Annotated in this window: 48 protein-coding genes, 1 other RNA gene and 1 pseudogene (1 of these 50 only partly in view); 29 read left to right on the forward strand and 21 right to left on the reverse strand. The window is 63.7% G+C overall.

Annotated features, from left to right (window positions below; all coding sequences use genetic code 11):
- From ACIPHN_RS23015 to ACIPHN_RS23055, 9 genes and pseudogenes are all read left to right on the forward strand, one after another.
- Positions 1–804 (forward strand): annotated as a pseudogene (locus ACIPHN_RS23015) (translation initiation factor IF-2); the annotation flags it as partial.
- Positions 805–917: 113 nt separating this feature from the next.
- Positions 918–1,310 carry a 30S ribosome-binding factor RbfA gene (gene rbfA / locus ACIPHN_RS23020; protein ID WP_400440687.1) on the forward strand — a complete coding sequence of 131 codons (393 nt, stop codon included), beginning with the start codon at positions 918–920 and terminating at the stop codon, positions 1,308–1,310.
- A gap of 139 nt (positions 1,311–1,449) precedes the next feature.
- Entirely contained in the window at positions 1,450–2,463 is a 1,014-nt protein-coding gene (gene truB, locus ACIPHN_RS23025) for a tRNA pseudouridine(55) synthase TruB (protein WP_400440690.1), read from the forward strand.
- Between the two features lie 151 nt (positions 2,464–2,614).
- On the forward strand, positions 2,615–4,456 hold the full coding sequence (typA, locus tag ACIPHN_RS23030; RefSeq protein WP_400440692.1) for a translational GTPase TypA: 1,842 nt from the start codon (positions 2,615–2,617) through the stop codon (positions 4,454–4,456).
- Between the two features lie 622 nt (positions 4,457–5,078).
- Positions 5,079–6,050, forward strand: a complete 972-nt coding sequence (gene dusA / locus ACIPHN_RS23035; RefSeq protein ID WP_400440871.1) for a tRNA dihydrouridine(20/20a) synthase DusA — start codon at positions 5,079–5,081, stop codon at positions 6,048–6,050.
- Positions 6,051–6,116: 66 nt separating this feature from the next.
- A complete protein-coding gene (gene ribBA / locus ACIPHN_RS23040) occupies positions 6,117–7,238 on the forward strand; it encodes a bifunctional 3,4-dihydroxy-2-butanone-4-phosphate synthase/GTP cyclohydrolase II (RefSeq protein WP_400440695.1) in 1,122 nt (373 codons plus the stop codon).
- 58 nt (positions 7,239–7,296) lie between these two features.
- A complete protein-coding gene (ribH, locus tag ACIPHN_RS23045) occupies positions 7,297–7,782 on the forward strand; it encodes a 6,7-dimethyl-8-ribityllumazine synthase (RefSeq protein ID WP_198981154.1) in 486 nt (161 codons plus the stop codon).
- Between the two features lie 97 nt (positions 7,783–7,879).
- Complete coding sequence (gene nusB, locus ACIPHN_RS23050) at positions 7,880–8,347, forward strand: transcription antitermination factor NusB (RefSeq protein ID WP_400440698.1); 468 nt, start codon at positions 7,880–7,882, stop codon at positions 8,345–8,347.
- A gap of 100 nt (positions 8,348–8,447) precedes the next feature.
- Positions 8,448–9,626, forward strand: a complete 1,179-nt coding sequence (locus ACIPHN_RS23055; RefSeq protein ID WP_400440701.1) for a pyridoxal phosphate-dependent aminotransferase — start codon at positions 8,448–8,450, stop codon at positions 9,624–9,626.
- A 104-nt stretch (positions 9,627–9,730) separates the two neighbouring features.
- Here ACIPHN_RS23055 and ACIPHN_RS23060 read toward each other — a convergent pair whose 3' ends face one another.
- On the reverse strand, positions 9,731–10,738 hold the full coding sequence (locus ACIPHN_RS23060) for a transglycosylase SLT domain-containing protein (RefSeq protein ID WP_400440704.1): 1,008 nt from the start codon (positions 10,736–10,738) through the stop codon (positions 9,731–9,733).
- Positions 10,739–11,203: 465 nt separating this feature from the next.
- On the opposite strand from ACIPHN_RS23060, the gene ubiD reads away from it, so the two are divergent.
- Positions 11,204–12,688: a 4-hydroxy-3-polyprenylbenzoate decarboxylase gene (ubiD, locus tag ACIPHN_RS23065; RefSeq protein ID WP_400440707.1), complete on the forward strand. Its 1,485-nt coding sequence runs from the start codon at positions 11,204–11,206 to the stop codon at positions 12,686–12,688.
- Positions 12,689–12,811: 123 nt separating this feature from the next.
- Positions 12,812–12,910: signal recognition particle sRNA small type (ffs, locus tag ACIPHN_RS23070), an RNA gene on the forward strand.
- Between the two features lie 113 nt (positions 12,911–13,023).
- Here the strand turns inward: ffs and ACIPHN_RS23075 are convergent.
- Together ACIPHN_RS23075 and ACIPHN_RS23080 are read right to left on the reverse strand one after the other, a co-directional pair.
- Positions 13,024–14,034, reverse strand: a complete 1,011-nt coding sequence (locus ACIPHN_RS23075) for a glucokinase (protein WP_400440874.1) — start codon at positions 14,032–14,034, stop codon at positions 13,024–13,026.
- A 162-nt stretch (positions 14,035–14,196) separates the two neighbouring features.
- Positions 14,197–16,014: a tetratricopeptide repeat protein gene (locus tag ACIPHN_RS23080; RefSeq protein WP_400440708.1), complete on the reverse strand. Its 1,818-nt coding sequence runs from the start codon at positions 16,012–16,014 to the stop codon at positions 14,197–14,199.
- Positions 16,015–16,289: 275 nt separating this feature from the next.
- On the opposite strand from ACIPHN_RS23080, the gene ACIPHN_RS23085 reads away from it, so the two are divergent.
- Together ACIPHN_RS23085 and ACIPHN_RS23090 are read left to right on the forward strand one after the other, a co-directional pair.
- Positions 16,290–16,973 (forward strand): fumarylacetoacetate hydrolase family protein, encoded by a 684-nt coding sequence (locus ACIPHN_RS23085; RefSeq protein WP_400440711.1) that lies wholly within the window; start codon positions 16,290–16,292, stop codon positions 16,971–16,973.
- Positions 16,974–17,284: 311 nt separating this feature from the next.
- Positions 17,285–18,766 carry a DEAD/DEAH box helicase gene (locus tag ACIPHN_RS23090; RefSeq protein WP_400440713.1) on the forward strand — a complete coding sequence of 494 codons (1,482 nt, stop codon included), beginning with the start codon at positions 17,285–17,287 and terminating at the stop codon, positions 18,764–18,766.
- 7 nt (positions 18,767–18,773) lie between these two features.
- Here the strand turns inward: ACIPHN_RS23090 and gluQRS are convergent, their stop codons facing one another.
- Both gluQRS and ACIPHN_RS23100 read right to left on the reverse strand, forming a co-directional pair.
- Positions 18,774–19,658 (reverse strand): tRNA glutamyl-Q(34) synthetase GluQRS, encoded by an 885-nt coding sequence (gene gluQRS, locus ACIPHN_RS23095; protein WP_400440716.1) that lies wholly within the window; start codon positions 19,656–19,658, stop codon positions 18,774–18,776.
- A complete protein-coding gene (locus ACIPHN_RS23100) occupies positions 19,655–20,593 on the reverse strand; it encodes a LysR family transcriptional regulator (protein ID WP_400440718.1) in 939 nt (312 codons plus the stop codon). Before ACIPHN_RS23100 ends, gluQRS begins: the two co-directional genes overlap by 4 nt.
- Positions 20,594–20,742: 149 nt before the next feature.
- Here ACIPHN_RS23100 and ACIPHN_RS23105 point away from each other — a divergent pair, with 149 nt between their 5' ends.
- Both ACIPHN_RS23105 and ACIPHN_RS23110 read left to right on the forward strand, forming a co-directional pair.
- Complete coding sequence (locus ACIPHN_RS23105; protein WP_400440721.1) at positions 20,743–21,444, forward strand: pirin family protein; 702 nt, start codon at positions 20,743–20,745, stop codon at positions 21,442–21,444.
- 98 nt (positions 21,445–21,542) lie between these two features.
- Positions 21,543–22,118, forward strand: a complete 576-nt coding sequence (locus tag ACIPHN_RS23110; RefSeq protein ID WP_400440724.1) for a flavodoxin family protein — start codon at positions 21,543–21,545, stop codon at positions 22,116–22,118.
- A 105-nt stretch (positions 22,119–22,223) separates the two neighbouring features.
- Here the strand turns inward: ACIPHN_RS23110 and ACIPHN_RS23115 are convergent, their stop codons facing one another.
- Positions 22,224–23,105 (reverse strand): sulfurtransferase, encoded by an 882-nt coding sequence (locus tag ACIPHN_RS23115; RefSeq protein WP_400440727.1) that lies wholly within the window; start codon positions 23,103–23,105, stop codon positions 22,224–22,226.
- Between the two features lie 208 nt (positions 23,106–23,313).
- Between ACIPHN_RS23115 and dnaE the strand changes: the two genes are divergently transcribed.
- The 6 genes from dnaE (at position 23,314) to ACIPHN_RS23145 (ending at position 32,742) form a co-directional block, all read left to right on the forward strand.
- Complete coding sequence (gene dnaE / locus ACIPHN_RS23120) at positions 23,314–26,772, forward strand: DNA polymerase III subunit alpha (RefSeq protein ID WP_400440729.1); 3,459 nt, start codon at positions 23,314–23,316, stop codon at positions 26,770–26,772.
- Positions 26,773–26,822: 50 nt separating this feature from the next.
- Positions 26,823–27,587 carry a glycosyltransferase family 25 protein gene (locus ACIPHN_RS23125; protein WP_400440732.1) on the forward strand — a complete coding sequence of 255 codons (765 nt, stop codon included), beginning with the start codon at positions 26,823–26,825 and terminating at the stop codon, positions 27,585–27,587.
- A gap of 62 nt (positions 27,588–27,649) precedes the next feature.
- Positions 27,650–29,389: a lipid A export permease/ATP-binding protein MsbA gene (msbA, locus tag ACIPHN_RS23130; protein ID WP_400440735.1), complete on the forward strand. Its 1,740-nt coding sequence runs from the start codon at positions 27,650–27,652 to the stop codon at positions 29,387–29,389.
- A gap of 75 nt (positions 29,390–29,464) precedes the next feature.
- Positions 29,465–30,571 carry a glycosyltransferase family 9 protein gene (locus ACIPHN_RS23135; protein ID WP_400440738.1) on the forward strand — a complete coding sequence of 369 codons (1,107 nt, stop codon included), beginning with the start codon at positions 29,465–29,467 and terminating at the stop codon, positions 30,569–30,571.
- A gap of 8 nt (positions 30,572–30,579) precedes the next feature.
- Positions 30,580–31,560 (forward strand): glycosyltransferase family 8 protein, encoded by a 981-nt coding sequence (locus tag ACIPHN_RS23140; protein WP_400440740.1) that lies wholly within the window; start codon positions 30,580–30,582, stop codon positions 31,558–31,560.
- 69 nt (positions 31,561–31,629) lie between these two features.
- Entirely contained in the window at positions 31,630–32,742 is a 1,113-nt protein-coding gene (locus tag ACIPHN_RS23145; protein ID WP_400440743.1) for a glycosyltransferase family 9 protein, read from the forward strand.
- Positions 32,743–32,777: 35 nt separating this feature from the next.
- Here the strand turns inward: ACIPHN_RS23145 and ACIPHN_RS23150 are convergent, their stop codons facing one another.
- From ACIPHN_RS23150 to ACIPHN_RS23200, 11 genes are all read right to left on the reverse strand, one after another.
- Positions 32,778–33,518 (reverse strand): DUF5672 family protein, encoded by a 741-nt coding sequence (locus tag ACIPHN_RS23150; protein WP_400440746.1) that lies wholly within the window; start codon positions 33,516–33,518, stop codon positions 32,778–32,780.
- A 54-nt stretch (positions 33,519–33,572) separates the two neighbouring features.
- Complete coding sequence (locus ACIPHN_RS23155) at positions 33,573–34,844, reverse strand: O-antigen ligase family protein (protein ID WP_400440748.1); 1,272 nt, start codon at positions 34,842–34,844, stop codon at positions 33,573–33,575.
- Positions 34,845–35,093: 249 nt separating this feature from the next.
- On the reverse strand, positions 35,094–36,557 hold the full coding sequence (rng, locus tag ACIPHN_RS23160) for a ribonuclease G (protein ID WP_400440751.1): 1,464 nt from the start codon (positions 36,555–36,557) through the stop codon (positions 35,094–35,096).
- Positions 36,554–37,168: a Maf family protein gene (locus tag ACIPHN_RS23165; protein WP_400440754.1), complete on the reverse strand. Its 615-nt coding sequence runs from the start codon at positions 37,166–37,168 to the stop codon at positions 36,554–36,556. Before ACIPHN_RS23165 ends, rng begins: the two co-directional genes overlap by 4 nt.
- Positions 37,169–37,217: 49 nt before the next feature.
- The gene (gene rlmH / locus ACIPHN_RS23170; protein WP_400440757.1) at positions 37,218–37,688 is read right to left on the reverse strand and encodes a 23S rRNA (pseudouridine(1915)-N(3))-methyltransferase RlmH; all 471 of its coding nucleotides are present in this window, start codon (positions 37,686–37,688) and stop codon (positions 37,218–37,220) included.
- Positions 37,688–38,476 carry a ribosome silencing factor gene (gene rsfS, locus ACIPHN_RS23175; RefSeq protein WP_400440760.1) on the reverse strand — a complete coding sequence of 263 codons (789 nt, stop codon included), beginning with the start codon at positions 38,474–38,476 and terminating at the stop codon, positions 37,688–37,690. The genes rlmH and rsfS overlap by 1 nt, the downstream gene beginning before the upstream one ends.
- Complete coding sequence (locus tag ACIPHN_RS23180) at positions 38,476–39,141, reverse strand: nicotinate-nucleotide adenylyltransferase (RefSeq protein WP_400440763.1); 666 nt, start codon at positions 39,139–39,141, stop codon at positions 38,476–38,478. Before ACIPHN_RS23180 ends, rsfS begins: the two co-directional genes overlap by 1 nt.
- The gene (hemF, locus tag ACIPHN_RS23185; RefSeq protein ID WP_400440766.1) at positions 39,141–40,061 is read right to left on the reverse strand and encodes an oxygen-dependent coproporphyrinogen oxidase; all 921 of its coding nucleotides are present in this window, start codon (positions 40,059–40,061) and stop codon (positions 39,141–39,143) included. The genes ACIPHN_RS23180 and hemF overlap by 1 nt, the downstream gene beginning before the upstream one ends.
- A 133-nt stretch (positions 40,062–40,194) precedes the next feature.
- On the reverse strand, positions 40,195–41,025 hold the full coding sequence (locus ACIPHN_RS23190) for a mechanosensitive ion channel family protein (RefSeq protein WP_400440768.1): 831 nt from the start codon (positions 41,023–41,025) through the stop codon (positions 40,195–40,197).
- A gap of 221 nt (positions 41,026–41,246) precedes the next feature.
- Positions 41,247–42,515, reverse strand: a complete 1,269-nt coding sequence (purD, locus tag ACIPHN_RS23195; protein WP_400440770.1) for a phosphoribosylamine--glycine ligase — start codon at positions 42,513–42,515, stop codon at positions 41,247–41,249.
- 34 nt (positions 42,516–42,549) lie between these two features.
- Positions 42,550–43,275 carry a YebC/PmpR family DNA-binding transcriptional regulator gene (locus ACIPHN_RS23200; RefSeq protein ID WP_400440773.1) on the reverse strand — a complete coding sequence of 242 codons (726 nt, stop codon included), beginning with the start codon at positions 43,273–43,275 and terminating at the stop codon, positions 42,550–42,552.
- A 232-nt stretch (positions 43,276–43,507) separates the two neighbouring features.
- Here ACIPHN_RS23200 and ACIPHN_RS23205 point away from each other — a divergent pair, with 232 nt between their 5' ends.
- The 5 genes from ACIPHN_RS23205 to ACIPHN_RS23225 all read left to right on the forward strand — a co-directional run bounded on the left by ACIPHN_RS23205 (position 43,508) and on the right by ACIPHN_RS23225 (position 48,723).
- Positions 43,508–45,175 (forward strand): helicase HerA-like C-terminal domain-containing protein, encoded by a 1,668-nt coding sequence (locus ACIPHN_RS23205; protein ID WP_400440776.1) that lies wholly within the window; start codon positions 43,508–43,510, stop codon positions 45,173–45,175.
- A 69-nt stretch (positions 45,176–45,244) separates the two neighbouring features.
- Entirely contained in the window at positions 45,245–46,159 is a 915-nt protein-coding gene (locus ACIPHN_RS23210; RefSeq protein WP_400440779.1) for a DMT family transporter, read from the forward strand.
- A gap of 74 nt (positions 46,160–46,233) precedes the next feature.
- On the forward strand, positions 46,234–47,208 hold the full coding sequence (locus ACIPHN_RS23215; protein WP_400440782.1) for a quinone oxidoreductase family protein: 975 nt from the start codon (positions 46,234–46,236) through the stop codon (positions 47,206–47,208).
- 18 nt (positions 47,209–47,226) lie between these two features.
- The gene (locus ACIPHN_RS23220) at positions 47,227–47,397 is read left to right on the forward strand and encodes a hypothetical protein (protein WP_400440785.1); all 171 of its coding nucleotides are present in this window, start codon (positions 47,227–47,229) and stop codon (positions 47,395–47,397) included.
- 174 nt (positions 47,398–47,571) lie between these two features.
- Entirely contained in the window at positions 47,572–48,723 is a 1,152-nt protein-coding gene (locus ACIPHN_RS23225; RefSeq protein WP_400440788.1) for an ABC transporter substrate-binding protein, read from the forward strand.
- Positions 48,724–48,729: 6 nt separating this feature from the next.
- On the opposite strand, the gene ACIPHN_RS23230 is transcribed toward ACIPHN_RS23225, so the two are convergent.
- Complete coding sequence (locus ACIPHN_RS23230; RefSeq protein WP_400440791.1) at positions 48,730–49,392, reverse strand: DUF4136 domain-containing protein; 663 nt, start codon at positions 49,390–49,392, stop codon at positions 48,730–48,732.
- Positions 49,393–49,843: 451 nt separating this feature from the next.
- Between ACIPHN_RS23230 and pepN the strand changes: the two genes are divergently transcribed.
- Positions 49,844–52,540 carry an aminopeptidase N gene (pepN, locus tag ACIPHN_RS23235; RefSeq protein ID WP_400440794.1) on the forward strand — a complete coding sequence of 899 codons (2,697 nt, stop codon included), beginning with the start codon at positions 49,844–49,846 and terminating at the stop codon, positions 52,538–52,540.
- Between the two features lie 41 nt (positions 52,541–52,581).
- The gene (locus ACIPHN_RS23240; protein WP_400440797.1) at positions 52,582–53,583 is read left to right on the forward strand and encodes a class 1 fructose-bisphosphatase; all 1,002 of its coding nucleotides are present in this window, start codon (positions 52,582–52,584) and stop codon (positions 53,581–53,583) included.
- Positions 53,584–53,604: 21 nt separating this feature from the next.
- On the opposite strand, the gene ACIPHN_RS23245 is transcribed toward ACIPHN_RS23240, so the two are convergent.
- From ACIPHN_RS23245 to ACIPHN_RS23255, 3 genes are all read right to left on the reverse strand, one after another.
- Positions 53,605–55,206, reverse strand: coding sequence for a diguanylate cyclase (locus ACIPHN_RS23245; RefSeq protein ID WP_400440799.1), 1,602 nt, complete (start codon positions 55,204–55,206; stop codon positions 53,605–53,607).
- Between the two features lie 145 nt (positions 55,207–55,351).
- Positions 55,352–56,245: an EamA family transporter RarD gene (gene rarD, locus ACIPHN_RS23250; protein ID WP_400440802.1), complete on the reverse strand. Its 894-nt coding sequence runs from the start codon at positions 56,243–56,245 to the stop codon at positions 55,352–55,354.
- A 140-nt stretch (positions 56,246–56,385) separates the two neighbouring features.
- Entirely contained in the window at positions 56,386–56,697 is a 312-nt protein-coding gene (locus ACIPHN_RS23255; RefSeq protein ID WP_400440805.1) for a hypothetical protein, read from the reverse strand.
- 494 nt (positions 56,698–57,191) lie between these two features.
- On the opposite strand from ACIPHN_RS23255, the gene ACIPHN_RS23260 reads away from it, so the two are divergent.
- Positions 57,192–57,671, forward strand: the 5' portion of a protein-coding gene (locus ACIPHN_RS23260) for a substrate-binding periplasmic protein (RefSeq protein ID WP_400440807.1). Its footprint extends 339 nt past the window's final position; 480 of the gene's 819 nt are visible here — the first part of the coding sequence; it begins with the start codon at positions 57,192–57,194; its stop codon lies off the right edge, out of view.

Genomic DNA, 57,671 nt, shown 5'->3' on the forward strand with positions numbered 1-57,671 from the left:
AAACATACGGAATAAAACAAATCCCTTACTGAATTGACATCAGACGGTGAAGAATACGTTGTAATGACCGACGAGCGCAAGGCGCGTGAAATCGGCCTGTTCCGCCAGGGCAAGTTCCGCGACGTGAAGCTGGCCAAGCAGCAGGCCGCCAAGCTGGAAAACATGTTCGACCAGATGACCGAAGGCGAGGTCAAGAACCTGCCGATGATCATCAAGACCGACGTGCAAGGTTCGCAGGAAGCGCTGGTGCAGTCGCTGCAGAAGCTGTCCACCAGCGAGGTGCGCGTCCAGGTGGTGCACGCCGCCGTCGGTGGCATCAGCGAAAACGACGTCAACCTGGCCGTGGCGTCCAAGGCGGTCATCATCGGCTTCAACACCCGTGCAGACGCATCGGCACGCAAGCTGGCCGAAGCCTCGGGCGTGGACATCCGTTACTACAACATCATCTATGATGCCGTGGACGAGGTGAAGGCCGCGATGTCGGGCATGCTGGCACCGGAGAAGCGCGAACAGGCCCTGGGCCTGGTCGAGATCCGTCAGGTGTTCGTGGTCAGCAAGGTGGGCTCGATCGCCGGCTGCTACGTGCTCGAAGGTCTGGTCAAGCGCGGCTCGCAAGTACGTCTGCTGCGCAACAACGTGGTGGTATGGACTGGCGAACTGGACTCGCTCAAGCGCTTCAAGGACGACGCCAAGGAAGTCAAGTCGGGCTTCGAGTGCGGTCTGTCGCTCAAGGGCTACAACGACATCGAAGTGGGCGATCAGCTCGAGATCTTCGAGGTGCAGGAAGTCGCTCGTACCCTGTAAAAAGGCAATATGCCGGCGTATCCTGGTGGATGCGCCGGCTTCACTGGCAAGATCCGTCGCAGCAACGCGGGAATCCCTCCCGCCACGCCCCCGGCGGATTGTTTTTTTAAAGCATGGCAAAACACAGCAAATCCATTCCCGGACGCGGCTTGCGCGTCGCCGACCAGATCCAGCGCGACCTGTCGGAGTTGATCGCCTTCGAGCTGAAGGATCCGCGGGTGGGCATGATCACCATTACCGAAGTGCAAGTCACCCCGGATTACGCGCACGCCAAGGTCTTCTTCACCACGCTGGTGGACAATCCCGACGCGATCAAGAACACCCTGGCCGGGCTGCGCAAGGCGGGCGGTTACCTGCGCACCCAGTTGGGTCGGCGCCTGACCATCCACACCTTGCCGGAACTGCATTTCGTGCACGACAACTCGACCGCGCGCGGCATTGAAATGTCGCGTCTGATCGACGAGGCCAACGCCAGCCGCGCCAAGGACGCCGACGACGAGGCCTGAATGGCAGTCGTTGTCGATATGGCAGCGTGAGGCCTCTGGCGGCGCTGCTTCGATTCACGCAGCGTCGATTCTCGCTGTTCTATTCTTTTTCTTGAAACCGGTCTGCATGCCAAGGCGTGCGAGGCCGGTCTTGCATTTCATGGCAGAAAACACGACGGCGGACCTGGTGTCCGCTTCCCCGCAGGCACAGGAGCCCGCCCCGGCGCGTGGCAAGCGCGGCCAGCCCGCGCGCGCGCCGCGTCCACCGCGTGTGCCGGTGCACGGCGTGCTGTTGCTGGACAAGCCGGTGGGCCTGTCCTCCAACGACGCGCTGATCCGCGCCAAGCGCATGCTCAACGCGCCCAAGGCGGGTCATACCGGTACCCTGGACCCGTTTGCAACGGGCTTGTTGCCGCTGTGCTTCGGCGAAGCCACCAAGTTCTCGCAGGACCTGCTGGAGTCTGACAAGACCTATGAAGCGCTCGTCCACCTCGGCGTGCGCACCGATACCGGTGACACCGAGGGACAGGTCATCGCGCAGCACCCGGTCGAGGTGAGCGTGGCGCAGATCGAAGCGGCCATGGTGCCGTTCCGTGGCCCCATCCGCCAGGTACCGCCCATGCACTCGGCCTTGAAGCGCGACGGCAAGCCGCTGTACGAATATGCCCGCGCCGGTATCACGCTGGAGCGCGAAGCCCGCGACGTGACCATCCATGCCCTGGAATTGCTGGACTATCAGGCGCCGATGTTGCGTATTCGCGTCACTTGCAGCAAGGGCACCTATATCCGCGTGCTGGGTGAAGACCTGGGCGAGGCGCTGGGCTGCGGCGCCCACCTTAATGCCTTGCGCCGCATCGGCGTGGGTCCCTTGACGCTGGACGGCGCGGTGACGCTGGAGCAGTTCGACGCTGCCGGCGAGGTCGAGTCCCGCAAGGGCTTGCTGCTGCCGGTGGATGGCTTGCTGCGCAGCTTCCCGGCTGTGGAACTCAGTGATGAGCTGGCGCGCCGCTTCCTGCACGGCCAGCGCCTGCCGCTGGGCAAGGAGGGCGTGGCCGTGCCGGAGCAGACCGGCCGCGTGCGGGTCTATCGCAGCTCGGATGCCGCCTTGCTGGGCACCGGGCTGTTGCAGGAATACGCCATCCTGGCGCCCGAGCGGTTGATCTCGACCGCCTGAGCGTCAAGGGCAAGCAGCTTGCAGGGCAACTGGCAAGAGCACTGCCAGAGGCCGGCAAGCTGTTGAAAATACAGGTTTTTTCAAAGTTCATGCGTCGCAACATGCTATAATGCGCGCCTTCCAAGAATCGGCATCCCAACCCACATTCACCATGTCAAACAATATCCGCGCAATTCGCAATATCGCCATCATCGCCCACGTTGACCACGGCAAGACCACCCTGGTTGACCAGCTGCTGCGCCAGTCCGGTACCTTCCGCGACAACCAGCAAGTGGACAACCGCGTGATGGACTCCAACGACATCGAAAAGGAACGCGGCATCACCATCCTGTCGAAGAACTGCGCGGTGGAGTACAAGGGCACCCACATCAACATCGTCGATACCCCGGGCCACGCCGACTTCGGTGGTGAGGTCGAGCGCGTGCTGTCGATGGTTGATTCCGTGCTGCTGCTGGTGGATGCACAGGAAGGCCCGATGCCGCAGACCCGCTTCGTGACCCGCAAGGCGCTGGCCCTGGGCCTGAAGCCCATCGTGGTGCTGAACAAGATCGATCGTCCGGGCGCACGCGCCGAGTGGGCCATCAACGCCACCTTCGAACTGTTCGACAAGCTGGGTGCGACCGAAGAACAACTGGATTTCCCCGTGATCTACGCATCGGGCCTGAACGGCTACGCCAGCCTGGATCCGGAAGCGCGTGACGGCAGCATGGAGCCGCTGTTCGACGCCATCCTGAAGTACGTCCCGGCCCGCAAGGATGACCCGGACGCGCCGCTGCAACTGCAGATCACTTCGCTGGAATACTCCTCCTACGTCGGCAAGATCGGCGTCGGCCGTATCCTGGCTGGTCGCGTCAAGGGTGGCCAGGACGTGGTGTGGATGAACGGTCCGGAAGACAAGCCGACCAAGGCCCGCATCAACCAGGTGCTGACCTTCAAGGGTCTGGAGCGCGTGCTGGTCGACGAAGCCCTGGCTGGCGACATCGTGCTGATCAACGGTATCGAAGAAATCGGCATCGGTTCCACCATCTGTGCACCGGACGCGCCCAACGGCCTGCCGATGCTGAAGGTCGATGAACCGACCCTGACCATGAACTTCATGGTCAACACCTCGCCGCTGGCTGGCCGCGAAGGCAAGTTCGTCACCACCCGCCAGATCCGCGATCGCCTGGAAAAGGAACTGAAGTCCAACATGGCCCTGCGCGTGGTGCAGGCCGAGAACGACGACTCGACCTACGAAGTGTCGGGCCGTGGTGAATTGCACCTGACCATCCTGATCGAAAACATGCGCCGTGAAGGTTTCGAACTGGCCGTCTCGCGTCCGCGCGTGGTGTTCAAGATGGTCGATGGCGTGCGTCAAGAGCCGTATGAAAACCTGACCGTGGACGTCGAAGAAACCCACCAGGGTGGCGTCATGGAAGAACTGGGCCGTCGTCGTGGCGACCTGCAGAACATGGAACCGGACGGCAAGGGCCGTGTGCGCCTGGAATACCACATCCCGGCACGTGGCCTGATCGGCTTCCAGGGCGAATTCATGACCCTGACCCGCGGCACCGGCCTGATGAGCCACGTCTTCGACGACTACGCCGTGGTTGACGCCAGCAAGGGTGAACTGGCCGGCCGTCGCAACGGCGTGCTGATCTCCCAGGACGACGGCGCCGCCGTGGCCTACGCACTGTGGAAGCTGCAGGATCGCGGCCGCATGTTCGTCAGCCACAACGACCCGGTGTACGAAGGCATGATCATCGGCATCCACTCGCGTGACAACGACCTGGTGGTCAACCCGATCAAGGGCAAGCAGCTGACCAACGTGCGTGCTTCCGGTACCGACGAAGCGGTGCGCCTGGTGCCGCCCATCGAGCTGTCGCTGGAATACGCGGTGGAATTCATCGAGGATGACGAACTGGTCGAAGTCACCCCGAAGAGCATCCGCCTGCGCAAGCGTCACCTGAAGGAACATGAGCGCAAGAAGGCCTCGCGCGAAGAGTCCGTCTGATGCGGGAAGGGCGGCCGCTTCACTGGCCGCCTGGGAGACAGTGTGCTGGCAGGTGGTGATATCTGATTTGTGAATAACTGATATCAGCACAATAAAGCAGACAGTAATGATGCAGTGCCATATAGTTACACCTGTCTCCTCCAATTTCCTCCTAAAGAATTGGATTCAAGCCCGCAACTCCGGTTGTGGGCTTTTTTTTTGCCGTTTCCATCCGGAACGGCCTGGGCTGCAAGCCGCGTCAAATCAGCTATCCCGTTCATCTTTTCCTCGCTGCCCTGTTGATCGATATCAACAGGCGAGCTGGCAGTGTGAAGATGTTGGCAATGCGCAATAATTGTGCATTGCGAAATGACGGCTGCCGGTTTGTGGTGCAGAATCGTGTCCGCTGTACAAAAATCCTATCTCAAAGAGGATAGAGGGGACACCAGCCCGCAAGGCGCAAGCCTTGCGGGCTTTCTATTTTGCACCGCAGGCCGCGCCGATACGCCTTGCGATGCCCGGCGCGATCACCGACACTGCCTCGGAAGGCCCGCGCCCGGACGCGAAACCGAACACGTTGAATGAATCACCTCGTCAGCCCATGAAGAAAGATCTACCCCCGCGTACCCTGAGCGTTGCCCCCATGATGGACTGGACCGACCGCCATTGCCGCGTCTTCCATCGCCAGATCACGCGCCACACCTGGCTCTACACCGAGATGGTGACGACCGGGGCGCTGCTGCATGGGGATGTGCCGCGTCACCTGGATTTCGACGAGCAAGAACACCCGGTGGCCCTGCAGCTGGGCGGCAGCGAGCCGGCTGACCTGGCCCACAGCGCCAAGCTGGGCGAGCAATGGGGCTACGACGAGATCAACCTCAATTGCGGCTGCCCCTCCGAGCGCGTGCAGAAGGGGGCCTTCGGCGCCTGCCTGATGGGCGAGCCGACGCTGGTGGCCGATTGCGTCAAGGCCATGCGCGACGCGGTGTCCATCGATGTCACCGTCAAGCACCGTATCGGTATCGATGAGGTCGAGTCCTACGACTTCGTGCGCGACTTCGTCGGCCAGATCGCCGAGGCGGGTTGCCATACCTTCATCGTCCATGCCCGCAACGCCATCCTCAAGGGCCTGAGCCCCAAGGAGAACCGCGAGATTCCGCCGCTGAAGTACCACTACGCCTACCAGCTGAAGAAGGACTTCCCCGGCCTGGAAATCCTGATCAACGGCGGTATCAAGACCGTGGCCGAGATCGACGAGCATTTGCAGCATGTCGATGGCGTCATGCTGGGCCGTGAGGCGTATCACAATCCCTACCTGATGGCCGGCTTCGATGCCCGCTACTATGCTGATCTGGAAGGTGGGCTGCAGCCCAGCCGGGATGAGGTGATCGCGGCCATGTTGCCTTACATCAAGCGCCAGCTGGCGCTGCATGGCGACAATGGCCGCGGCCTCCGCCTGAACAGCATCACCCGCCACATGCTGGGCCTGCTGACCGGCGTGCCCGGCGCGCGTGCCTTCCGCCAGACCCTGTCGGACTCCAAGCGCCTGGCGCTGGGCGACCCGGCCCTGTTGCAGGAAGCGCTGGAACGCACCCGGGCGGTGCAGCACGCGTAATTGCGCAACGGAGGACCCGCGCAATCCTTTAAAATAGCGGGTTCCAATTGGGAAAAGAGCTCGAATATGCCACTTGCAACAACCGAAGAAATCGTCGCCGAACTCCGTGCCGGTCGCATGGTGATCCTGGTCGACGAAGAAGACCGCGAAAACGAGGGTGACCTGGTCCTGGCCACCGACTTCGTCACGCCCGAGGCCATCAACTTCATGGTCACCCACGCGCGTGGCCTGGTGTGCCTGACGCTGACCGAAGAGCATGTGGACCAGCTCGACCTGCCGCTCATGGCCACGCGCAACGGCACGGCCTACGGTACCAATTTCACCGTCTCCATCGAAGCTGCCGAAGGCGTCACTACCGGCATCTCGGCGGCCGATCGCGCCCGCACCATCCAGGTGGCCGCCTCCAAGGGCGCCAAGCCGTCTGACCTGGTGCAGCCCGGCCATATCTTCCCGCTGCGTGCCCAGAAGGGCGGCGTACTCATGCGTGCCGGTCATACCGAAGCCGGTTGCGACCTGACCGCCATGGCCGGCCTGACCCCGGCTTCCGTCATCTGCGAGATCCTCAAGGAAGACGGCACCATGGCCCGCCTGCCGGATCTGCTGGAGTTCGCCGAGAAGCACAATCTGAAGATCGGCACCATCGCCGACCTGATCCACTACCGCAGCCGCAACGAGAGCATCATCGAACGCGTTGCCGAGCGCGAAATGCAGACCGCGCACGGTGCCTTCAAGGTCATCGCCTACCGCGACACGCCGTCGGGCGGCGCCCACCTGGCGCTGGTACGCGGCGATATCCAGCCCGGCCAGGAAACCCTGGTGCGCGTGCACCAGCCGGTCTCCATCCTGGACCTGCTGGACGCCGGCGTCACCACCCACTCGTGGAACCTGGCAGCGGCCATGCAGGCGGTCCAGGAAGCACCGAGCGGCGTGATCGTGCTGCTCAACTGCGAGGAATCGGCGCAGCAGATGTTCGACCAGTTCGGTGCCCTGAACAAGGTCGGTACGCCCGATGCCGCCAAGCCCGCCCGCGCCGACCGCATGGATCTGCGTACCTACGGCATTGGCGCCCAGATCCTCAAGGATCTCGGTGTGTGCAAGATGAAGCTGCTGGCCAGCCCGCGCAAGATGCCGTCGATGGCCGGCTTCCAGCTGGAAGTCACCGGCTACCAGGCCCGTGCAGGCGTGTGAAGATCCCCGAGCAAGTGCAACCGCATTACGCAAGTCAACCTATCGAGAAGGAACAGCCATGACCATTGGAACCTATGAAGCAGACCTGAATGGCGAAAGCTTGCGCATCGGCATCGTGCAGGCGCGTTTCAACGAAGACGTCTGCCACGGCCTGCTGGCGGCCTGCCTGGCCGAGCTGAAGCACCTGGGGGTGTCCGACGAGGATATCCTGCACGTGACCGTGCCCGGCGCCCTGGAAATCCCGCTGGCCCTGCAGAAGATGGCCGAGACCGAGCAGTTCGACGCCCTGATCGCGCTGGGCGCGGTGATCCGTGGCGAGACCTATCACTTCGAGCTGGTCTCCAATGAATCCGGCGCCGGCATCACCCGTATCGGCCTGGACTTCGGCGTGCCCATCGCCAACGCCGTGCTGACCACCGAGAACGACGAGCAGGCCGAAGCCCGCATGGCCGAGAAGGGCGCCGATGCGGCCCGCGTGGCCGTGGAAATGGCCAACCTGGCCATCGTCCTGGAAGAACTCGGCCAGGCCACCGAAGAAGAATAAGCTGACCTGCGCCGCACTGGGTGATGGTTTCCCGGTGCGGTGGCGGCAGTCCCGTAGTTTCAAGTCATAGTCATTCAAGGCCCCGGCCGTATTCATCATGTCGAACAAATCTCAACACGCCAATTCGAACAAGAACCGCACCCCGCGTCACCGCGCCCGCGAGTTCGCGTTGCAGGGCTTGTACCAGTGGCTGCTCAACCACGAAGATGCGGGCGCCATCGAAGCCCATATCCGCGAGGCCCACGGTTTCGACAAGGCCGACGCCGAACACTTCGATACCCTGCTGACCGGCGCCATCCGTGATGCCGAAGCGCTGCGCGCCGGCCTCTCGCCGCTGATCGATCGCCCCATCAAGGAACTCTCGCCGGTAGAGCATGCGGCCCTGCTGATCGGTGCCTTCGAGCTGCAGAACCACATCGAGATCCCCTACAAGGTCGTCATCAACGAAGCCGTGGAACTGACCAAGTCCTTCGGCGGCATCGATGGCCACAAGTACGTCAACGGCGTGCTGGACCGTTTCGCGGCGCAAGTGCGCAGCACCGAAGTGGAAGCCGCCCGTCGCTGATCGACTGGCCGGTCGGGCTGGCCGGCGGTTGATTGTGCCGGCCCCGGCCGTTCTTGTTGTTCCCGTTTTTCCTGTCGTCCCCGTTGTCCGGAATTAGCGCATGAACCTGAACCAACTTGCTTCACGCCTGCAGCACATCGCTCCCTTCCACGTCATGGAGCTGGCCAAGAAGGCCGCCGTGCTGGAGCAGCAGGGACGCCACATCATCCACATGGGCATCGGCGAGCCCGACTTCACTGCGCCGCCGGCCGTGGTCGAGGCCGCCACGCGCGCCATGGCCGATGGCAAGATGCAGTACACCTCGGCCACCGGCCTGCCGCAGTTGCGTGCGGCGATCTCGGCGCATTACCGCAGTGTCTATGGCCTGGAGATCGCCCCCGAGCGCATCGTGGTGACCGCCGGTGCCTCGGCGGCCTTGCTGCTGGCCTGTGCGGCACTGGTGGAGCCGGGTAGCGAAGTGCTCATGCCGGACCCCAGCTATCCCTGCAATCGCCATTTCGTGGCGGCTTTCGAGGGCCAGGCCCGGTTGATTGCCAGCGGCCCGGAGCATCGCTTCCAGCTGTCGGCGCAGATGGTGCGCGAGCACTGGGGCAGCGCCACGCGCGGTGTCCTGCTGGCGTCGCCATCGAATCCCACCGGCACCTCCATCCTGCCCGACGAGCTGCGCGCCATCGTGGGCGAAGTCCGTGAGCGCGGCGGCTTTACCATCGTCGACGAGATCTACCAGGGCCTGTCCTATGACGGCGCACCGTTCTCGGCGCTGTCGCTGGGTGAGGACGTGGTGGTCATCAACAGCTTCTCCAAGTATTTCAACATGACCGGCTGGCGCCTGGGCTGGCTGGTGCTGCCGCCGGCGCTGGTGCCGCAGATCGAGAAGCTGGCGCAGAACCTGTTCATCTGTGCCTCGTCCATCGCCCAGCATGCGGGCGTGGCCTGCTTCGCGCCGGAGTCGATCGCCATCTATGAAGAACGCAAGGCCGAGTTCAAGCGTCGTCGCGACTACATCGTGCCGGCGCTGGAAAGCCTGGGCTTCAAGGTGCCGGTCATGCCCGATGGCGCTTTCTATGTCTATGCCGATTGCAGCGCGCTGTCCGACGATGCCGACCAGCTGAGTCTGGACATGCTCAACGAGGCTGGCGTGGTGCTGGTGCCGGGGCTGGACTTCGGTCCCTTCACGGCGCGTCGCTACATCCGCCTGTCGTATGCCACCTCGATGGAAAACCTGCAGGAAGCGGTGGCGCGCCTGCGTGTGTTCTTCGACAAGCGCAAGGCCGCCTGAGCGACATTGACGCTGTCACAGCCTGGTGTGCAGGCGAAAAAAAAGGAGCCCGAGGGCTCCTTTTTTGCGTCTTGAATACCGGTAATATTCAAATCGCAACACGCTCACAATGCAGCGAGTTGTTCTTCCGTCTTGGGCTTGGCAGCCGAGGCAACGTTGTTGGTGGCCGGCTTGGCCTGGTCGGCGTTGGCCGCCAACCCCGGGGTAGCCGGCGGCAGCTTCACCATCGCGGTGGTGTAGATCGACACATTCTTGCCCATGGCGACCTGCTTGAGGTTCTGGTACTCCGAGAGCACCTTGATGCCATAGCCACCATCGTTGGCCATGTCGGCCGCGCCCACGTAGCTCTTCAGGCCGGCTTCGACCGAACCGCCACGGGTGACGTATTCCTTCAGGATCTGCGAGCCGACGCGGATATTGGCCACCGGATTCAAGGCTGCCTTGATGCCGCCCAGTTCCTGGAACTTGTCATGGTGCACCTTGGCCATCACCTGCATCAGGCCCTGCGCGCCCATCGGGCTTTCCGCGAAGGGATTGAAGCGCGATTCGATGGCGATCACCGACAGGATCAGCAGCGGATCGAGCTTGATGTCGCGGGCCGTCAGGTAGGCGGCCGACACCAGCATGTCAGCAGCATCGCTGGCGACGCGATAGCGCTTGGCCAGCCAGGTGGTGACCAGCTTCTGCTGACGCGGATTACCCAGGAACTGACGTTCCTCCGGCGTCAGCGCCTGCACCGCCGAGGGGGTGGCTGCAGGCGCCTGTTGCACCGATGCCGCCGCGGCAGCGCCTGCGAGGGCGCTCACGGTAGCTACCGGGGCGGTAGGCGACATCAGCTCGGCCAGGGCCGGAGCGGCCACCGGATCGGCTTCCTGCACGTCTTCAGCGACGTCAGAGAAGGGCGACATGCTGATCAGCTTGTCGGCCAGGTCCGGATTGAAGAACATCAGGCCCAGGACGAACAGGGCGGCGATACCCAGGATCGTCAGCAGACGATGGGCGATGCCAAAAAATTGAGCAATGCGTGCATTTCCGGAGAGATTCCGGAAGGCGACGCGGCGAACCATCTGCGGGGCGCCTGATAAAGGCGCCTCGGAAGCTTGGTTGGACATTGAACCTCCTGCGTTATTGCGGCAAAAACAGGGCGCGCCTGGCCAAGAAGTGAAGACCAAACGGCTGAACTGTCGCTGCTGCAATCTATTGCGTTACCGTCGCAAGGCGTTACGGCAAGGCCATCCGCGAGGCCTGCTGGCCCTGCCGTCGGATGGCAGTGTTTCGGGGAGTAGGGCTGACGCCCTGGACGACACTTCTTGAGTTGCTGGGACCCCGCATCCCTGGATACCTTGCTGACTTGACTGTTTTTACTTCAAGCCTCTACGAGCTCATGGCTCAACTCTTCGGTTTAGAGTGGGCGCATTGTAGAAGCCACTTTATATCGAGTCAATACTATGAAAATAGTTCTTTATAACTTTTGTGTATCATATTCAGCGTGGCCTTCCTTCAAAAATCAATAGAATCAAGCGTTTGCCGGGGATAGTTGAGCCGGCTGTGATGTAAAAAGAAATTTGTTAAAAAGTATGAAATACACTGATCTGCGCGATTTTATTTCCAAATTGCAACAAAATGGTGAGCTAAAACGCGTTTCGCACCCCGTTTCATCCCATCTGGAGATGACCGAGATCTGCGACCGTACCCTGCGAGCGGAAGGTCCGGCGCTTCTTTTTGAGCAGGTTGATCAGAAAAATATCCCTGTATTAGCGAATCTTTTCGGCACCCCGCATCGTGTAGCGCTGGGCATGGGCGCGCAGGACATCAGTGAATTGCGCCGCATCGGCCACCTGCTGGCGCGCCTGAAAGAACCCGAGCCGCCCAAGGGCATCAAGGATGTGATGGAGCTGGGCACGCTGGTGAAGTCGCTCTGGGACATGGCTCCCAAGGAGCGCAGCTCGGCGCCATGCCAGGATGTGGTGTGGGAGGGCAAGGAGGTCGACCTGTCGCGCCTGCCGATCCAGCACTGCTGGCCGGGCGACGTGGCGCCGTTGATTACCTGGGGCCTGGTCATCACCAAGGGCCCGCACAAGAAGCGCCAGAACCTGGGCATCTATCGTCAGCAGGTGCTGGGTCCCAACAAGGTCATCATGCGCTGGCTGGCCCATCGTGGCGGCGCCCTGGATTTCCGCGAGCACTGCATCGCCAATCCGGGCAAGCCCTATCCGGTGGCCGTGGCGCTGGGCGCCGATCCCGCCACTATATTAGGAGCGGTCACGCCGGTGCCGGACAGTCTTTCCGAGTACCAGTTCGCGGGGCTCTTGCGTGGCAGCCGCACCGAGCTGGTCAAGGCCATGGGTAGCGAACTGCGCGTGCCGGCCTCGGCCGAGATCGTGCTGGAAGGGCATATCTATCCGGATGAAAATCATCCGTCCGGCTACGAGCATGCACTCGAAGGTCCCTATGGGGACCACACCGGTTACTACAATGAGCAGGACTGGTTCCCGGTCTTCACCATCGATCGCATCACCATGCGTCGCGATGCCATCTATCACTCCACCTATACCGGCAAACCGCCCGACGAGCCGGCCGTGCTGGGCGTGGCGCTCAATGAAGTGTTCGTGCCGTTGCTGCAGAAGCAGTTCGCCGAGATCACCGATTTCTATCTGCCTCCGGAAGGTTGCAGCTACCGCATGGCGGTGGTGCAGATGAAGAAGTCCTATGCCGGTCACGCCAAGCGGGTGATGTTCGGGGTCTGGAGTTTCCTGCGCCAGTTCATGTACACCAAGTTCATCGTGGTGGTCGATGAGGACGTCGATATCCGCGACTGGAAGGAAGTGATCTGGGCCATCACCACCCGTGTCGATCCGGTGCGCGATACCGTGATGGTCGATAGCACGCCCATCGACTATCTGGACTTCGCCTCGCCCATCAGCGGCCTGGGCAGCAAGATGGGTATCGACGCCACCAACAAGTGGCCGGGCGAGACCAACCGTGAATGGGGCACGCCCATCGTGATGAGCGATGCGGTGAAAAAACGGGTGGATGACATCTGGCAGGAGCTGGGTATCTGATGCCCTGGAAGTCAGCCGGCATCGCTGTGTAAATTATTTACGAATTTAGCGCGGTGATGCCGTTGACGACCGGAATGTGAATTCGCTGGCAGGCACGCAGGGAAATGGGGTACAATTGCCGCCGGCGGGCCCCTGCGCATTGTGGCATGGTCAACCTGGTCAGGTCGGGAACGAAGCAGCCACAGCCATTTCCTGCAAGTGCCGCAGACAAGGCTCGCCTCTCTCTATTTTCTCTTCGCAGTACATCCCCCTGTTTTATCCACACGCAGTGCCACGGCAGACCGGCCGCAGCGCGTCGTATGTTGTCGCGCCTGGGCCAGCCGCAGAAGCGTGCTTCAGTGATGTTCGCCCAGCTTGTCGGCGAGGATGGCCGACACGCCCGTGAAGGCCGGATATTGCGCCGTGATGACGAAAGTCGGGATGGCCTGGGTCAATGCCGACATGCGGCCCTTGTTCTCGAAACGCGCGCGGAAGGGTGAGCGCGCGAAGTACTCGCCCAGGTGCGGCACCACGCCGCCACCGATATAGATACCACCCAGTGCACCCAGCGTCAGCGCCAGGTCGGCGGCGACGGTGCCGAGCATGCTGCAGAAGAGATCGATGGTTTCTTGGCAGAGTGCGTTGGCGTCCTGCAGTGCACCGGCCACGATCTGGGCGGCGCTGAGTTCTGCGGCAGGATGAGCGTCGATGGCCAGCAGGGCGCGGTGGATCAGCTCCAGCCCGGGGCCGGAGACCAGCCGCTCGGCCGAGACATGTTCATGGAATTGCCAGGCATAGGCCAGTACCGCGGCTTCGCGGGCATTGGCGGGGGCGAAGGCAACATGCCCGCCTTCGCTGGCCAGGGGCAACCAGTGGCCGTCGCCACGTACCAGTCCGCCTACGCCCAGTCCGGTGCCGGCGCCGACCAGGCCCACGGGATGACCCGACTGGGCGCTGCCACCACCGATCTGCAGCAATTCATCGGCACGCAACTGCGGCACGGCCATCGACAGCGCCGTGAAATCATTGACCACCAGCAGCATCTCGAAGCCCAGCAGCTGTCGTGCCGCCTCGATGGAGAAGGCCCAGTCATGGTTGGTCATCTTGATGTGGTCGCCCTGCACCGGATTGGCGATGGCGACCACGGCGTGCCGTACCGCCGGCTGGCCGGCCAGCTTCAGGTAGGCCTGGACGGCGTCGGTGAACTCAGGATAGTCGGCGCCGCGCAGGATCTGCACCTGCTCGATGCAACCCGGTCCGGTCTCCAGCGCGAAGCGGGCATTGGTGCCGCCGATGTCGGCCAGCAGGCGCGGGCCGTCGGCGTGCGTGTGGCGGGTGGGGGAGGCGGTCGGGTCTCCATGGGGCATGGTCTGGTCCTTCATGTGCTTGTGTTCATGCCGCCGGGCAGCATGGCGCCCGGTGCGTTGCGTCACCGTGGTATCGGATCCTGATGGAACTATGAGGCGAAGCAGCGCTGCAGGTTCCGGCCGCGGGCCTGCGCCGGCGGCCGGATGCGCCTGTGACGGCGTCTAGCGTCGTGCCAGGCGCTGCTGCAAGGCCAGCCGGGCCTGGGCGATCACATCGCTCCAGTCCTCGGCCACGCTCTGGCGCAGGATCGTGAAGCCGGGATACCAGGGCGTATCGCTGCGTCCGAGTTGCCAGCGCCAGCAGGTATTGACGCGGTTGAGCAGCAGGACGGGCTTGCCCAGGGCGCCGGCCAGGTGGCATACCGAGGTATCTACGCTGATGACCAGGTCGAGGTTGGCGACCAGGCCCGCGGTATCGGCAAAGTCGCGCAGTTCGGGCGAGCAATCCCGGACATGCCGGGCCAGCGGATGTGCGCGCAGTTGCGCTACCGCGGCTTCGCCCAGTTGCAGGGAATAGAATTCCAGGTCCTGGCGGTCACGCGCCAGCTCCACCAGCGGCGCCAGTGCCGCAAAGGGCAGGGAGCGCTGGGCATCGATATGCACGGCGTCGGCATGGGTCTGTGCCGAGCTGCCGGCCCAGACCAGGCCCACGCGCAGGGCGCGGTTGTGCGGCAGGCGCTGTTGCCAGGCGGCCCAGGCGCTGGCTTCGGGCAGCAGATAGGGCGCGCGCGGGATGTCGGCCTCGCTGCGGGTCTGGCAGGCCAGCGGCAAGCTCATCAGCGGGCAGTGGTAATCGAAGGGCGGGCGGATGAACTGGTCGCTGCTGATGACCTCGGCGGCGCCGGGTACGCCAGCCAGCAGCCGGGTCAGCGCCGGCGGGACTTCCAGGATCACACGGGCACCCATGGCGGCCACCAGTGGTACGTAGCGCACGAATTGCAGCGTGTCGCCAAAGCCCTGTTCGGCGTGCAGCAGGATGGTCTTGCCCTGCAGCGATTGCTCGCCCAGCCACAACGGTTGCAGGAACTGGCGGCGCTGGCTTTGCATCTGCGAGGTGGACCAGCGCGTTTCGTATTGCTTCCAGCCCTGGGCATAGTCGCCTTGCCGCAAGCTCATCAGGGCCTGGTTCCATTCGGCCGAGGCGGCGTCGGGCTTGAGTTCGCGGGCGCGGCGGTAGCTTTCGGTGGCTTCGTCGAAGCGGCGCAGCTCTTCCAGGGTCGAGCCGCGGTTGAACCACAGGTCAGACGAGCTATCGTCCAGCGCCAGCGCGCTGTCATAGGCTTCCAGCGCTTCGTAAGGACGGCGCAGCTGGAACAGTACATAGCCGCGATTGGCCAAGGCCTGGAAGAAGTCGGGTTGCAGCGCCAGCGCGCGGTCGTAGGCTTCCAGTGCCTGCGGCAGCATGTAGCTGTCCTTGCAGGTATTGCCCAGGTTGAACAGGGCTTCGATGAAGTCCGGGCGCAGCGCGATGGCGCGCCGGTAGCAATCCTGGGCATCGCGGTAGGCAAACACGTCGTGCAGTGCATTGCCACGCTGGAACCAGGCGTCGGCATTGTCGGGATCCAGTTCCAGGGCGCGCTGGAAATCGGCGCCGGCTTCACGTGCGCGGCCCAGGCGGCGCAAGGCGGCGCCGCGCTGCAGGAAGGCGTCGGTGAAGCCCGGGTTGGCGGCGATGATGTGGTCGTAACGGGCGACGGCTTCTTCGTCGCGTCCCAGGTGGACCAGCGCTCCGGCGTGGTCGAAATAGGTGTCCAGGTGAGCCGGATTGAGGCTGATGGCGCGGGCAAGCTGCGTTTCGGCGGCGCTCCAGTCTTCCTGATGCAGCTTCAGCATGCCATAGAGGTAGTTGGCCTCGAAATGCTCTGGTATCTTCTGAAGCACTTTCTTGTAGAGCTCTTCGGCCGGAACCATCTGGCCTTTCTGGTGCAGGGCGAGTGCTTTTTGCAGCAGGATGAGAGAAGCGTTTGCTTGTGGGCGCATGGCTGGATTGTTGTTGAAGAAAACGGATGCGCAGCGGTGCCGGCATGCTGATCCGGCAAGTGTCCCAAATTCGCCGCTATTTATCCAGCGGATTACAGGCCGAAATGCCATCCAATTGCCGTCTATGACCTCATTGCGGCAGCGCCAAGCGGGGCCGGGTGATTTCTTTTACACTAGTCCGTTGTCATGCCGCCCTGGCGCCATGACGCAGGCCGGCCTGCGATCGGCCTTCCATTCGCCACCTTTTTGCATTTCGCCATTACGGAGTCATCCCGATGAGTTTCGCCATTCCCGCCCCCGCCCAGGTCACCGTTCCCGTGGTGGGTGGCGCACCGTTCCCGGTCCGCCGCATCTATTGCGTGGGCCGCAGCTATGCCGCCCACGCCCGTGAAATGGGCCACGATCCCGACCGCGAACCGCCGTTCTTCTTCATGAAGCCGGCCGATGCCATCGTGCCGACCGATTCCGTGGTGCCGTATCCGGCCGCGACCGCCGACTACCATCACGAGATCGAGATGGTGGTGGCGCTGGGCAAGGGCGGACGTGACGTGCCGGTGGAACAGGCGCTGGACCTGATCTACGGCTATGGCGTGGGACTGGACATGACCCGCCGCGACATCCAGGCCCAGGCCAAGAAGCTGGGCCGTCCCTGGGACATGGCCAAGGGCTTCGACCAGTCCGCACCCTGCGCGCCCATCGTGCCGGTGGCGCAAGCCGGTCATCCGGACAAGGGCGCCGTCTGGCTCAAGGTCAATGGCGAGATCCGCCAGCAGGGCGACCTGTCGGACCTGATCTGGAGCGTGGCCGAGACCATTTCCTATCTGTCGGGGCTGGTCGAGCTGTTCCCGGGCGACCTGATCTACACCGGCACGCCCGAAGGCGTCGGTGCCGTGGTCAAGGGCGACAAGCTGCAAGGCCACGTTGAAGGATTGCCGGATATCAACATCACCATCGGCTAAGCCTCGCGCAGCCGCCGTTCTGGGGCGTTGCAGTGGCCTTTTGCGGGCCACTGGACGCCTGCGACAGGCCCGGAAACCAAACTGTCATGAAGCCGGCGGCGATGCGGCGTATAATAGAGGATTCCGGGCAATGTCCGTAGCTGGCCCGGTCAGCATCTTTTGCATCATCCGAAGCGCCCGGCCGACCAGGTTTGGCCGATTCGCCCGTAACACTTCAACACTGAAAGCAACGAGAACCCGTGCGCATGCACTCCATGCACCGGAGCCGCCTGGCGGCTGCCGCGGCGCTGTCGCACCGTTCGCAATAAACCATGTCCGACACCATGTCCGCAGCACCGGCTGCCCCCGCCGTCCGCTTTGAAGATTTCGGCCTTTCGCCCGATATCCTGAAGGCACTGGCCGAACAAGGCTACGTCCATCCCACCCCGATCCAGGCCCAGGCCATCCCTGTGGTGCTGCAAGGCCGGGACGTGATGGGCGCGGCCCAGACCGGTACCGGCAAGACCGCCGGCTTCTCGCTGCCCATCATCCAGCGTCTGTTGCAACACGCCAGCCATAGCGCCTCGCCGGCCCGCCACCCGGTGCGCGCCCTGATCCTGACGCCCACGCGCGAGCTGGCCGACCAGGTGGCCGACAACGTGGCTGCCTATTGCCGCTTCACGCCCTTGCGTTCGACCGTGGTGTTCGGTGGCGTCGACATGGCCCCGCAGACGGCGACCCTGCGTGCCGGCGTGGAAATCGTCATCGCCACCCCGGGACGCCTGCTGGACCACGTGCAGCAAAAGACAGTGAACCTGTCGCAGACCCAGATCCTGGTGATGGACGAGGCTGACCGCATGCTGGACATGGGCTTCCTGCCGGACCTGCAGCGCATCATCAATCTCTTGCCCAAGCAGCGCCAGAACCTGCTGTTCTCGGCCACCTTCTCGCCGGAAATCAAGAAGCTGGCCGCCAGCTTCCAGAACAACCCGGTCACCATCGAAGTGGCGCGCAGCAATGCCACCGCCGAAAACGTCACCCAGACCATCTACAAGGTGGATGAAGCGGCCAAGGCTGATGCAGTGAGCTTCATCATCCGCCAGCGCGAACTGAAGCAGGTGATCGTCTTCTCCAATACCAAGATCGGTGCCTCGCGCCTGGCGCGTACGCTGCTGGCCGAGGGTGTCAAGGCCTCCGCCATTCACGGCGACAAGACCCAGGGCGAGCGCATGGCCGCGCTGGAAGCCTTCAAGCAGGGTCAGATCGAGGTGCTGGTCGCCACCGACGTGGCCGCACGCGGCCTGGATATTGCCGAACTGCCTTGCGTCATCAACTACGATCTGCCCTACAACGCCGAAGACTACGTCCACCGTATCGGTCGTACCGGTCGTGCCGGTGCCTCGGGCGATGCGATCTCCCTGTTCTGCGACAAGGACGACCGCCTGCTGACCGATATCGAGAAGCTGATCAAGAAGAAGTTCGAGCGCGCCGAGCTGACCGGCTTTGCGCCGCGCAGCCGCTATGAGCGTGGCGAACGCAGTGACCGAGGCGATCGCGGTGAGCGTGCCGAGCGCAGCGATCGTGGTGACCGTGGTGATCGTGGCGACCGTACCGAACGCAGTGATCGCGGCGAACGCAGCCGCAGCAGCCGCGAAGGCGGGGTATCGTCGTCGCGCCGCGAGAAGGTCGATCCCTGGTTCCTCAAGCCCTACGAACCCAGCGCCGTCGAGACCGTCTCCACAAAGCCCGAACTGGCCAAGAACCGTCCCAAGGCCAAGGTCGCGGCCCTGCTGGGCGGCATGCCCAAGCGCTGAAACCCGTCTAGCGTCCGCCGAAGCGTGCTTGCCAGCCGGTGAGCGCGCGGGTCCAGAAGTCCGCACGGTCGCGGGCCTGGCCCGTTTCCAGCCCGAGAAAGCCGGCGGCCTGCTGCAACTGCTCCAGCGGCCGCGCCAGGTCCAGCGCCTGCGCGCCGTTCTGCTTGGAAAACTTTTCCCCCACCTCATTCATCAGCAAGGGCAGGTGCAGGTAGCGCGGCGTCGGATAGCCGAGCAGGCCCTGCAGGTAGATCTGACGCGCTGTCGAATCCAGCAGGTCGGCGCCACGCACGATGTCGGTGACGCCCTGTTCGGCATCATCCACCACCACGGCCAGCTGATAGGCCCAGAAACCATCGGCCCGCTGCAGCACGAAATCCCCCACTTCAGAAGCCAGATGCTGCACCTGCGGCCCCAGCCAGCGATCCTCGAAACGCACCAGCTCGCCAGCCTGGCCGGCATCGGGTACCCGTAGCCGCAGGGTGCGTGCTGTCTTGCCCGGCGCCAGCCCGTGGCGACAGGTCCCCGGATAGAGGGCGGCGCCGTCGCTGGCCGTCCCCACACGCGAATCGGCAATCTCCTTGCGGCTGCAACCGCAGGGGTAGGCCAGGCTTCCCAGTGCCTCGCGCGCCAGCTGGTAGCGCGCCTTGCGCTGGCTCTGGACCAGGATAGGGCCGTCGGAATGCATGTCCAGCGCCGCCAGGGTGGCGACGATATCCTCGGCCGCGCCGGCGACGGTGCGGGTTTCGTCGATGTCTTCGATGCGCAGCAGCCAGCGGCCCTTATGCACGCGGGCATCCAGGAAACTGGCCAGCGCCGCCACCAGCGAGCCCGCATGCAGCGGGCCGGAAGGCGAGGGCGCGAAGCGGCCGACGTAGGTGCTGCCGCTCATGGCTGCGCCTGCATGGCCACCGGGCCGATCAGCGAGGCCCGGACTTCAGGGCGCGACAGGTGTTGGATGAACCACTTGAGCGACTTGCCCTGTTCGGCCTTGGGCCAGGCGATCATGAAGTTGTCATTGGGTTTGGCCGCCATCGTCTGCTTTTCCACCAGCGCGCCGCTGGCCAGGTAGGGCGCCGCCCAGATGCGCGGCAGGTGACCGCAGCCCAGGCCGGCCAGCTGCGCCTGCAGCTTGTCGGCCACGGTGGCCACGGTCAGCGTTTCCTGGCCCGACAGCAGGCCCATGGTCAGGGTCGGCAGCGACTGGCTGTTGTCGCCCACGGCGATGGCCCGGTGGCTGCGCACCAGTTCGGCCGGCAGCGGCTCGTCGGCCGTGGCCAGCGGATGGCTGGGCGCGACCGCGAAGACCCAATCTACCGCCCCCAGTTCCTGCATCTGGAAGCGTCCGCTGGTGCGGACCACCTCCGGACCATCCAGGGTGACGCCGATGACCAGGTTGGCGCGGCCCTCGATGAGCTTTTCCCAGGCCCCGGTCAGCACGCCCGGCGTGAAGCGTAGGCGGGTGCCGGATTGTTCGCGGTCGAAGGCGGCGATGATGGGCAGCATCTTGTCGAAGGAAATCAGGCTGTTGAGCACGATATGCAACTCGGTCTCGCGCCCGGTGGCGGTGCGCTTGACGCGCTGTTCCAGGTCGTTGGCCGCCAGCAGCAGGTGTCGGCCTTCCTGCAGCAACTGCAGGCCGGCCGGCGTCAACTGCGCCCGATGGCCACGCCGGTCGAACAGCAGCACATCCAGGTCGTCTTCCAGCTTGCGCACGCTGTAGGTCAGCGCCGAGGGCACGCGGTCCAGTGCCACGGCGGCAGCGGCGAAGCTGCCCTTGCGATCGATCATGTCCAGGATCAGCAAGGATTCCAGGGTCAGGTTCAAGCGGCCTCCACTTGTTTAAAAAATTTGAATGAACCCTACGGATTTTAGGCCTTATACAAGAAAAAGATAGCGCCTATAGTGACGCCATCGACAAACATTTTGTACGAATCAATCCCGAGACGTACATTTCTGAAGAAAGAGGTGTTGACATGATGGACATTCGCAAAGCGGACGATCGTGGCCACGCCAACCATGGTTGGCTGGATTCCTATCACAGCTTCTCGTTCGCGGATTACTATGATCCGAAGCACATGGGATTCGGCCCGCTGCGTGTAATCAACGAAGACCGCGTGGCGGCCGGCCAGGGTTTCGGTACGCACGGTCACCGTGACATGGAGATCATTTCCTATGTGCTCGAAGGCGAGCTTGCCCACAAGGACAGCATGGGCAATGGCAGCGTGATCCGCCCGGGGGACGTACAACGCATGAGCGCCGGCACTGGTGTGCGCCATTCGGAGTACAACCATTCGCAGGATGGCACCACCCACTTCCTGCAGATCTGGATCATGCCCGATCGCGCTGGCGCCGAGCCGGGTTACCAGGAAGCGCATTTCTCGGCCGCCGACAAGGATGGCCAGCTGCGGCTGGTGGCCTCGGCCGATGGCCGCGAGGGTTCGGTCAGCATGAACCAGGATGCCAGCCTGTATGCGGGCCTGTTCGATGGCGCCCAGAGCGCGGGCTACAGCCTGCCGCAAGGTCGCCTGGGCTATGTGCATGTGGCCCGCGGCCAGGTCAGCGTCAACGGCCAGGCCCTGCAGGCCGGTGACGCCGTCAAGCTCAGTGCGGTCGACCGCATCGAGATCAGTGATGGACAGAAGGCTGAAGTGTTGTTGTTCGACCTGCCGCGCTAAGCTGGCGGCGTTGCAATCGTAGTCCCCTCCGCCGGTACCGATCACACCGGCGGTCCACCCACCCGTGTTACCTGTTCTCTAGAGAAGGAATCATCGCCATGACCAAAGTTGCTATCGTCTACCACTCCGGCTACGGCCACACCAAGAAGCAAGCCGAAGCCGTACAGGCTGGCGCAGCTGGCGTTGCCGGTGCCGATGTCGAGCTCATCGCCATCAGCGCCGAAGGCACCATCACCGATGCACAGTGGGCCAGCCTGGATGCGGCCGATGCCATCGTGTTCGGCTCGCCGACCTACATGGGTACCGTGTCCTGGCAGTTCAAGAAGTTTGCCGATGCCTCCTCCAAGCCCTGGTTCAGCCAGAAGTGGAAAGACAAGGTCGGCGCCGCCTTCACCAACTCGGCAACCATGAACGGCGACAAGCTCTCGACCCTGCACTACCTGTTCACGCTGGGCATGCAGCACAGCATGATCTGGGTCGGCACCGGCCTGATGCCCTCCAACAGCAAGGCAGCACAGCGCAATGACATCAACTTCGTCGGTTCCTTCTCGGGCCTGATGGCGCAAAGCCCGTCGGACTCCTCGCCGGAAGAAGGCCCGCTGCCGGGCGACCTGGAAACCGCCAAGCTGTTCGGCGCACGCGTGGTGGAAACTGCGGCCAAGTTCAAGAAGTAATCGCAGGCAGCCAGTCAGCTGATCGACAGGCAAAAAAAGCCGGCCCCGCAAGGTGGCCGGCTTTTTGCCGTTCAGGACCGCACTGGTGCCGGCCTGCGCGACCGTTCAGGCCTGCGCGGCAGACGCTGTCAGTGCCGCCGCTTGCTTGCTCGCGCAATGCGGGCAGGATTTGCCGGGCACGTAGTCGGGCGACAACTGTTCGCGCGGGGTCACCACGGCACGGCAGGCGAAGCATTGGGCGGTCTGGGTTTCCTTCAGCTCCGGGCTCAGCGCGGTGCGGTAGTCGAAGACGAAGCAGTCACCGGTATAGTGCGCGCCGCCGACGTCCTCGAAATACTTCAGGATCCCGCCTTCCAGCTGGTACACGTGGTCGTAGCCGATGTTTTGCATGTGGATGGCCGCCTTTTCACAGCGGATGCCACCGGTACAGAAGGTGACCACGGTCTTGCCGTCGAAGTCGGCGCGGTGATCCTCGATCACCTGGGGGAATTCGGTGAACTTGTTGATGCGGTAGTCCACGGTGTTGTCGAAGGTGCCGACATCGACCTCGAAACCGTTGCGGGTATCGACCATCACCACCGGACGGCCCTCGTCGTCGTGGCCCTGGTCGAGCCAGCGCTTGAGCTCGCGGGGCTCGACGAAGGGTGCGCGACCCAGCTCGGGCTTGATCAGCGGGTGCTTCATGGTGATGATCTCGGCCTTGAGCTTGACCAGCATGCGCGTGAAGGGCTGCTTCTCGGAATGGCTTTCCTTGACGATCAGGTCGGCAAAGCGCGCATCGCTGCGCAACCAGGCCAGGAAGGCGTCGATATCGGCGCGCAGGCCGGCCAGGAACAGGTTGATGCCTTCCGGGCTCAGGATCACGGTGCCACGTAAGTTGTGTTTTTGGCAAAACGCGAGGAATTCCGGACGCTTTTCAGCGGTATCGTCGAAGCTGACGAATTTGTAGGCGGCGATGTTGACGTAGGGTGTATCGGGGGACTGCATGGTTCGTTACTCGGCTCTAAGTCTTTGAATTCTCAGCATTATACCCGCGCGGGGAGGGCGTTCGCTGCATTTTGGGCTTGCTCTGATGCAGATCAAGGCAAGATGCCGGGAGCGCTCTTGCCCGTTTGTGTAAAGTCGTGCGATTCCTGACAAAAAGCGGTCAATCAAGGGCGGGCCGGGATGCCAAGCTCCGGTAAAATGTCGTCCCATGACTACACCGCAATTTGTACACCTCCGTATGCACTCGGAGTACTCCATCGTGGACGGCCTGGTGCGTATCGACGACATCGTCAAGGCCGCCGCCAAGGATGGACAAGCCGCCATCGCGGTGACCGACCTGGCCAACCTGTTCTGCATGGTGCGTTTCTACAAGGAAGCACGCGGCAAGGGCGTCAAGCCCATCGCCGGCTGCGACCTGTGGATCACCAATGACGCCGACCGCGACAAGCCGCACCGCCTGCTGGTCCTGATCAAGAGCCGTCACGGCTACCTGCAGCTGTGCGAAGTGCTGTCGCAAGCCTGGCTGAGCAACCAGTACAAGGGCCGCGCCGAAGTGCGCATGGAATGGCTGGACGCGCTGCGTCACCAGGAAGGCGGCAATGGCCTGATCGCGCTGTCGGGCGCGGCGCTGGGCGACGTCGGCCAGGCCATCGACAATGGCAACCTGGCCCAGGCCGAGGCCTGCGCGCGTCGCTGGGCCGAGATCTTCCCCGGCGCCTTCTATCTCGAACTGCAGCGCGCCGGCCAGGCCAACATGGACGTGCAGGTGCGCCAGAGCGTGGCCCTGGGCGCCAGGCTGGGCCTGCCCTGCGTGGCCACCCATCCGATCCAGTTCCAGAGCCCCGAGGAATTCATCGCCCACGAGGCCCGGACCTGCATCGCCGATGGCGAGATCATGGCCAATGCGCGCCGCGTGCGCCGCTTCAACGACCAGCAGTATTTCAAGTCGCAGGCCGAGATGGCCGAGCTCTTCGCCGACCTGCCGGGCGCGCTGGCCAACAGCGTGGAAATCGCCAAGCGCTGCAACCTGGTGCTGCAACTGGGCAAGCCGCAATTGCCGGACTTCCCCACGCCGGATGGCATGACCATCGACGATTTCCTGGTGGCCCAGACCAAGGCCGGCCTGGAAGTGCGCCTGAAGGAACTGTTCCCCGACGAGACCGAACGCGAGAAGCAGCGCGCCCGCTACGAGGCGCGCCTGGAGTTCGAGAACAACACCATCATCAAGATGAAGTTCCCGGGCTACTTCCTGATCGTGGCCGACTTCATCCAGTGGGCCAAGAACAATGGCGTACCGGTCGGCCCCGGCCGGGGCTCGGGTGCCGGTTCGCTGGTGGCCTATTGCCTGCTCATCACCGACCTGGATCCGCTGCGCTACAACCTGCTGTTCGAACGCTTCCTGAACCCCGAACGCGTCTCGATGCCCGACTTCGACATCGACTTCTGCCAGGAAGGTCGCGATCGCGTGATCCAGTACGTCAAGGACCGCTATGGCAAGGAGGCGGTCTCGCAGATCGCCACCTTCGGTACCATGGCCGCCAAGGGCGCGGTGCGTGACGTCGGTCGCGTGCTGGACCTGGGCTACAACTTCTGCGACGGCATCTCCAAGCTGATTCCCTTCAAGCCGGGCAAGCTGGTGACGCTGGCCGACGCCATCGAAGAAGAGCCGCTCCTGAAGGAAAGACTGGACAACGAGGAAGAGGTCAAGCAGCTGATGGGCCTGGCCCAGCAGGTCGAGGGGATCGCCCGTAACATCGGCATGCACGCCGGTGGCGTGCTGATCGCTCCGGGCAAACTGACCGATTTCTGCCCGCTCTACACCCAGGGTGGCGACGCCGGCGTGGTCTCGCAGTACGACAAGGACGATGTGGAAGCCGTCGGCCTGGTCAAGTTCGACTTTCTGGGCCTGACCACGCTGACCATCCTGGACCGGGCGGTGCGCTACATCCGCATGCTCGATCCGGCCCTGGCCGACTTCGACCTGGCCAAGCTGCCGCTGAACGACCGGCCCTCCTACGAGCTGCTGACCAAGGCCAAGACGGTCGCCGTGTTCCAGCTGGAAAGCCGCGGCATGCAAGGCATGCTGAAGGACGCCCGTCCCGACCGCTTCGAGGACATCATCGCGCTGGTGGCGCTGTATCGCCCGGGCCCGATGGACCTGATCCCCGACTTCTGCAAGCGCAAGCACGGCGAAGCCTTCGACTATCCTGATCCGCGTACCGAGGGCATCCTCTCCGAGACCTACGGCATCATGGTCTACCAGGAACAGGTGATGCAGATGGCCCAGGTCATCGGCGGCTACTCGCTGGGCGGCGCCGACTTGCTGCGCCGGGCGATGGGCAAGAAGAAGGCCGAGGAAATGGCCAAGCACCGTGAACTGTTCCGCGAAGGCGCGGCCAAGAACGGGCTGGACCAGGCCAAGGCCGACGAGATCTTCGACTTGATGGAAAAGTTCGCCGGCTACGGCTTCAACAAGTCGCACGCGGCCGCCTATGCGCTGCTGTCCTACTACACGGCCTACCTGAAGGCCCACCATCCCGCCGCGTTCATGGCCGCCAACTTGTCGTTGGCCATGGAAGACACGGACAAGGTCAAGATCCTCATCGAGGACTCGCTCGACATCTGCAAGCTGGCCATCCTGCCACCGGACATCAACAAGTCCGACTACCGCTTCATGCCGGTGGGCGAGCCGGGCAAGAAGGCCACCCAGATCCGCTATGGCCTGGGGGCGGTCAAGGGCGCCGGCCAGAACGCCATCGAAGCCATCCTGGAAGCACGCAAGAACGGTCCCTTCAAGGACCTCTTCGACTTCGCCAAGCGGGTCGACAAGAAGCAGATCAACCGCCGCACCATCGATTCGCTGATCCGCGCCGGTGCCTTCGACTGCTTCAAGGTCGACCGCGCGGTGCTGCAGGCCTCGGTCAACCTGGCCTGGGAAAGCGCCGAGCAGGCCGAGAAGTCGGCCAATCAGGTGAGCCTTTTCGGGGGTGACGACAGTGACCTGGAAGCCCCGCTGGAATACGTGCAGGTACCCGCCTGGAGCGACAAGCAGCGCCTGACCGAAGAGAAGGGCGCGCTGGGCTTCTACCTGTCCGGCCACCTGTTCTCGGCCTACGAAAAGGAAGTGCGTCGCTTCGTGCGCACCAAGATTGCCAGCCTGGAACCCTCCTGGGAGCCACGCAGCCTGGCAGGCATCATCACCGGCGTGCGGGTGCAGATGACCCAGCGCGGCAAACTGGTGATCTGCACGCTCGACGATGGCACCGGCGTGATCGAGGCCACCATCTACAACGAGCTCTTCGAACCCTTCAAGCACCTCATCAAGGAAGATGAATTGCTGGTGGTCTCGGGCAAGGTCTCCGAAGACCGCTTCAATGGCGGCCTGCGGGTGGCGGCCGACAAGGTCATGGACCTGGGCGCGGCGCGCATCCAGTATGGCGTGCGCATGGTGGTGTCGCTGAACAAGGCGGTCGATCCCAACCAGTTGCGCGACACCCTGTCGGCGCACCGCCAGGAGCAGGGCCTGCCCTTCGTGATGCGTTACCAGCAGGCCGATGCCGGCTGCGAGGTGGTGCTGGGTGATGCCTGGCGCGTCAATCCCAGCGACAACCTGCAATCGACGCTGGTGGCGTCGTTCGGCAAGGAAGCGGTGGTGGTCGAGTATTGACCCTGGTCGCGCCGGGGGGCGCGTTCCGAACAAAAACTAGGTGACAGAAAATGCAACAGTTTCACATGCCCATCGTGGTGATTTCCCTGGTCGAGTGCCAGGACCGGCGGCGCTACATCGCCGACCAGTTCGAGCGGATCGCCATGCCGTTCCGCTTCTTCGATGCGGAACGGTTCAAGCAGTATCCGGCCAGCTATGACCAGGCGACGCGCCGCAAGGTGCATGGCAATGACATGAACCTGTCGGAAGTGGGCTGTTACGATAGCCACTACCGCATCTGGCAGGCGCTGGTGCAGTCCGGCGACGAGATGTGGTGCGTGCTGGAGGATGATATCGAGCTGGGCGAGGGCTTTGCCCCGACCTTGCAGGCCATCGCCAGCGCCGGCCTGCCATTCGGCATCATGCGCCTGTGCGATTTCGGTGGCGAGGATTCGTGGCAGGTCGCGGTCCTGTCCAATGGCAGCATCGTCAAGGACCATCGAAAGCAACCGTTCGGCACCCAGGGATATGTCATCCACCGGGATGCCGCGCGTACCCTGGTGGAGCAGGCCGGCCAGATCGTCTATGCCGTCGACGACCTGCTCAACCGGACCTGGGAGCACAAGGTACTGGCGCTGTCGGTCACACCGTCGGTGCTGGTGCATCGCAATGACCTGATGGGCACGACCATCGGGCGAGTCAAGGCCAAGCGTAGCGCATGGTCGAAACTCAAGCGGGAGTTCTACATGGGCCGGGACAGCCTGAACCGGCACCTGCACGCCTGGCAGCGGCGGCGTGCTTTGGCGCGCCAGTTGCCTTCTGGTTCGGGCAGCTGAGGCGGGGCAGACAGCTGCCCGCCGGCGTTTTTGCGTATTTAATTTTTGGGATTTGGTTTCGCATGAAGGTTTCACCCTACATCAAACGGCTGGTCGAGTATCACCGTCCATACAAGAATCGCCTCATCCTGGCCTTCCTTGGCATGCTCGTCACGGCTGCAACGGAACCGATCGTTGCCTACATCTTCAAGGTCCTGCTGGATCATGGCTTTGTCGAAAACCCGACGTTCCCGCTGTGGCTGGTGCCGGTGGCCGTGATTGGCGCCTTCGTGGCGCGCGGCGCCTCGACCTTCCTGACCACCTACATGATGAGCTGGGTATCGACCCGCGTTCTCAACGAACTGCGGCAGACCATGTTTGATCGGATCCTGCATGTGGGTATCGATTTCACCTCGGTGAAGTCCACCGGCAGCACGATCAATTCGATCATGTTCGAGGTGCAGCAGATCATCGACATGGTGACCAAGATCTTCATCTCCATGATCCGCTGCACGCTGACCATCGCCGGGTTGCTGGCGTATATGCTCTACATCAGTTGGTCGCTGACGATCATCGCCCTGGTGCTCATGCCCCTGATGACTTTCCTGGTGCGCCTGACCGGCAAGCGCCTCAAGCGTCTGAACAAGGACTCGCTGACGGTCAATGCCGAGCTGACGCAGGTGATCGAGGAGACCACGCGCGCCCAGCAGGTCGTCAAGATCTTCGGTGGACAGGCCTACGAGCGTCAGCGCTTCCATGAGCGCGCCGAAAAGCTGCGCCGCTACAGCATGCGCATGGTGAGCGTCTTTGCCGCCACGGTACCGCTGACGCAGATCATGACCGCCTGCGCGATGTCGGTGATGATCATGCTGGCCCTGATCCAGGCCAGCCAGAACCAGATCACCGTCGGTGGTTTCATTTCCTTCTTCACGGCCATGATCGCACTGCTGGCCCCCCTGAAGCAGCTGGCCGAAGTCAATGGTCCCCTGCAGCGTGGCATGGCAGCGGCCGAGGCGGTCTTCCATCTCATCGATAGTCCCATCGAACGCACCACCGGTCGTGATCTGCCGGCGCGCGCGCAGGGCAACCTGAGCTTCGTGGACGTCGGTTTCCGCTATCGCGAACAGGAGCGCGCGGCGCTGACGGACATCAACCTGGAGATCGGCGCCGGCCAGACCATCGCCTTCGTGGGCATGTCCGGCGGCGGCAAGACCACGCTGGTCAACCTGATTCCTGGCTTCTATTCGGCCAGCGCCGGCAAGATCCTGCTCGATGGCACCTGGCTGGAAGAGATTTCGCTGTCGAGCCTGCGCAAGCAGATCGCCATGGTCAGCCAGCACGTGGTGCTGTTCGACGATACGGTGGTGGCCAATATCGCCTATGGCGATCCCGAGCCGGACATGGAGCGGGTGCTGGGCGCGATCAAGGCCGCCTACCTCGATGACGTGGTGGCGGGCTTGCCCCAGGGCGTGCAGACGCCGCTGGGCGACAACGGCAGTCGCCTCTCCGGAGGCCAGCGCCAGCGCATGGCGATTGCCCGAGCGATCTACAAGAACGCGCCTATCCTGATCCTCGACGAAGCCACCTCGGCCCTGGATACCGAATCCGAGCGGGCCGTCCAGGCCGCCCTGGACCAGCTCATGAAGAACCGCACCACGCTGGTCATCGCCCACCGGCTCTCGACCATCGAGCGTGCCGACCGCATCGTGGTGCTCTCGGAAGGACGCATCGTCGAAGTGGGCAGCCACCAGGAGCTGCTGGACAAGCAAGCGGCCTATGCCAACCTGTATCGCATGCAGTTCTCCGGCGATGGCAAGCAATGACCGGGAGGGCGCCCACGGTGGCGCCCTGATCCGGCGGGCTTCTTCCTACGATTATCTTGTCCCAGAGGACGTGACATGCAACTGATTTCCCAGGAGCGGCTGGCAAAAGCCGACAAGATCCTGTTCATCGCGCACCTGGCCATTGGCGATTTCACCTATCTGCAGAATGGTTTCAAGGCATTTGCGCAGGCCTATCCGCATGTGCGCATCGATCTGTGGATCGATGAGGTCCGGCGCACCAGCGACAGCAGCCAGTGGGGTCATCTCAAGAATTACGCACTGTATGACTGGGCCGAGAGCTGCCCGTTCTTTGCCAAGGTCTATCGTCGCACCTACAGCCCGGCGCTGCTGGAAGAGTCCATCGCCGAGGCACAGGCCGAGGCCTATCCCATCGTGGTGTCGCTGGCGACCCTGCGGCCGCCGCAATATGCACGCCTGGCACGCGCCTGCGGGCCATCGGCCTGGGTCGTGGGCATGCGCCGCAAGCCGCGCTGGTATGTGCCAGCGGACCGCTGCGCCTATCGTCGCCTGGACGCCAGCTTTGCGCCCTTCCAGTCCTTCCCCGGTTATCACATCACCGATGAATATGCCGACTGGTTCAAGCAGCTGGGGGGCGTGACGATGGATGCCGGGCAGCGTTTTCCCTTCATCGACATCGATCCGCAGTGGCAAGCCCAGGCGCGCAGCCAGCTGGCCGCATGGGGCTTCGCGGACAGCGACGAAGGCACCGCGCCGCTGGTGTTCATCAACCCCTTTGCCAAGACCCGCAAGCGCTGCTGGCCGGTGGGCCGTGTCGCCGACCTGATCGAAGCCTTGCAGGCCGATGGCAAGTGGCGCAACGCCCGTTTCATCATCAATGCCACCCCGCAGGAAATCGAGGCGGCGCGCCAGCAGATCGCCGACCGGTTGCCACCGCGGACGGTCTGGTTCAGTGCCAATCAGAATTTCTACCAGTTGCCGGCCCTGCTGCAATGCTGCGACCTGGTGGTCTCGGTGGAGACGGCCGTGATGCACCTGGCCAATGCCGTGCATGTGCCGGTGGTGGCACTGATGCGCCGCAAGAACCCGGAATGGGCGCCGTTCGACAAGGCCCATAGCCGGGTCGTGATGGCCGCGCGGCGCGGTGACTGGGTCGATGCCATCCCCGTATCGCAGGTGCGCGACGTGATGGAGGCCCTGTGATGAGCAGCATGTCTGATACCCCTACCATGACTTCCCAAGAGATCCTGCCAGAGGCCTTCCACATCGTCTTCTGCGTCGATGACCGCTACTTCCGCTGCATGGGTGCGACCATCGCCTCCATCATCGAACACAATCCGCAGCGCCATTTCACCTTCCATGTGCTGGCGACCAAGGTGTCGGAGCACAATCGCCAGCTCTTCGAGGGCTTGCGTGCCCGTCCCGGTATCGAGGCCTGCATCCACCTGCTCGATCCGCGCATGTTCGAGCGCTTCGAGCAGTACACGCGCTCGTCCTATTATTCCTCGGCCATCTTTGCACGGCTGGTCATTCCGGAAGTGCTGGGAGCCTTCACCGATCGCGTGCTCTACCTCGATGCCGATATCCTCTGCGTCGGCAGTATCGATGCGCTGGCCGACATGAATCTGGATGAGGACATCGTGGCCGTGGTGCCCGATGCCAAGGCGACGACCGAGCGACGCGTTGCGGCCTTGCAGCTCAAGCATGGCAAGTACTTCAACTCCGGCATGCTCTACATCAACATCCCGCGCTGGCAGGAGGCCGGCATCAGTCGCCAGACCATCGATGCCATCCTGCAGCAGGGCGAGCGCTTCCGCTTCCCCGACCAGGATGCGCTCAATGTGGTGCTGGACGGGCGTGCGCGCTACATCGACATCCGCTGGAACTACCTGTATGGCCTGGTCGGTGACCTGGAGGGCAATCGCCCGGCCCTGGATATTGCACCGGGGGCCGCCACCTTCATCCACTTCGCCGGATCGGTCAAGCCATGGGGCGCCTGGTGCGAGCATGACTCGGTGAAGCTGTTCGAGCACTACCACCGGCAATCGGCATGGTCGGCCCTGCCGCTGGACATGGAGCCCCAGAACTACAAGGAGGCGCGCATGCATTCGCGTTTCCTGTGGGCCAGGGGCAAGCGCATGCAGAGCCTGCAATGGTACATGCGCTATCTGGGGATGCGGCGCCGTCGTTGAGCAGCGCGGCGCCGGCGCAGTATCCCTGAAGGTCTGATTACACCCATTGTCTCTATCCGAATGCCAACCATGTCCCAACAACTGATTTCTCCCGAGCTGCTGAAAAAGTCCGACAAGATTCTCTTCGTCGCCCATCTCGCGCTGGGCGATTTCACCTACATGCAGAACTGCTTCCGCGCCTTCGCACGTGCCTATCCGCATATCCGCATGCACCTGTGGATCGACGAAGTACGGCGTACGCCGGATGCCTCGCAATGGCCGCACCTGAAGAAGTACGCGCTCTATGACTGGGTGCGCGCCAGCGGCATGTTCGATCGCATCTACGACCAGACCTACAGCCCGGAGCTGTACCGGCAATCCATTACCCAGGCCCAGGCCGAGCAATATCCTGTCGTGGTGTCCTTCGCGGTGCTGGTGCGCCACCTGTATGCCGAACTGGTGCGCAAGATCAGCCCACATGGCTTTGTCGTGGCACAGAAGAAGCGGGTCCGCCTGCTGGATATCCGCAAGCACCTGGCGTATCGCAAGCTGGATGCGTTCATCCCGGCCTACAAGTCTTCCGAGCTGCGCGGTGAACATATCAGCGCGCTCTATGCCGGCTGGTTCGAGCAACTGTTCGGCATCGTCACCAGCGCGCAGGAGCGCTTCCCCTACGTCGATATCCCGGCGCAATGGCAGCAGCGTGCCCGCCAGGATCTGGCAGCGCAGGGTGTACCTGAGGGCGCGCCGCTGGTCTTCCTCAATGCCTTCTCCAAGTCCGAGGAGCGCAGCTGGCCGCTGGAACGCATGCTGGAATTGTCGCAGCGCATGCGGGCATTGCCGGCCTGGCGCGATGCCTGGTTCGTGATCAATGTGGTTCCGGAAAAGATGGAGCAGGCGCGTGCGCTGCTGGCCAGGTCCCAGGTGAGCAATGCCCTGCTCTTCAGCGCCGAGGAGAATTTCTTCCAGCTGCCGGCCGTACTGGCCCTGTGCAGCCTGATCGTGTCGGTGGAGACGGCCGTGATGCACCTGGCCAATGCGGTCCATGTGCCGGTCATTGCCTTGATGCGCCAGACCAGCCCGGAGTGGATTCCCATCGATACGGCCAACAGCACCATCATCAGCGTCAAGAGCCGCAAGGGCTGGATCACCGAGATCGAAGTCGAGGATGTCCTGGCCTGCATCCAGGCCAAGGCCGGCTAGAACAGCAGTGCCGGGCCCGATGGCCCGGCCAGGATTCAGCGCACGCGGGCGTCGAAGCGTCCGTGGTGCAGCAGGTTGTAGAACTTCAGCCAGAGTGGCCGCAGCGGCATGTTCCAGCCTTGATGACCATGATGGCCGAAGGCGCGATGCAGCCTGCCTTCGCAGCTGAAGCGCGCAGCCAGGTCGACCGGGGCGAAGCTGAATCCGGCCTGTTCCAGCATCGGACGCAGGAACTGGCAGATGACCACGTCTTCATTGTCGGTGACGTCGACGCGCGGATCTTCTGCGAGGAACTGTTGCAGCTTCCGGCTACGCAGCGAGAAGCCGCCATTGCCCACACGGTGGTTGCGGTGCTGCTCGCCGCGCGTCAAATGCGCCGGCCAGGGCGCGCCGATGTAGTCATGCTCCAGGAAGGCCGGATCCCACATCCGGTGCTGCCACACGAAACCATCCCATTGCGCCACCAGCACGAACTCCGTGTCGATGTAACGATGCAGCTCCTTGACCATGAAGTGGGAGTAGGCGTCGATGGAGCGGATCGGTGCGATCTTCACGACATGCGGATCGTCCGACTCGAAATGCGTGAGCAGCTTGGCCGCGCCGAATTCGCAATAGAACAGGCAGTGATCGAAGGCCCTGCGGGCGCGCTGGTAGTCGACACAGTCGACCACCACCAGCGTGACTTGCGGCAGCCTGGTGCGGGTGACCTTGCCGAAGAGCGGGAATCCGAACTTGAAGCGCCTGTTGAGTAGTTTTTGTCGGATCCGGTCGAGCATGATGGTGAAGAGGGGGCTATCTGAGAAAAGAGAAATGCATTGCGCAGCAGCGGATCAGCCGCCCGGCTGCGCAGCGCGATGTTCCAGCCGGTAGGCGTGGGCGAACAGGATAGCCATGAAGATGGCGTAGAAATTGTCGCTGGCGCCCCACATGAAAGTCACGTCGGTCAGCCCGAAGACCACGAAGCCCAGGCTGGTCATCACGCCCATGCTGGCCACCGCACGCAGTTCGCTGCTGGCGTGGCGCATCCTGCGGGCAAAGTAGACACCCGGCACCAGATACAGCGCCAGCAGACCGGCCAGGCCGAGGCTACCCAGCGTCGCCATGTTGTAGAAGATCTCGTTGTGCGAATGGATCTGGCGCGCGATGACGGGCGGAATCTTGCCTTCCTCGCCCAGGCGCTGCAGGGTCGGCATGAAGTTCTCGCGTCCGATACCGATCAGGGGGTGTTCCTGGAACAGCATGAAGGAGGTGTGCCACAGTCCCAGGCGGGTACCGACCGAGGTATCGGAGGCGCTGTCCTGGGAGTAGATCGTCAGGTCCTGCTGGGCCGCCTGGATGCGGTTGCGCACATGCGGGCTGGCGGAAAACAGGCCGATCACCACCACCACCGCGCCCAGCGCCAGCAGGATCTTCTTGCGGGTGTCGAAGTGGTCGAACAGGATCATGGCCGCCACGGCCGCCAGGAAGGGAATGGCCAGCCAGGTGCCGCGCGTGCCGGAGATGTAGGCCGCATACAGGGTGCCGGCGAAGGCCAGCAGCTTGAGCAGGTTCAGCAGGCGCCGCGCGCCGGCGCCGCCAGGGGTATAGCGCATCGATACCAGGGTGAAGAAGCCCATCAACAGCGTCATGTCGGCAAATTCGATGATGGGCATGAAGTCGACGTGGTCGGCGCGCGTCGTACCACCGTCGGTAATGACGTACATCTTGGCCGTGCACAGCAGGGCCGCCAGCAGGTAGCTCCATTGCAGCCAGCCGAACATGCGGTCCGTGCACTGCAGGCAAGCCCAGGCCAGCAGGATGAACAAGGCCATGCGCGAGGGATAGTCGAAGCTGCGGGCTGCGAAGTCCCGGGCCAGCAACTGGTAGGCCAGGATCGCCAGCAGCATGCCCGCCATGGCCAAGTGCAATCCCCAGAACTTTCTTGCGAAGGCCGGGAAGGCAAGTCCTTGCGGCGACTTGCCCAGCAACAGCGATGACAGGGCCAGCAGCAGCAGCGCATAGAAACCCTGGTTGCCTACCCGGTGGCCGATCAGCAGCAGGCTGGAGGTGGCAAACAGGACGAGGAAAACGATCCAGCGAAATGACAGCAGTTGATTCTTCATGATGACGAGGCGTATTTTTATAGGCGGCTGACCCCTTCGATACCCATGGCGCGAACTCGTTCGGCCCCCCTGATCGAAGGTGATCATGGTCTTGTCCGCGTGATCAGATTTGCATGTTTTTTATTGACTGCACGTATGTATTAAAAGCTTGGCAGACGTACAGGGATATCGGCTTTTTTCTGCAAGTCTTTATCCTGCAGGATATGAAACCGGCGCCGAACGTCCCTTTTTGCCATTCTTTGCGCGCATTTACATCAGGATGATGTCGTACTGCTCCTGCTGGTAATCGCTCTGCACCTGCAGCGAGATCGGCTTGCCGATGAAGTCTCCCAGCATGGCCAGGTGTTGCGACTCTTCTTCGAGGAACATGTCCACCACCACCTGCGCGGCCAGGATGCGGAATTCGCGCGGATTGAACTGCTTGGCCTCGCGCATGACTTCGCGCAGGATCTCGTAGCAGACCGTGCGCGATGTCTTGACCTGGCCGCGTCCCTTGCAGGCCGGGCAGGTCTCGCAGAGGATGTGGGCCAGCGACTCGCGGGTGCGCTTGCGCGTCATTTCCACCAGTCCCAGCGTGGAGAAGCCCGAGACCGAGATCTTGGTGCGGTCGCGCTGCAGGGCCTTGTTCAGCTCGGCCAGCACGGCCTGGCGATGCTCGAGGCTCTCCATGTCGATGAAGTCCAGGATGATGATGCCACCCAGGTTGCGCAGCCGCAGCTGGCGCGCAATGGCGTGCGCGGCTTCCAGGTTGGTCTTGAAGATGGTGTCGTCGAAGTTGCGACCGTTGACGAAGCTGCCGGTGTTGACGTCGATGGTGGTCATCGCCTCAGTCTGGTCGACGATCAGGTAGCCACCCGATTTCAGGTCCACCCGGCGCCCCAGGGCGCGCTCGATTTCCTCTTCCACGCCATACAGGTCGAACAGCGGTCGCTCGCCACGATAGTGGGTCAGCTTGGGCAGCACCGAGGGCGTGTAGATCTCGCCGAACTGCTGCAGCATCATGAAGTTCTCGCGCGAATCGACCTGGATGGTGGCGGTATGGTCGGAGACGAAGTCGCGCAGCACGCGCTGCGCCAGCGACAGGTCCTGGTGCAGCAGGGTAGGGGCTGGTTGGGTCTTGGCCTGGCGGGTGATGGTGGCCCAGGTCTTGCGCAGGTATTCCACATCCATCTGCAGGTCGGCCTCGGAGGCATCCTCGGCCATGGTGCGGATGATGAAGCCACCTTTTTCTTCCGGCGGCAGCAGGGCCTGCACCTTGCCGCGCAGGCGTTCGCGTTCGCCTTCGTTCTCGATGCGCTGGGAGATGCCGATGTGCTTGTCCTGCGGCAGGTAGACCAGCATGCGACCGGCAATGGAGATCTGCGTGGACAGTCGCGCACCCTTGGTGCCGATGGGGTCCTTGATCACCTGTACCGTCACGGTCTGGCCGTCATGCAGCAGCTTCTCGATGGGAATGGCCGGCGCGTTCTGGCCGTCATGCGGACGGGCTTCCCAGATGTCGGCCACGTGCAGGAAGGCCGCGCGTTCCAGGCCGATGTCGATGAAGGCCGATTGCATGCCCGGCAGCACCCGGACCACCTTGCCCAGGTAGATATTGCCAGCCAGGCCGCGCGAGAGGGTACGCTCGATGTGCAGTTCCTGCACGGCGCCCTGCAGGATCAGCGCCACGCGCGTCTCCTGCGGGGTGATGTTGATGAGGATGTCTTCGCTCATAGGATTCGAACGCCCGCTTGTTGTAATAGTTGCGCCGTCTCGAATAGCGGCAAGCCCATGATACCGGAATGGCTGCCCACGATATTGCTGATGAATACCGAGGCCAGGCCCTGGATGCCATAGGCACCGGCCTTGTCGTAGGGCTCGACCGTATTGCAGTAGGCGGCAATGGCTTCGTCGCTGAGCGCGGCAAAGCTGACGTCGGATTGCTGGACGATCTGCCAGATCTGGGTTTCCACGCCTTGCGTCACGCCCACGGCCACGCTGGTCAGGACCTGGTGGGTGCGGCCGGAGAGCAGGGTGATCATGCGCACGGCCTCCTCGTGGTCGGCCGGCTTGCCCAGGATCAGGTCATCGACCACCACCGTGGTATCGGCCGAAAGCAGCGGCCGGTGCGGCAGCTGGCGCAGGATCATGGTCTGCTGGGCGCTGTCGAGCTTGGCGCGGGTGACGCGGGCGACGTAGTCCAGCGCTGCCTCACCGGGCAGCACGCTTTCGTCGACTTCCTTGTCCGAGAGCATCAGCTCGAAATCGATGCCGATCTGGCGCAGCAGCTCGCGCCGGCGCGGGCTTTTCGAGGCGAGGTAGATTTTGTGGTCCGCTTGTTTCATTGAGCCATGCATGTCAAGGGCCGGTGCCTGGCACCAGCGGTGGACGATCTCAGGCGCGGTGATACGGATGGTTCTGCGTAATCGACCACGCCCGGTACAGTTGCTCGGCCAGCATCACGCGCACCATGCCGTGCGGCAGGGTCATGCTGGAAATCCGGATGAGCGTATCGGCGCCGGCCTTGAACCCGGGATCGAGCCCGTCGGCGCCACCGATGACGAAGGCCACGTCGCGGCCATCCTGCTGCCACTGGACCAGTTGCTGGGACAGCTGCACCGAGGTCCAGTCGCGCCCGCGCTCGTCCAGCGCGATCACGCGCGCGCCCTTGGGCAGCGCCGCTTCGATCTTTTCGCGCTCCTGCGCCATCACGGTCTCGGCCGTGCGGCTGCCGGAACGTTCGATGGGTTTGATTTCCTTGAGGATGATCCGGCATTCCGGGGGCATGCGCTTGGCATACTCCTGGAAGCCGGTCTCGATCCACGCCGGCATCTTGTGGCCGACGGCAGCGATGACCAGCTGCATCAAGCCTTGCTGGCGCGCTTGGCAGCCGGCTTCTTGGCGGTGTCGCTCTTGGCGGGCGCCACGCGCACGGTCTTGCCGGTCGGGGTCTTGGGGGCGGCGGTCTTGCTGCGGGTGGTCGCGGCCTTGGGGGCTGCAGCCTTGGTGCCGACCGTCTTGGTGCCGGCAGCAGCGCCACGGGTGCTGGTGCTGCGGGTAGTGGTGGTCTTGGGCGCCGCGGTTTTGGTACCGGTGGTGCGGGTGGTACGGGTAGTGCCCGTGGCTGCGCGCGTGCCGGTAGCGGTGGTGGTGCGCGGCTTGCGGACCGGCTTCTTCGCTGCGTCCTCGTCGTCGTCCAGGGCCTGGCTGGCTTCGACCGCTTCGGCCTGGGCGCGGGTGCGGCGAGTCTTGGGCGCGGGCGTCTCCTCGACGGCGGCGCGCTTGGCGGCAGCCGAGGTGCCGGTGCGCTTGGCCGCGCCCAGCTTGACTTCCTTGTCGCCCCAGATTTCTTCCAGGCGGTAGTAGGTACGGATGGCCGGCTGCATGATGTGCACGATCATGTCACCCAGGTCGACCAGCACCCATTCACCGGTGTCTTCGCCTTCGACGCTGATGACATGGCCGCCCTTGGCCTTGACCTTGTCACGCACGGAGGCGGCCAGTGCCTTGGTCTGGCGGTTGGAGGTACCGGAGGCGATTGCCACGCGGTCGAACAGGCTGGTCAGGTGGGTGGTGTCGAAGATGCGGATTTCTTGCGCCTTGACGTCTTCCAGAGCGTCCACGACCAGGGTTTGCAGTTTTTTGATGTCCATTAGTTTCGGTACAGATGTTGTTGTTCGATATAGTCTAGCACCCTGCCCGGAATCAGCGAATCGGGTCGGGTGCCGCGTTGCAGCTGGGCACGGATTTCGGTCGAGGAGATATCGACCGCCAGCCCTAGGGCCAGGTAGCCGTATCCGTGCGTGGTGCTGCGGATCTCTTGCGGCGCAGCGCTGCGCCGCTTGAATTCTTCCCTCACGGCCGGCGGCACATGGGCGTCGGCCAGTTCAAAGCCGGGGCGCGAGGCGGCGCACAGGTGCGCGTAGTCAAACAGTTCCTGCCAGTGTTGCCAGGTATCCAGGTGCTGCAGCTGGTCGGCGCCCATCAGGAACACGATGGAGACCTCCGGTCCCAGCTCCGCGCGCAGTGCGCGCAGGGTGTCGATGGTATAGGTGGCGCTGGCGCGGCGGATTTCCTGCTCATCGATGAGCACCGGCAGCGGCTGGCTGTCGAAGGCGCGCCTTACCATCTCCACCCGGTCCGCCGGCGCGGCCTGCAGGCCGTGTTTCTGCCAGGGGTTGCCGGTGGGAATGATGCGCAGCTCATCCGGACGCAGCAGTTGCACGAAATGCTCGGCCAGCCGTACATGGCCATTGTGCACCGGATCGAAGCTGCCGCCGAGCACGGCAATGCAGCGTTGCGCCGCGGGCGGCGCCATTACAGCCATTCCTTGTGCACCAGGAAGTCGGTGTACAGGGCCGCCTCCGGCGAGCCGGCCTCGGGATGCCAGTCGTAGCGCCACTTCACCAGCGGCGGCATCGACATCAGGATCGATTCGGTACGGCCACCCGATTGCAGGCCGAACAGCGTACCCCGGTCGAAGACCAGGTTGAATTCCACATAGCGACCACGGCGATAGGCCTGGAAGTCGCGCTCCCGCTCACCATAAGGCGTTTCGCGGCGCGCTGCCACGATGGGCAGGTAGGCCGCCAGGAAGGCGTCGCCGACACTGCGCAGCATGGCAAAGGCCTCATCGAAGGGCAGGGCGTTGAAGTCATCGAAGAAGATGCCGCCCACGCCGCGCGGTTCCTTGCGGTGCTTCAGGTAGAAATACTCGTCGCACCAGGTCTTGAAGCGCGGATACAGCTCAGCGCCGAAGGGCTGCAGCGCATCGCGACAGGTGCGATGGAAATGGCGGGCATCCTCGGCCACGCCGTAATAGGGCGTCAGGTCCATGCCGCCACCGAACCACCAGACCGGCTCTTCACCCTCGGCGTGGGCAGTGAAGAAGCGCACGTTCATGTGCACCGTCGGCACATGCGGGTTGCGCGGATGCAGCACCAGCGATACGCCCATGGCTTCCCAGGCGCGTCCGGCCAGGTGCGGGCGGTTGGCTGCGGCCGACGGCGGCAGGTTCTTGCCCATCACATGCGAGAAACCGACCCCGCCACGCTCCAGCAACTTGCCTTCCTCGAGCAGGCGCGAGGTGCCACCGCCGCCTTCCGGGCGCTCCCAGGAGTCGGACAGGAAGGCAGAGCCGTCGGCTTCTTCAAGGGCCGCGACGATGCGCTGTTGCAGATCCTGCAGGTAGGTCTTGACGGAGGAGGCGTGGCTCGATGCGTTGGAAAGTGTGGTCACGGCGGGTCGCTCTGATGCACGGTTACTGGACGGAAATGCGTTCCAACCCGCCATTGTACCTTGACCGCCCCTCCCATGGGCGGCAAAAGCAGGCCCGGCGGCCGGGCCGGGCCTGCGGTGTGGGCTGGCAGCCTCAGCCAGGCTGCACCGGCGCCGACGGAACCGCCACCTGGTAGGTCGCCGGTGCCGGCCAGCCTTCCTTCAGGCAGACCTCGGCGATGGCATTCTGCACATCGTTGTAGACCTGGCCGAAATTGGGCGTGGGGGCGTGCACGCGCAGGGCGATCAGGGTGCCGGTGGCATTGAATTCCTGGATCACGATGCCCGGTGCCGGGGTTTCCAAGACATTGGGAATGGCCTTGATACGGGCGGTCAGCTTGGCGATGGCTTCCTGCGGATCGACACTGTAGGCAATCTGGCAACGCAGGTCGGTGCGGCGGGTAGCGTTGACGTTGTAGTTGATGATGTTGTCCGAGAACAGCTTGTTGTTGCCGATGACCACGCGCAGGTTGTTGTCGGTGGTGATGATGGTGGTCACCAGGCCGATGTCGGAGACCGTCCCGGTCTGGCCGGCGGCGGTGATGTAGTCACCCACCTTGAAGGGGCGCAGCACCACCAGGAAGATGCCGGCCGCGAAGTTCGACAGCAGGCCCGACCAGGCCACGCCCAGCGCCACGCCGACGGCGCCGATCATGGCGGCGAACGAGGTGGTGGGGATGCCGCACACTTCCAGGATGCCCATCACCAGCAGCACCCGCAGGATCACATGCATGGCCGAGCTGGCGTAGTTGATCAGGGTGGTCTCGAACTGGCGCGCCGTCAGCACGCGGCGGATTATCTTGGCGACGGTGTTGATGAGTATGCCGCCAATGATCCAGATGGCGAGGGCGGCGATCACCTTCAGGCCGAACGGGACCAGGTAGAGGTTGATCAGGGTGTCGAGGTTGAGGAGGTGTTGCGGCATCGAGGATTCCTTTCCTGCTTGTTATTGCGTATGGGGTACGAGGGTGATGAGGGTGCAGCGGGCTGGCACCTGCAGTCCTTAGTGCGCGCATGGACTGCTTTTGTTGCAGCGCATGAGCGCATTTTATGCCAGGCGGCGCCAGCCAAAATGACGATCCCCCGCAATGCGCCTGGCATTGCGGGGGATCGTGCGGTCCGGTCGGACGCAGCCGTGCCTGAGGCTTAGCGCTTCAGGGCGCGCCAGCCGATGTCGCGACGCATCTGCGAGCCGGCGAAGTGGATCAGGTCGGCGGCATCATAGGCATGTTTCTGCGCAACCTTGACGCTGTCGCCCAGGCCCACCACGCACAGCACGCGACCACCGTTGGTGGTCAGCTTGTCGTCGTTGAGGGTGGTGCCGGCGTGGAAGGTCACGCAATCCGCGGTTTCGACCGGGATATCGGTGATCAGGTCACCCTTGCGTGGTTCTTCCGGATAACCATGCGCGGCCATGACCACGCCCAGCGCGGTACGGCGATCCCATTCCAGCTCGACCTTGTCCAGGGTGCCGGTGACAGCGTGTTCGAACACCGTCAGCAGGTCGGTCTTCAGGCGCGCCATGATGGGCTGGGTTTCCGGGTCGCCCATGCGGCAGTTGAATTCCAGCGTCTTGGGGTTGCCTTCGGCGTCGATCATCAGGCCGGCATACAGGAAGCCGGAGAAGGGGATGCCATCCTTGGCCATGCCCTGCACGGTCGGCACGATGATCTCGCGCATCACGCGGGCATGCAGCGCCGGGGTGACGATGGGGGCCGGCGAATAGGCACCCATGCCGCCGGTGTTGGGGCCCTGGTCGTGGTCCAGCAGGCGCTTGTGGTCCTGGCTGGTGGCCAGCGGCAGGATGTTCTTGCCATCCACCATGACGATGAAGGAAGCCTCTTCACCGGCCAGGAATTCCTCGATCACCACACGGGCACCGGCGTCGCCGAGCTTGTTGTCGGAGAGCATCATGTCCACGGCCGAATGGGCTTCTTCCAGCGTCATGGCCACCACCACACCCTTGCCGGCAGCCAGGCCGTCGGCCTTGATGACGATGGGCGCGCCCTTCTGGGCGATGTAGTCGTGCGCTGGGGCCAGCTCGGAGAAGGTCTGGTACTCGGCCGTAGGGATCGCATGGCGATGCATGAAGGCCTTGGCGAAATCCTTGGAGCTTTCCAGCTGGGCGGCTTCGCGGGTGGGGCCGAAGATCTTCAGGCCACGGGCGCGGAAGACGTTGACGATACCGGCCGCCAGCGGGCCTTCGGGACCGACCACGGTCAGCGCCACATGCTCCTGCTCGACGAAGTCGGCCAGGGCCACCGGATCGGTGATGGCGATGTTTTGCAGGCGCTCGTCGAGCGCGGTGCCGCCATTACCGGGAGCGACATAGACCGTCTGGATGCGCGGCGACTTGGCAATGGTCCAGGCCAGCGCATGTTCACGGCCACCGGAGCCAACAACTAGGATTTTCATGGGATATGGGAGTAAAAGTGGCGATTCGGGGCAATTATTCTTCGATCACGGCGTTGGTATAGAGCTCCTGGGTATCGTCCAGGTTCTCCAGTGCATCCAGCAATTTCTGCATCTTCACGCCATCCTCGCCGGCAAACACGGTCTCGGTCGCGGGCTTCATGGTGATCTCGGCGACTTCGGCCTTGAAACCGGCGGCTTCCATGGCGCTCTTCACGGCCGCGAAGTCATGCGGGCCGGTCAGCACTTCGATGCCGCCTTCCTCGTCGGTGATGACGTCGTCGGCACCGGCTTCCAGGGCCGCTTCCATGACGGCGTTCTCATCGGTGCCGGGGGCGTACATCAGCTGGCCGCAATGCTTGAACATGAAGGCCACAGAACCTTCCGTACCCATGTTGCCACCGAACTTGGAGAAGGCATGGCGCACTTCGGCCACGGTACGCACGCGGTTGTCGGTCATGCAATCGACGATGATGGCAGCGCCGTTGATGCCGTAGCCTTCGTAGCGCACTTCCTCGTAGTTCACGCCGTCCAGGGCGCCGGTGCCGCGCTGGATGGCGCGGGTCACGTTGTCCTTGGGCATGTTGGCGTCGGAGGCACGGTCCACCGCCAGGCGCAGGCGCGGGTTGGCGTCCGGATCGCCGCCGCCCATGCGGGCAGCCACGGTGATTTCCTTGATCAGACGCGTCCAGATACGACCACGCCTTTCATCCTGACGGCCTTTACGGTGCTGAATATTGGCCCATTTGCTGTGTCCAGCCATGTTGAATCTTTCGTGCGAGATGGTGAGGCCAGAGCGTCCCGTTGCGCCCCGCTGCGCCCGTCCGGGGGCGGGCCACGAAGACGGGCGCCGCCGGCAACGAATCGGTGCAGAAGAGGACAAAGCACAGGCAGGTCCCATAAGATGGACGTCTGCTGCCACGTTCTGACTATAATCGGGCGGGCATTTTACCATACCGCTACCCCGTGATTTCCGCCTTGCGAGGCTTGCCGACATGATTAATCCACTTCCCATCGCCGTTGAGTGCGGCCATTCTGGCGGGCAACTCTGCCTGCTGCCGCAACTGGCCAACCGCCACGGCTGCATCACCGGCGCCACCGGCACCGGCAAGACCGTGACCCTGCAGGTACTGGCCCAGGCCCTCTCGGAGATCGGCGTGCCGGTCTTCATGGCCGATGTCAAGGGCGACCTGTCGGGTCTGGGCAAGGCCGGCAGCGCCTCGCCCAAGACCCGCGAGCGCCTGGCCCAACTGGGTTTGCCCGAGCCAGCCTGGGCCGCCGCGCCGGTGGCCTTCTGGGATGTCTTCGGCGAGCAGGGCCATCCGGTGCGGGCCACCATCTCCGACATGGGTCCGCTGATGCTGGCGCGCATGCTCAACCTCAACGATACCCAGCAGGGCGTGCTGCAGCTGGTGTTCAAGATCGCCGACGACAACGGCCTGCTGCTGCTCGATACCAAGGACCTGCGCGCCATGCTGCAGCACGTGGGCGAGAACGCGGCGCAGTTCAAGACCGAATACGGCAACATCTCGGCGGCCAGCATCGGCGCCATCCAGCGCGGCCTGATCGGCATCGACGAGCAGGGCGGTGACCGCTTCTTCGGCGAGCCCATGCTCGACATCGCCGACTGGATGCAGACCGACGGCCAGGGGCGTGGCATCATCAACATCCTGGCGGCCGACAAGCTCATGAACGCGCCGCGCCTGTATTCGACCTTCCTGCTGTGGATGCTCTCGGAGCTGTTCGAGCACCTGCCCGAAGTGGGCGACCTGGACAAGCCCAAGATGGTCTTCTTCTTCGACGAGGCCCACCTGCTCTTCGACGAAGCCCCCAAGCCGCTGCTGCAGAAGATCGAACAGGTGGTGCGCCTGATCCGCTCCAAGGGCGTGGGCGTGTATTTCGTGACCCAGAATCCGCTGGATATCCCCGACACCGTACTCGGCCAGCTGGGCAACCGCGTGCAGCACGCTCTGCGTGCCTACACCCCGCGCGACCAGAAGGCCGTCACCGCCGCCGCCGAGACTTTCCGGCCCAATCCCCAGCTCAATACCGCCCAGGCCATCACCGAGCTGGGCGTGGGTGAGGCCCTGGTGTCCTTCCTGGACGAGAAGGGCCGACCCAACGTGGTCGAGCGCGGCTACATCCTGACGCCGCCTTCGCAGATCGGCCCGCTGAGTGCCGACGAGCGGCGCGCCCTGATCGCTTCCTCGCTGGTGGCCGGGGTCTATGAACAGGCAATCGATCGCGAGTCGGCCTACGAGCGCCTCAAGGGCCGGGCGGCGCAACAGCCACAACCCCAGCCACAGCCGGCGCCGTCTGCCCCGGCCGCCACCGAACCGACTCCGGCCCCGGCGGACGACAATGCCTGGGGCGCCTCGGCCGGTCGCAGCGCGCCGGCTCCGGCGCCGGCACCACGCCCCACGGGCGGCAGCCGCATGCCGCCCGCGAGTGCGCCTGCGCCGCAGACGACACAGGAGGAGGGCGGCGGCCTGGGTGACCTGCTCAAGGATGCCGCCGGCGGCATCTTCGGCAATGGTGGCGGTAGCCGTCGCAGCGATTCGCCCCTGCAAGCCATGGTCAAGTCGGCCGCCCGCAGCATCGGTTCCCAGGTCGGGCGCGAGATCATCCGCGGCGTGCTGGGTTCGCTGATGAAGAAGCGCTGATGCGCTCCTGATCGCTACCGAAGCGACCGTCCCCGGCACCATGCCGGCGGACGGTTTACAATCGCGGCCATGATCGCTGCCACTCCCCATTCCGTGCCGCGCCAGGCCTTCCTGGGCGGACTTGTCCTCGCCATCGTCGGCGCCATCTTCTTCTCCGCCAAGGCCATCGTGGCCAAGCTGATGTACCGCTATCAGGTCGATGCGGTCATGGTCATCACCCTGCGCATGGTGTTTTCCTTCCCCATGTTCGCTGTCGTGGCCGTCTGGAAAGCCCGCACCCAGCCGCCGCTGGCGCGCGCCGACTACCTGCGCATCCTGGTGCTGGGCCTGATGGGCTACTACCTGTCGAGCTTTCTCGACTTCCTCGGCCTGCAGTACATCTCGGCCGGGCTGGAGCGGTTGATCCTGTTCCTGACGCCTTCCTTCGTGATGCTGATCGCCTTTTTCTTCTTCAAGCGCAAGGTCGGCTGGATCGAATGGGCAGCGCTGCTGGTGTCCTACTTCGGCACCGTGCTGGTATTGCAGCATGACCTGCATGCCGGCGGCAGCGATGTCATCCTGGGCAGCCTGCTGGTGCTGGGCTCGGCCTTCAGCTATTCGATCTACCTGATTTCCTCGGGCGAGCTGGTGCGTCGCGTGGGGGCGGTGCGACTGGTGGCCTATGCCATGTGCGTCTCCAGCGTGGCCTGCGTGATCCAGTTCTTCGTGCTGCGCAGTCCCGGCGAACTGTTCACCCAGGCTGCCGGCGTCTATCAGCTCTCGCTCTTCAATGCCGTCTTCTGTACCGTGCTGCCGGTGTTCCTGACGATGGTCGCGGTGGCCCGCATCGGCGCGCCCACGGCGGCCCAGGCCGGACTGGTGGGACCGGTCTCGACGCTGTTCATGGGGGCCGTGCTGCTGGACGAACCCATCACCGGCATCCAGTTGCTGGGGACTTCGCTGGTGCTGGCCGGGATGTGGCTGCTCTCGCGCAAGAAGACCTGAGGCGTTCTATACTGCCCCACTGACGAATTTCCCCGCATTGCGCCCAGCGCGAACCCGACAACAAGGAGACCCAGATGGCAAAAGCAATCCGCATCAGCAAGACCGGCGGCCCCGAGGTGATGGAATATGTCGACGTCGAGGTCGGCGAGCCCGGCCCCGGCGAGGTCCGCATCCGCCATGCGGCGGTGGGGCTGAACTTCATCGACTGCTATTTCCGTTCCGGCCTGTATCCGCAACCACTGCCAGCCGGCCTGGGCCAGGAAGCCGCCGGCACCATCGAAGCCGTGGGCGCTGGTGTGAGCGACTTCAAGGTGGGGGACCGGGTGGCCTATGCCGGCCGTCCCAATGGATCGTACGCCGAAGCGCGCGTGATGCCGGCCGACATCCTGGTCAAGCTGCCCGACGCCATCAGCTTCGACACGGCCGCCGCCATGATGCTGCAGGGCATGACCGTGCAATATCTGCTGCGCCAGACCTATGCGGTCCAGCCGGGCGACACCATCCTGTTCCACGCTGCCGCCGGCGGCATCGGCCTGATCGCCTGCCAGTGGGCGCGTGCCCTGGGCGTGAACCTGATCGGCACCGTCAGCAGCGATGAAAAAGCCGCGCTGGCCAAGGCCCATGGCGCCACCCACGTCATCAACTACAAGACCGAGAACTTCGTCGAACGCGTCAAGGACATCACCGGTGGTCGTGGCGTCCAGGTGGTCTATGACTCCATCGGCCGCGACACCTTCATCGGCTCGCTGGATTGCCTGCGCCCGCGCGGCATGATGGTCAGCTTCGGCAATGCCTCCGGACCGGCAGCGCCGTTCGCGGTCTCCGAGCTGGCCTCGCGCGGCTCGCTGTTCCTGACCCGTCCCTCGCTGGGCAACTACACCTCCACCCGCGCCGAACTCGACGCCACGGCGGCCGACCTGTTCGCCATGGTCGAGAGCGGCCAGGTCAGCATCGAGATCAACCAGCGCTATGCCTTGAAGGACGTGGCCCAGGCCCATGCCGATCTGGAAGGTCGCAAGACCACCGGCTCCACCATCCTGGTTCCCTGATCGCCCCACGGAGCCGCCATGGACAAGCCACAACACGACAGCGGGCAGGGTAATCCGATGCACCATCCGCCGGAGCAGGCCAGCGGTAGCGATGGCACACCCAAGTTCGGCCGCCTGCTGGTGGTGCTGATCAGCGCGGTGCTGCTGATCGTGGTCATCACCTTTGCCAGCGAAGCCTATTTTTCTTAGATGAAGTCGAATTACTTCGGGGTGACTCTCGCAAGTTATCGGTAATTGCCGCCAAAAATGCGCCAATGGCGCATTTTCTTCCTGCTTGGCCGTCAAATGCACCCCTGGTGCCCATCGTGTGGAAGTGCTTCCCGATGGCGCAGCAGGGGTGAACTTTTTTGGCGGGAGAGGGAGATGGGATGGAGTTCGCACGCCAGGCTGCGAGTCTGCCTGGGCATGGTCATTGCCTTGCTGGCGGGGGCGTCGGCGGCAGAAACCGGCGTGAGCCAGACCGAAGTGTTGCTGGGCCAATCGGCGCCTTTTTCAGGCCCGGCAGCAGAAGTGGGCAGGGATTTCCTGGTCGGCGCCCAGACCTATTTTTCAGAACTCAATGCCCGTGGCGGCGTGCACGGACGTCGTGTGCGCCTGCTGAGCCTGGACGATCGCTACGAACCCGAGCGCACATTGGCCAATACCCAGCAACTGGTCTGGCGCGACCGGGTGTTTGCGCTGTTCGGCTTTTCGGGGACTCCCACGCTGCTGGCGGCAATGCCGGCCATCAAGGAATCGGGTATTCCGGTGTTTGCGCCGCTGTCGGGAGCGGCGGTCTTCCGCGAACCCTTCAATCGCCAGATCTTCCATGTCCGCGCCAGCTACGCGCAGGAAACCAATTTCCTGCTGCGCCAGCTGCAGGGCACCGGGCGCCGCAAGGTCGCGGTGTTCTACCAGAACGACGAACTGGGCAAGAGCATGCTCGATACCCTGCGCCAGCGTGCGCTGAGCTACGGACTCACGCTGGTGGGGAGCGCCGCCATCGAGCGCAACAGCGTGGACGTGCAGGCAGCGGCCGAGGCATTGCTGAAGATGAAGCCCGATGTGGTGATCCTGGTGGTGTCCTACCAGCCTGCCGCCGCGCTGATCTCGCGCATGCGCGGGGATGGCTACCTGGGCGGCTTTTCCAACTATTCCTTCGTGGGCAGCGTGTCGCTGGCGGCGCGCATCCGGCAGGGCGGGGCGGGGATAGAGATCACGCAGGTGGTGCCCTTTCCCAACAAGGCCAGCCTGCCCATCGTCTACGAATACCAGAAGGCGGTCGCGCATACCCCCGGCGCGGCCTGCAACTTCGTCGGCCTGGAAGGCTATATCGCCGCGCGTGCGCTGACGGAGGGCCTGCGGCGGGCCGGACGCAATCTCAGCCGCGACGGCCTGATCAGGGCGCTGGAGACGATCACGCCCGAGAACTATGACGGCGGCGGGTTTTCCCTGCATTTCAGGCGCGGCAACCACAATGGCTCGGATTTCGTCGACCTGACCGCCATCGGCAGCGGTGGCCGCTTCCTGAACTGAGCGCGCTCAGTCGGCCGGCTGGCCGTTCTTGCCCACCTTCATCGAGATATGCCGCGTCACCCCGCTGGGGCCGGGGAAGCCGGAAAACGCCGCGCGCACCATATAGGGCATGGCGGCGGACAGGCCGGCGCGGTTGCCATCGCTGTCGACCACCACGTCGAAGAGCTTCTTGCCATCGGCCACCGACGAGATACCGATCTGCAGCCGGCGCAGGAACACCGGATAGCTGGTGGTCTGCATGGGGCCGCCGTTCCAGAAGGGATCATAGAAAGGGCCATAGGGACCGTAGGGGCCGTAGAAACCATAGGGATGTGGCCCGAAGCGGCCCCAGCCTGGTGGCGGTCCATAGAAGAAGGGATCATAGGCCGGGCGGGTCACTACCACCTGCTCGGTACTCATGCCATAGCTGACATTGACGCTCAACTGGGCCGCCTGGCGGTCCTGGGCTTCGGTAAATCCCAGGACTTGCAGCTCCTGGCGGATCAGGCCGGTGTAGTTGTCATATTCCAGGTTGTTCTGCTGATCGGGGGTGGGGGCAAACACATAGGCGCGCCCCGCTGCCTGCGGCGGCCAGGCATGGAAGGACGTGACATTGCTCTCGATGACCGAGGCGCAGCCGGACAGCAGCAGGCTGGCAGCCGCGAGGAAGGGGTAGAGCCAGCGTTTCATGAAGATACTCCAGTCAAAAAGGCCATCCGGGCGTCGGGCTGGGCTGCCTGTGGTTGGGAAAGGGGCGGCGTGCGCAGGGTAGGACCGTCGGGCGGGTTGTTTTATCCCGTTTGCTCCCGTTTGCTGCCGTTTGCACCTGCTGCCCCATTCTGGCGCACGGCGCCATGTCGCTATTGTAGTGCGGTAGTGCGGCGCCGTCGCCAGCGGTCACAGCGAACCATCGCCGCATGAACAGGTCTGTCAAGGAGCCGTCGGGCTGATTTCCATCCGCGCCCGGCGGGATGATTGGTAAAATCGGGGCTTTGCTGCATTTGAGCTTTTCTTTTGCAGCGTGCGCGCATTTGCCATAACGCGCTATAACTCGCTATAACCCGCTATAACCCGCTATAACCCGCTATAACCGCTTTTTACCTGCGTTTTCATCTCCATTTCCTATCCCGGACAGGCTTCCATGCGCACCGATACGCCCCAGACGATCTACCGTAAAGACTACGCCGCTCCCAATTACCTGGCCGACACCGTCGAGATGGGCTTCGACCTCGACCCGGCGGCCACCCGCGTGGCCACCCGCATCACCATGACCCGTAACCCGGCCGCCAAGGGCCGCGACCTCGTGCTCTTCGGCGAGGAGCTGGAACTGGTGGCCCTGCGCGTGAACGGCAAGACGCTCTCCGAGGCCCGGGGCGATTTCCGCCTGGCCGCTGGCGTACTGACCATCCCCGCCGCTCCGGCCAAGGCCGAACTTGAAATCGAGACCCTGATCCATCCCGAGCGCAATACCTCGCTGATGGGCCTGTATGTCTCCAACGGCAATTTCTTCACCCAGTGCGAAGCCGAGGGCTTCCGCAAGATCACCTATTTTCCCGATCGCCCGGACGTGATGGCGAAATTCACCGTGATGCTGCGTGCCGACAAGGCCCGCTATCCGGTGCTGCTCTCCAACGGCAACCTGGTCGAAGAGGGCGAGCTGCCTGACGGCCGTCACTATGCCAAGTGGGAAGATCCGTTCAAGAAGCCCTCCTACCTGTTCGCCCTGGTGGCCGGCCAGCTGGTCTGCCAGGAAGAAACGGTGCGCCTGCATTCGGGCCGCGATGCGCTGCTGCAGGTATGGGTGGAAGACGGCAATCTGGACAAGACCCAGCACGCCATGGATTCGCTCAAGAACAGCATCACCTGGGACGTCGAGCGCTTCGGCCTGGACCTCGACCTGGACCGCTTCATGATCGTCGCCGTGGGTGACTTCAACATGGGCGCCATGGAAAACAAGGGCTTGAACATCTTCAACACCAAGTACGTGCTGGCCAATCCGCGCATCGCCACCGATGTCGATTTCGCCAACATCGAAGCGGTGGTCGGTCACGAGTATTTCCACAACTGGACCGGCAACCGCGTCACCTGCCGCGACTGGTTCCAGCTCTCCCTGAAGGAAGGCCTGACCGTCTTCCGCGACCAGGAATTCTCGGCCGACATGATCGGCAGCGACAGTGGTCGCGCCGTCAAGCGCATCGATGACGTGCGCGTGCTGCGCCAGGCGCAGTTCCCGGAGGATGCCGGCCCGATGGCGCATCCGGTGCGTCCCGACTCCTACGTCGAGATCAACAATTTCTACACCGTCACCGTGTACGAAAAGGGTGCCGAAGTGGTGCGCATGTACCAGACCCTGCTGGGCCGCGAAGGCTTCCGCAAGGGCATGGATCTCTACTTCAAGCGCCATGACGGCCAGGCCGTGGCCTGCGACGACTTCCGCGCCGCCATGGCCGACGCCAATGGCCGCGACCTGTCGCAGTTCGAGCGCTGGTACAGCCAGGCCGGTACGCCCCAGGTCCAGGCCCGCATGGACTACGACGCCAAGCGCAAGACCCTGACCCTGACGCTGGAGCAAAGCTGCCCGGCAACGCCAGGACAAAAGAAGAAGCAGCCCTTCCACATCCCCGTGGCCGTGGGCCTGCTGGACGCCCGGGGCCGCGACCTGCCGCTGACGCTGGAAGGCGAGAAGAAGGCCGGTGCCACCACCCGCGTGCTGGAACTGACCAAGAGCAAGCAGAGCTTCAGCTTCACCAACGTGGCCGAAAAGCCGGTGCCGTCGCTGCTGCGTGGTTTCTCCGCGCCGGTGGTGCTGCAGTTCGAATACAGCGATGCCGATCTGGCCTTCCTGATGGCCCACGACAGCGATGCCTTCAACCGCTGGGAAGCCGGCCAGCGCCTGGCCATGCGTCGCCTGCTGAGCCTCACCGTGGCCGTGCAGGCTGCGCGCCAGTCGGGTCATGTGGTGGCGGTGGATACGGTGCTCAGCAACATCGAGCACGACGGCGCCCTGGCCGAAGCGCTGCGCGCCACGCTCAGGGATGCCACGCTGGATCCGGCCTTCCGCGAGCTGGCACTGACCCTGCCCTCGGAAACCATGATCGCCGAGCAGATGGAAGTCATCGATCCGCATGCCATCCACGTGGCACGCCAGTTCCTGCGCCGCTCGCTGGCGCGCGAACTGCGCGAGGACCTGCTGGCGGCCTATCAGGCCAACCAGACCCCGGGCGACTACAGCCCTGATGCCGCAGCCTCCGGCCGCCGTGCGCTGAAGAACGTGGCCCTGTCCTACCTGGCCGAGCTCGATGATGCCGAGGCCATGGCGCTGGCGCAGCAGCAGGATGCCGATGCCAACAACATGACCGACCGCCTGGCTGCGCTGGCGGCCGTCCTCAACAGTGCCGCGCCGGGCAAGAGCGAGGCGCTGCAGCGCTTCTACACCGAGTTCGAGCAGGAAGCCCTGGTCATCGACAAATGGTTCAGCCTGCAGGCCACGGCCCGCGATGCCGACGTCAACACCGTGCGTACGCTGGGCGAGCACCCGGCCTTCACGCTGAAGAACCCGAACCGCGCGCGCAGCCTGATCTTCAGCTTCTGCAACGGCAATCCCTCGGCCTTCCATGCCCTGGATGGCAACGGCTACAGCTTCTGGGCCGAGCAGGTCATCGCGCTCAACGCCAGCAATCCGCAAGTGGCCGCACGCCTGGCGCGCAGCCTGGACCGCTGGCGCAAGTACACGCCGGCCCTGCAGGAAAAGATGCGCCTGGCCCTGCAACAGGTGGCCGCCGCGCCCAAGCTCTCGCGCGATGTCTTGGAAGTCATCAGCAAGGCGCTGGCCAACTGATTCTCATATTTTTTATATATTTATAAACAAGGAAGACCACCATGAAACGCATCAGCCTGACCCAACACCTGATCGAGCAGCAACGCCTGCACAACAAGATCCCGTCCGAGCTGCGCCTGTTGATCGAAGTCGTCGGTCGCGCCTGCAAGTCGATCTCGCACGCCGTTGGCAAGGGCGCGCTGGGCGAGGTGCTGGGCAGCGCCGGCAGCGAGAACGTGCAGGGCGAAGTGCAGAAGAAGCTGGACGTGATCTCCAACGAGATCCTGCTGGAAGCCAATGAATGGGGCGGTCACCTGGCGGCCATGGCCTCCGAGGAAATGGAGACCATCCACCGCATCCCCAACCGCTATCCCAAGGGCGAATACCTGCTGATGTTCGATCCGCTGGACGGCTCCTCCAACATCGACGTCAACGTCTCCATCGGCACCATCTTCTCGGTGCTCAAGGCCCCCGAAGGCATGACCGAACCCAGCGAGCAGGACTTCATGCAGCCTGGCACCAAGCAGGTCGCCGCCGGCTATGCCGTCTATGGCCCGCAGACCGTGCTGGTGCTGACCACCGGCGACGGCGTGCACTGCTTCACGCTGGACCGCGAGATGGGCGCCTGGGTGCTGACCCAGAAGGACATCAAGATTCCCGAAGACACCAAGGAATTCGCCATCAACGCCTCCAACCAGCGTCACTGGTTCCCGCCGGTCAAGCGCTATGTGGATGAAATGCTGGAGGGCGTCACCGGTCCGCGCGCCAAGGACTTCAACATGCGCTGGATCGCCTCCATGGTGGCCGACGTGCATCGCATCCTCAACCGCGGCGGCATCTTCATGTACCCGGCCGACGCCCGCGAACCCAACAAGCCCGGCAAGCTGCGCCTGATGTACGAAGCCAATCCGATGGCCTTCATCGTCGAACAGGCGGGCGGCGCCGCCACCGATGGCCAGCAGCGCATCCTCGACATCCAGCCGGAAAAGCTGCACCAGCGCGTGGCCGTGTTCCTGGGCTCGAAGAATGAAGTCGATCGCGTGACTTCGTATCACCAGCAATAAGCCAGGAGATCAGGAGGAGGGCTAGCCTTTCTCCTGCTCAGTGCCTGTCTGGACGGCGCCTGCGGGCGCCGTTTTGCCGGGTGCTGCCAGTCTCACCTGGTTGCGCCCGCCATGCTTGGCTTCATAGAGCGCCGCATCGGCGCTGCCCAGCAATTGCTCCACCGAGATGTCTTGCGGCGCCAGCAGTTCGAGCGCGCAGACCCCGCCGCTGACCGTCACCACGCCCACCGGGTTGCCACGATGGGCAATGTCCAGCGCCTGGATGCCGGCCCGGATCTTCTCGGCCACCGCGAAGGCGCCTGCCGCATCGGTGTCGGGCAGCAGCATCAGCATTTCCTCGCCACCATAGCGCGCTGCCAGATCGCCCGGACGGCGCTGCCTGTCCCGCAGCACTCCCGACACCCGTCGCAGGCATTCATCGCCAGCCTGGTGGCCGTAGAGATCGTTGTACTGCTTGAAGAAATCGACATCGATCATCACCACCGAGAGGGCGCGGCCGCTGCGCATGGCGCGCCGGTATTCGCTCTCCAGTACGGTATCGAGATGACGCCGGTTGGCCAGCCCGGTGAGGCCATCCTGATGGACCAGCATCTCCAGCCGGTGGTTGGCCTGCTGCAGTTCGCGCATGGCCTGCAGGAGCTTGACCTCCGCAGCCAGGCGCAGGTCGATCTGGCCGATCATGCGCCAGCCGAACAGGCCGATGATCATCAGCAACAGCAACACGGCGACACCATAGACCACGGTCTGTTGCCGCCATTCGGCCATGGCCTCGTCGCGCGCCAGCGTCACCACCAGTACCAGCGGATATTTTTCCACGGCCTGGTAGGACAGGTAGCGCTCCACGCCATCCAGGCGCGAGACCGTCTCGAGATAGCCGCTCGGGCTTACCGGCAGCAGATCCTTGAAGACCTTGCCATCGCTGAAGTCGCGGTTGACGAAGGTGCTGTCGAAGGGCAAGCGGGTCAGCAGGGTACCCTGGCGCAGCATCAGGGCTATGGAGCCGCCGTGGCCGATATCGACGGTGCGGTACAGTTCGTTGAAGTGCTCCACTTCCAGGGTGGCCAGCAGGACACCGGCAAAGCTGCCATCGGGATGATTGAGGCGGCGCGACATCGGGATGATCCAGTGACCGGTGCTGCGGCTGATGAGTGCCTTGCCGATGAGTGGACGAGGATCGGTGTGGTCGCGATGGTAGATGAAGTAATCGCGGTCGCTGTTGTTGGCGCCGGCGATCCTGGGGGGCGAGGAGCTGACGACCCGGTTGCCCTCGGCATCGTAGACGTAGAGCCCGTCAAGTTGCGGCATCTCGGCGGACAGGCGACGCAGGACCGGCAACAGCTGCGTGAGCTGGGTGCTGTGGATGCCGACGGTATTGATCCGGTCGCCCACGTCAAGCAGCAGGCCGTCGGTGGCCTGGAAGACGTCATAGGCATGGCGCGCCAGCGCCTTGGCGATGTTGCCGGAATAGATGCGTGCGCTCTCCAGGTGCGCCTGCCTGGCCTCCCAGCTTTGCCAGATGTGGCCGCTGGCGATGGCGGCACAGATCAGGATCACGAACAGCCTGGCGCGGCGCGCCAGCGAATGGCGCGCGACTTGCCCGGCTTTTGCCAGTATCGGCCGCATGCTTGTCTCCCCCCTCGGGCAGCGTTGTCGATGGCGCTGCCGTCCTCTCTTTCAGTATAGGGAGAAGCCGCGGCGTAGCTGGGCAAGATTAGTTCGTGAAAAACCGTCCAATTCGGGCGCTAGGTGCCGGCGCGAGGGGCGGGCCTCAGGTGGCCTGACGTCGCATCAGCTTGACGCTGTGCAAGGCCGTCAGCGCGACCGACAGCCAGATCGGCGCATAGGTCCCCAGCTGCGAGGATTGTAGAGTTTCTCCCAGGACGGCCATGGCTACCAGCACCAGCAGCACCGGCTCGACGTAACCGAGGATGCCGAACAGACCCATGGGCAGCAGCTTGCTGGCACGCAGATAGGAGGTCAGCGCCACCATGCTGATGATGCTCAGCCCGGCCAGCAGCAGCACCATGGAGGGCCTTTGCAGCGTGGCCATGGCCGAACCGTCCATGCCCAGCATCAGCAAGGCCAGCGGTGCCAGCACCAGCAGCTCGGTCACGAAGATCATCAGGGAGTCGAGACGGATGCGCCGGCGCAGGATGAAGTAGGGGGGATACCCCAGGGCCACCGCCAGGGTCGGCCAGGAAAAGGCGCGCGTCATCCACAGTTCGTGTGCTACGCCCACACAGGCGAACAGCACGGCCAGCCGTTGCAGCAGGTCCATGCGCTCGCCATAGTAGAAACGGCCCACCAGCACCATCGACAGCGGCAGCAGGAAGTAGCCCAGCGATACCTCCAGCGCCCGGCCATTGACCGAGCCCCACAGGAAGAGCCATTGCTGGAAACCGAGCAGGGCCGCCATGGTGACCAGCAGCAGGCAGCGCGAAGGGCTGCCCAGCAATTGCCGCAGGGCCTGGCACAGCTGCGCCAGCTGGCCGCGCCAGGCGATCAGGGCCAGTGCTACCAGGGCGGTGCCCAGGATGCGCCAGGCGAAGATGTCGCTGCCATCGAGCGGTGCCAGGAGCCGGGTATAGCCGGAGAGGAAAGCGAACAGTGCCGAGGCGACTACGGACAGGCCGATGCCACGGCCGATTTCATGATGATTCATTGCCAGACCAGGAAGGGATGCCGGCGCATCCCATGCGCCACGGCAAAAGCGCGATTCTACGGCATGCAGGAAGCGCCTGCCCGGTCATGAAAAAGCCCCGGCGCATGCGCCGGGGCGGGGAGGACGTGGGACGTCAGCGATCAGGCGCCCGGCGAGGTACCCATCGGGCCGTCCTTCAGTTCGCGGGCGTAGTTGTTGGGGCGTCCGCTGGGCATCTCATAGCCCTTGTGATCCATGTACTGGCCGTTCTGTCCGCTTTCCTGGTAGCCGGCCGGTGGGCTGGTCTGCTCGCCCTGGTAGTTGTAATACTGCGGCTGCGCGGGCGAGGAGTCGTACTGCTGCTGCGGGGGCGCCTGCATGCCGGTGCCGCCCTGGTCGTAGGACTGCGCATAGGCGCCGCTGGCGAGGGTGGCGGTGGCCAGGATGGCGGCGCCGAGGATGGTCTTGGTCATGGCTGTTCTCCTTTATCCTTGGATAGCCGTTGCGCGATCTGCGCAAACGTGGAGTCATCATAGGAAGCGCCGGGCCGGGTGGCAGTCGGCGATGACTGCATGTTCCTGTCAGCGCATTCGCGCATCTCCGACAGAAGAACTGGCTGCCCGTGCCGTTGCGCACCGTGCTCCTGGCCGGCTCCCGGCCTGCGCAGCGCCGGGCTCATCGGTGCGTCGCTCCCTCGCAGCAAGGGATAGCGCGTCGCCAAGCCGCTCACCGTTGCGTCAATCTTCGGGAGCGCGCCTGTCAGACTGGATGCTGACAGCGGACACAGGCTTCGTTACCAGATATTTCCTCACCGGCATTGCGCCGGATTTGTCAGGTGACCAGTGTTTCCGGGCCGTTGTCGCAAAAAAGCCGGTTGCTCGTCACTGACGAGAAATTCATTTGGGGGCCGGACCGTAACCGGGTTATGCTGAACCGGAAAACAAAGTAAAACGATGCGGGAGACTTCATGCAGAATTTTTTCCCGACCTGCCTGCTGGCCACGGTAGCGGCAGTGACTGCGGTGACGATGTCGCCTGCGGCGGGTGCCGCCGAATGCAACAAGCTGGTGGTCTCGGCTGACTCCGACTATGCGCCCCTGCACTGGTACGATGGCAAGCGCCTTACCGGCGCCAGCATCGAGATTGCCACGCGGGCGCTGACAGCGCTCGACATTCCCTTTGAGGTGCGCTACGTCGGCCCCTTCCACCGGGTGCTCAGCGAAGCCGAGAGCGGTGAGGTGGCCATGATCGCCTCGCTGAAGAACACGCCCGAGCGCCAGCAGTATCTGGCCTTCACCTCGGTGCCGCTGTTTCCCAATCCCATCGCCATTTTTGTCGCGCGCGACCGGCGCTTCCCGTTTGCCGGCTGGAAGGACCTGGTCGGCAAGCGCGGCGCCATCACGCTGGGCAACCAGTTCGGTGGCGGCTTTGATGAATTCATGCGCGAC

It is taken from the genome of Herbaspirillum sp. NPDC087042, assembly GCF_044745245.1.
Lineage (GTDB): Bacteria > Pseudomonadota > Gammaproteobacteria > Burkholderiales > Burkholderiaceae_D > Herbaspirillum.

Coding starts and splice junctions, on each gene's coding strand:
- ACIPHN_RS23240 (WP_400440797.1), top strand. CDS start 52,582: ATGAAACGCATCAGCCTGACCCAACACCTGATCGAGCAGCAACGCCTG.
- ACIPHN_RS23220 (WP_400440785.1), top strand. CDS start 47,227: ATGGACAAGCCACAACACGACAGCGGGCAGGGTAATCCGATGCACCAT.
- rbfA (WP_400440687.1), top strand. CDS start 918: ATGGCAAAACACAGCAAATCCATTCCCGGACGCGGCTTGCGCGTCGCC.
- ACIPHN_RS23215 (WP_400440782.1), top strand. CDS start 46,234: ATGGCAAAAGCAATCCGCATCAGCAAGACCGGCGGCCCCGAGGTGATG.
- rlmH (WP_400440757.1), bottom strand. CDS start 37,688: ATGCAGCTGGTCATCGCTGCCGTCGGCCACAAGATGCCGGCGTGGATC.
- ACIPHN_RS23140 (WP_400440740.1), top strand. CDS start 30,580: ATGTCTGATACCCCTACCATGACTTCCCAAGAGATCCTGCCAGAGGCC.
- nusB (WP_400440698.1), top strand. CDS start 7,880: ATGTCGAACAAATCTCAACACGCCAATTCGAACAAGAACCGCACCCCG.
- ACIPHN_RS23245 (WP_400440799.1), bottom strand. CDS start 55,206: ATGCGGCCGATACTGGCAAAAGCCGGGCAAGTCGCGCGCCATTCGCTG.
- ribH (WP_198981154.1), top strand. CDS start 7,297: ATGACCATTGGAACCTATGAAGCAGACCTGAATGGCGAAAGCTTGCGC.
- ACIPHN_RS23190 (WP_400440768.1), bottom strand. CDS start 41,025: ATGCCGCAACACCTCCTCAACCTCGACACCCTGATCAACCTCTACCTG.
- ACIPHN_RS23105 (WP_400440721.1), top strand. CDS start 20,743: ATGATGGACATTCGCAAAGCGGACGATCGTGGCCACGCCAACCATGGT.
- dusA (WP_400440871.1), top strand. CDS start 5,079: ATGATGGACTGGACCGACCGCCATTGCCGCGTCTTCCATCGCCAGATC.
- typA (WP_400440692.1), top strand. CDS start 2,615: ATGTCAAACAATATCCGCGCAATTCGCAATATCGCCATCATCGCCCAC.
- gluQRS (WP_400440716.1), bottom strand. CDS start 19,658: ATGAGCGGCAGCACCTACGTCGGCCGCTTCGCGCCCTCGCCTTCCGGC.
- ACIPHN_RS23135 (WP_400440738.1), top strand. CDS start 29,465: ATGCAACTGATTTCCCAGGAGCGGCTGGCAAAAGCCGACAAGATCCTG.
- truB (WP_400440690.1), top strand. CDS start 1,450: ATGGCAGAAAACACGACGGCGGACCTGGTGTCCGCTTCCCCGCAGGCA.
- ACIPHN_RS23085 (WP_400440711.1), top strand. CDS start 16,290: ATGAGTTTCGCCATTCCCGCCCCCGCCCAGGTCACCGTTCCCGTGGTG.
- ACIPHN_RS23255 (WP_400440805.1), bottom strand. CDS start 56,697: ATGACCAAGACCATCCTCGGCGCCGCCATCCTGGCCACCGCCACCCTC.
- purD (WP_400440770.1), bottom strand. CDS start 42,515: ATGAAAATCCTAGTTGTTGGCTCCGGTGGCCGTGAACATGCGCTGGCC.
- ACIPHN_RS23125 (WP_400440732.1), top strand. CDS start 26,823: ATGCAACAGTTTCACATGCCCATCGTGGTGATTTCCCTGGTCGAGTGC.
- ACIPHN_RS23230 (WP_400440791.1), bottom strand. CDS start 49,392: ATGAAACGCTGGCTCTACCCCTTCCTCGCGGCTGCCAGCCTGCTGCTG.
- ACIPHN_RS23210 (WP_400440779.1), top strand. CDS start 45,245: ATGATCGCTGCCACTCCCCATTCCGTGCCGCGCCAGGCCTTCCTGGGC.
- ubiD (WP_400440707.1), top strand. CDS start 11,204: ATGAAATACACTGATCTGCGCGATTTTATTTCCAAATTGCAACAAAAT.
- ACIPHN_RS23205 (WP_400440776.1), top strand. CDS start 43,508: ATGATTAATCCACTTCCCATCGCCGTTGAGTGCGGCCATTCTGGCGGG.
- ACIPHN_RS23060 (WP_400440704.1), bottom strand. CDS start 10,738: ATGTCCAACCAAGCTTCCGAGGCGCCTTTATCAGGCGCCCCGCAGATG.
- rsfS (WP_400440760.1), bottom strand. CDS start 38,476: ATGGACATCAAAAAACTGCAAACCCTGGTCGTGGACGCTCTGGAAGAC.
- ACIPHN_RS23180 (WP_400440763.1), bottom strand. CDS start 39,141: ATGGCGCCGCCCGCGGCGCAACGCTGCATTGCCGTGCTCGGCGGCAGC.
- ACIPHN_RS23225 (WP_400440788.1), top strand. CDS start 47,572: ATGGGATGGAGTTCGCACGCCAGGCTGCGAGTCTGCCTGGGCATGGTC.
- dnaE (WP_400440729.1), top strand. CDS start 23,314: ATGACTACACCGCAATTTGTACACCTCCGTATGCACTCGGAGTACTCC.
- pepN (WP_400440794.1), top strand. CDS start 49,844: ATGCGCACCGATACGCCCCAGACGATCTACCGTAAAGACTACGCCGCT.
- ACIPHN_RS23115 (WP_400440727.1), bottom strand. CDS start 23,105: ATGCAGTCCCCCGATACACCCTACGTCAACATCGCCGCCTACAAATTC.
- ribBA (WP_400440695.1), top strand. CDS start 6,117: ATGCCACTTGCAACAACCGAAGAAATCGTCGCCGAACTCCGTGCCGGT.
- ACIPHN_RS23055 (WP_400440701.1), top strand. CDS start 8,448: ATGAACCTGAACCAACTTGCTTCACGCCTGCAGCACATCGCTCCCTTC.
- ACIPHN_RS23165 (WP_400440754.1), bottom strand. CDS start 37,168: ATGAAACAAGCGGACCACAAAATCTACCTCGCCTCGAAAAGCCCGCGC.
- ACIPHN_RS23090 (WP_400440713.1), top strand. CDS start 17,285: ATGTCCGACACCATGTCCGCAGCACCGGCTGCCCCCGCCGTCCGCTTT.
- ACIPHN_RS23110 (WP_400440724.1), top strand. CDS start 21,543: ATGACCAAAGTTGCTATCGTCTACCACTCCGGCTACGGCCACACCAAG.
- rarD (WP_400440802.1), bottom strand. CDS start 56,245: ATGAATCATCATGAAATCGGCCGTGGCATCGGCCTGTCCGTAGTCGCC.
- msbA (WP_400440735.1), top strand. CDS start 27,650: ATGAAGGTTTCACCCTACATCAAACGGCTGGTCGAGTATCACCGTCCA.
- ACIPHN_RS23150 (WP_400440746.1), bottom strand. CDS start 33,518: ATGCTCGACCGGATCCGACAAAAACTACTCAACAGGCGCTTCAAGTTC.
- rng (WP_400440751.1), bottom strand. CDS start 36,557: ATGAGCGAAGACATCCTCATCAACATCACCCCGCAGGAGACGCGCGTG.
- ACIPHN_RS23200 (WP_400440773.1), bottom strand. CDS start 43,275: ATGGCTGGACACAGCAAATGGGCCAATATTCAGCACCGTAAAGGCCGT.
- ACIPHN_RS23080 (WP_400440708.1), bottom strand. CDS start 16,014: ATGCGCCCACAAGCAAACGCTTCTCTCATCCTGCTGCAAAAAGCACTC.
- ACIPHN_RS23075 (WP_400440874.1), bottom strand. CDS start 14,034: ATGCCCCATGGAGACCCGACCGCCTCCCCCACCCGCCACACGCACGCC.
- ACIPHN_RS23145 (WP_400440743.1), top strand. CDS start 31,630: ATGTCCCAACAACTGATTTCTCCCGAGCTGCTGAAAAAGTCCGACAAG.
- ACIPHN_RS23155 (WP_400440748.1), bottom strand. CDS start 34,844: ATGAAGAATCAACTGCTGTCATTTCGCTGGATCGTTTTCCTCGTCCTG.